55 protein-coding genes, 1 tRNA gene, 1 CRISPR repeat array and 1 other annotated feature (2 of these 58 running past the window's edge) are annotated in these 57,671 nt (G+C 40.2%); of the genes, 7 read left to right on the top strand and 49 right to left on the bottom strand.

Going from position 1 to position 57,671, the window contains the following annotated elements:
- From O3651_RS02165 to O3651_RS02130, 8 genes are all read right to left on the bottom strand, one after another.
- Positions 1-718: the 5' portion of a UDP-N-acetylglucosamine 1-carboxyvinyltransferase gene (locus O3651_RS02165; protein ID WP_371609408.1), read on the bottom strand. The gene continues 542 nt to the left of window position 1, outside the view; 718 of the gene's 1,260 nt are visible here — the first part of the coding sequence; it begins with the start codon at positions 716-718; its stop codon lies beyond the left edge, outside the window.
- A 102-nt stretch (positions 719-820) separates the two neighbouring features.
- A complete protein-coding gene (gene metK, locus O3651_RS02160) occupies positions 821-2,011 on the bottom strand; it encodes a methionine adenosyltransferase (protein WP_371609407.1) in 1,191 nt (396 codons plus the stop codon).
- A gap of 386 nt (positions 2,012-2,397) precedes the next feature.
- Entirely contained in the window at positions 2,398-2,865 is a 468-nt protein-coding gene (locus O3651_RS02155) for a cytidine/deoxycytidylate deaminase family protein (protein ID WP_037586416.1), read from the bottom strand.
- A gap of 102 nt (positions 2,866-2,967) precedes the next feature.
- The gene (gene rplT, locus O3651_RS02150; RefSeq protein WP_005590588.1) at positions 2,968-3,327 is read right to left on the bottom strand and encodes a 50S ribosomal protein L20; all 360 of its coding nucleotides are present in this window, start codon (positions 3,325-3,327) and stop codon (positions 2,968-2,970) included.
- A gap of 46 nt (positions 3,328-3,373) precedes the next feature.
- Complete coding sequence (gene rpmI, locus O3651_RS02145; RefSeq protein WP_005590589.1) at positions 3,374-3,574, bottom strand: 50S ribosomal protein L35; 201 nt, start codon at positions 3,572-3,574, stop codon at positions 3,374-3,376.
- A gap of 33 nt (positions 3,575-3,607) precedes the next feature.
- Positions 3,608-4,138, bottom strand: a complete 531-nt coding sequence (gene infC / locus O3651_RS02140; protein WP_015604487.1) for a translation initiation factor IF-3 — start codon at positions 4,136-4,138, stop codon at positions 3,608-3,610.
- 16 nt (positions 4,139-4,154) lie between these two features.
- Positions 4,155-4,285, bottom strand: a sequence feature (ribosomal protein L20 leader region).
- A 26-nt stretch (positions 4,286-4,311) separates the two neighbouring features.
- Positions 4,312-4,989 (bottom strand): (d)CMP kinase, encoded by a 678-nt coding sequence (cmk, locus tag O3651_RS02135; protein WP_371609406.1) that lies wholly within the window; start codon positions 4,987-4,989, stop codon positions 4,312-4,314.
- A 9-nt stretch (positions 4,990-4,998) separates the two neighbouring features.
- Complete coding sequence (locus O3651_RS02130) at positions 4,999-5,457, bottom strand: SAG1386/EF1546 family surface-associated protein (RefSeq protein ID WP_048765175.1); 459 nt, start codon at positions 5,455-5,457, stop codon at positions 4,999-5,001.
- Positions 5,458-5,502: 45 nt separating this feature from the next.
- On the opposite strand from O3651_RS02130, the gene O3651_RS02125 reads away from it, so the two are divergent.
- Positions 5,503-5,700, top strand: coding sequence for a ferredoxin (locus tag O3651_RS02125; protein ID WP_371609405.1), 198 nt, complete (start codon positions 5,503-5,505; stop codon positions 5,698-5,700).
- Here the strand turns inward: O3651_RS02125 and O3651_RS02120 are convergent.
- From O3651_RS02120 to pcrA, 21 genes are all read right to left on the bottom strand, one after another.
- Positions 5,697-6,185, bottom strand: coding sequence for an EbsA family protein (locus tag O3651_RS02120; RefSeq protein WP_149518174.1), 489 nt, complete (start codon positions 6,183-6,185; stop codon positions 5,697-5,699). The two genes, O3651_RS02125 and O3651_RS02120, sit on opposite strands and share 4 nt — an antisense overlap.
- Before the next feature lie 70 nt (positions 6,186-6,255).
- The gene (locus O3651_RS02115) at positions 6,256-8,724 is read right to left on the bottom strand and encodes an LTA synthase family protein (protein ID WP_371609404.1); all 2,469 of its coding nucleotides are present in this window, start codon (positions 8,722-8,724) and stop codon (positions 6,256-6,258) included.
- A 24-nt stretch (positions 8,725-8,748) separates the two neighbouring features.
- Complete coding sequence (locus O3651_RS02110; protein WP_371609403.1) at positions 8,749-10,395, bottom strand: rhamnan synthesis F family protein; 1,647 nt, start codon at positions 10,393-10,395, stop codon at positions 8,749-8,751.
- A gap of 17 nt (positions 10,396-10,412) precedes the next feature.
- Positions 10,413-11,621 carry an ABC transporter ATP-binding protein gene (locus tag O3651_RS02105; protein WP_371609402.1) on the bottom strand — a complete coding sequence of 403 codons (1,209 nt, stop codon included), beginning with the start codon at positions 11,619-11,621 and terminating at the stop codon, positions 10,413-10,415.
- The gene (locus O3651_RS02100; RefSeq protein WP_371609401.1) at positions 11,621-12,430 is read right to left on the bottom strand and encodes an ABC transporter permease; all 810 of its coding nucleotides are present in this window, start codon (positions 12,428-12,430) and stop codon (positions 11,621-11,623) included. The genes O3651_RS02105 and O3651_RS02100 overlap by 1 nt, the downstream gene beginning before the upstream one ends.
- A 5-nt stretch (positions 12,431-12,435) precedes the next feature.
- A complete protein-coding gene (locus O3651_RS02095; protein ID WP_371609400.1) occupies positions 12,436-13,371 on the bottom strand; it encodes a glycosyltransferase family 2 protein in 936 nt (311 codons plus the stop codon).
- Positions 13,368-14,516 (bottom strand): beta 1-4 rhamnosyltransferase Cps2T, encoded by a 1,149-nt coding sequence (gene cps2T / locus O3651_RS02090; protein ID WP_371609399.1) that lies wholly within the window; start codon positions 14,514-14,516, stop codon positions 13,368-13,370. Before cps2T ends, O3651_RS02095 begins: the two co-directional genes overlap by 4 nt.
- A 126-nt stretch (positions 14,517-14,642) precedes the next feature.
- Positions 14,643-15,878, bottom strand: a complete 1,236-nt coding sequence (locus O3651_RS02085) for a glycosyltransferase family 4 protein (RefSeq protein ID WP_371609398.1) — start codon at positions 15,876-15,878, stop codon at positions 14,643-14,645.
- Between the two features lie 9 nt (positions 15,879-15,887).
- Positions 15,888-17,189 (bottom strand): DUF2142 domain-containing protein, encoded by a 1,302-nt coding sequence (locus O3651_RS02080; protein WP_371609480.1) that lies wholly within the window; start codon positions 17,187-17,189, stop codon positions 15,888-15,890.
- A complete protein-coding gene (locus O3651_RS02075; RefSeq protein ID WP_371609397.1) occupies positions 17,176-20,109 on the bottom strand; it encodes a rhamnan synthesis F family protein in 2,934 nt (977 codons plus the stop codon). The genes O3651_RS02080 and O3651_RS02075 overlap by 14 nt, the downstream gene beginning before the upstream one ends.
- Positions 20,110-20,133: 24 nt before the next feature.
- On the bottom strand, positions 20,134-20,913 hold the full coding sequence (locus O3651_RS02070) for a glycosyltransferase family 2 protein (RefSeq protein WP_371609396.1): 780 nt from the start codon (positions 20,911-20,913) through the stop codon (positions 20,134-20,136).
- Positions 20,903-21,262 carry a DUF2304 domain-containing protein gene (locus tag O3651_RS02065; protein ID WP_371609395.1) on the bottom strand — a complete coding sequence of 120 codons (360 nt, stop codon included), beginning with the start codon at positions 21,260-21,262 and terminating at the stop codon, positions 20,903-20,905. The genes O3651_RS02070 and O3651_RS02065 overlap by 11 nt, the downstream gene beginning before the upstream one ends.
- Positions 21,262-21,978 (bottom strand): glycosyltransferase family 2 protein, encoded by a 717-nt coding sequence (locus O3651_RS02060; RefSeq protein ID WP_371609394.1) that lies wholly within the window; start codon positions 21,976-21,978, stop codon positions 21,262-21,264. Before O3651_RS02060 ends, O3651_RS02065 begins: the two co-directional genes overlap by 1 nt.
- A gap of 36 nt (positions 21,979-22,014) precedes the next feature.
- The gene (locus O3651_RS02055; RefSeq protein ID WP_371609393.1) at positions 22,015-23,007 is read right to left on the bottom strand and encodes a glycosyltransferase family 8 protein; all 993 of its coding nucleotides are present in this window, start codon (positions 23,005-23,007) and stop codon (positions 22,015-22,017) included.
- A 6-nt stretch (positions 23,008-23,013) separates the two neighbouring features.
- Complete coding sequence (locus tag O3651_RS02050; RefSeq protein ID WP_371609392.1) at positions 23,014-24,291, bottom strand: lipopolysaccharide biosynthesis protein; 1,278 nt, start codon at positions 24,289-24,291, stop codon at positions 23,014-23,016.
- A 113-nt stretch (positions 24,292-24,404) separates the two neighbouring features.
- Entirely contained in the window at positions 24,405-25,259 is an 855-nt protein-coding gene (gene rfbD / locus O3651_RS02045) for a dTDP-4-dehydrorhamnose reductase (protein ID WP_371609391.1), read from the bottom strand.
- Between the two features lie 123 nt (positions 25,260-25,382).
- Positions 25,383-26,591, bottom strand: a complete 1,209-nt coding sequence (locus O3651_RS02040; RefSeq protein WP_371609390.1) for a beta-carotene 15,15'-monooxygenase — start codon at positions 26,589-26,591, stop codon at positions 25,383-25,385.
- Positions 26,592-26,645: 54 nt separating this feature from the next.
- Complete coding sequence (locus O3651_RS02035) at positions 26,646-27,572, bottom strand: glycosyltransferase family 2 protein (RefSeq protein WP_371609389.1); 927 nt, start codon at positions 27,570-27,572, stop codon at positions 26,646-26,648.
- Between the two features lie 98 nt (positions 27,573-27,670).
- The gene (locus O3651_RS02030) at positions 27,671-28,951 is read right to left on the bottom strand and encodes an O-acetylhomoserine aminocarboxypropyltransferase/cysteine synthase family protein (protein WP_371609388.1); all 1,281 of its coding nucleotides are present in this window, start codon (positions 28,949-28,951) and stop codon (positions 27,671-27,673) included.
- Positions 28,952-29,049: 98 nt separating this feature from the next.
- Positions 29,050-29,448: an NUDIX domain-containing protein gene (locus O3651_RS02025; protein ID WP_371609387.1), complete on the bottom strand. Its 399-nt coding sequence runs from the start codon at positions 29,446-29,448 to the stop codon at positions 29,050-29,052.
- Positions 29,445-31,733: a DNA helicase PcrA gene (gene pcrA / locus O3651_RS02020; protein WP_371609386.1), complete on the bottom strand. Its 2,289-nt coding sequence runs from the start codon at positions 31,731-31,733 to the stop codon at positions 29,445-29,447. The genes O3651_RS02025 and pcrA overlap by 4 nt, the downstream gene beginning before the upstream one ends.
- A 149-nt stretch (positions 31,734-31,882) precedes the next feature.
- Between pcrA and O3651_RS02015 the strand changes: the two genes are divergently transcribed.
- The gene (locus O3651_RS02015) at positions 31,883-33,073 is read left to right on the top strand and encodes a cation diffusion facilitator family transporter (RefSeq protein ID WP_371609385.1); all 1,191 of its coding nucleotides are present in this window, start codon (positions 31,883-31,885) and stop codon (positions 33,071-33,073) included.
- Positions 33,074-33,080: 7 nt separating this feature from the next.
- On the opposite strand, the gene O3651_RS02010 is transcribed toward O3651_RS02015, so the two are convergent.
- From O3651_RS02010 to O3651_RS01945, 14 genes are all read right to left on the bottom strand, one after another.
- Positions 33,081-33,929, bottom strand: a complete 849-nt coding sequence (locus O3651_RS02010) for an amino acid ABC transporter substrate-binding protein (protein WP_371609384.1) — start codon at positions 33,927-33,929, stop codon at positions 33,081-33,083.
- An 11-nt stretch (positions 33,930-33,940) separates the two neighbouring features.
- Entirely contained in the window at positions 33,941-34,570 is a 630-nt protein-coding gene (locus tag O3651_RS02005) for an amino acid ABC transporter ATP-binding protein (RefSeq protein ID WP_371609383.1), read from the bottom strand.
- A gap of 8 nt (positions 34,571-34,578) precedes the next feature.
- Entirely contained in the window at positions 34,579-35,220 is a 642-nt protein-coding gene (locus O3651_RS02000) for an amino acid ABC transporter permease (protein ID WP_371609382.1), read from the bottom strand.
- 166 nt (positions 35,221-35,386) lie between these two features.
- A CRISPR array of direct repeats spans positions 35,387-38,456; the repeat unit is 36 nt; unit sequence GTTTTGGAACCATTCGAAACAACATAGCTCTAAAAC.
- An 89-nt stretch (positions 38,457-38,545) separates the two neighbouring features.
- Positions 38,546-39,208 carry a type II-A CRISPR-associated protein Csn2 gene (csn2, locus tag O3651_RS01995; RefSeq protein WP_371609381.1) on the bottom strand — a complete coding sequence of 221 codons (663 nt, stop codon included), beginning with the start codon at positions 39,206-39,208 and terminating at the stop codon, positions 38,546-38,548.
- Positions 39,198-39,542 carry a CRISPR-associated endonuclease Cas2 gene (gene cas2 / locus O3651_RS01990; RefSeq protein ID WP_371609380.1) on the bottom strand — a complete coding sequence of 115 codons (345 nt, stop codon included), beginning with the start codon at positions 39,540-39,542 and terminating at the stop codon, positions 39,198-39,200. The genes csn2 and cas2 overlap by 11 nt, the downstream gene beginning before the upstream one ends.
- Positions 39,539-40,405 carry a type II CRISPR-associated endonuclease Cas1 gene (gene cas1 / locus O3651_RS01985; protein WP_371609379.1) on the bottom strand — a complete coding sequence of 289 codons (867 nt, stop codon included), beginning with the start codon at positions 40,403-40,405 and terminating at the stop codon, positions 39,539-39,541. The genes cas2 and cas1 overlap by 4 nt, the downstream gene beginning before the upstream one ends.
- A complete protein-coding gene (gene cas9, locus O3651_RS01980; protein WP_371609378.1) occupies positions 40,405-44,508 on the bottom strand; it encodes a type II CRISPR RNA-guided endonuclease Cas9 in 4,104 nt (1,367 codons plus the stop codon). Before cas9 ends, cas1 begins: the two co-directional genes overlap by 1 nt.
- A 650-nt stretch (positions 44,509-45,158) precedes the next feature.
- Positions 45,159-45,230, bottom strand: a tRNA-Arg gene (locus tag O3651_RS01975).
- Between the two features lie 40 nt (positions 45,231-45,270).
- Positions 45,271-45,618 (bottom strand): 50S ribosomal protein L19, encoded by a 348-nt coding sequence (gene rplS / locus O3651_RS01970; protein ID WP_005590628.1) that lies wholly within the window; start codon positions 45,616-45,618, stop codon positions 45,271-45,273.
- Between the two features lie 118 nt (positions 45,619-45,736).
- A complete protein-coding gene (gene crcB / locus O3651_RS01965; RefSeq protein ID WP_371609377.1) occupies positions 45,737-46,063 on the bottom strand; it encodes a fluoride efflux transporter CrcB in 327 nt (108 codons plus the stop codon).
- Entirely contained in the window at positions 46,060-46,434 is a 375-nt protein-coding gene (gene crcB / locus O3651_RS01960; RefSeq protein WP_371609376.1) for a fluoride efflux transporter CrcB, read from the bottom strand. Before crcB (O3651_RS01960) ends, crcB (O3651_RS01965) begins: the two co-directional genes overlap by 4 nt.
- The gene (locus O3651_RS01955) at positions 46,431-46,697 is read right to left on the bottom strand and encodes a chorismate mutase (protein ID WP_371609375.1); all 267 of its coding nucleotides are present in this window, start codon (positions 46,695-46,697) and stop codon (positions 46,431-46,433) included. Before O3651_RS01955 ends, crcB (O3651_RS01960) begins: the two co-directional genes overlap by 4 nt.
- 153 nt (positions 46,698-46,850) lie before the next feature.
- The gene (gene sufB / locus O3651_RS01950; protein ID WP_371609374.1) at positions 46,851-48,233 is read right to left on the bottom strand and encodes a Fe-S cluster assembly protein SufB; all 1,383 of its coding nucleotides are present in this window, start codon (positions 48,231-48,233) and stop codon (positions 46,851-46,853) included.
- 123 nt (positions 48,234-48,356) lie between these two features.
- Entirely contained in the window at positions 48,357-48,797 is a 441-nt protein-coding gene (locus O3651_RS01945; protein WP_037586414.1) for a flavodoxin, read from the bottom strand.
- 105 nt (positions 48,798-48,902) lie between these two features.
- Between O3651_RS01945 and O3651_RS01940 the strand changes: the two genes are divergently transcribed.
- Together O3651_RS01940 and O3651_RS01935 are read left to right on the top strand one after the other, a co-directional pair.
- Positions 48,903-49,838: a bifunctional oligoribonuclease/PAP phosphatase NrnA gene (locus tag O3651_RS01940; protein ID WP_371609373.1), complete on the top strand. Its 936-nt coding sequence runs from the start codon at positions 48,903-48,905 to the stop codon at positions 49,836-49,838.
- 105 nt (positions 49,839-49,943) lie between these two features.
- Positions 49,944-50,186, top strand: a complete 243-nt coding sequence (locus O3651_RS01935) for a type B 50S ribosomal protein L31 (protein ID WP_048763695.1) — start codon at positions 49,944-49,946, stop codon at positions 50,184-50,186.
- Between the two features lie 157 nt (positions 50,187-50,343).
- Here O3651_RS01935 and O3651_RS01930 read toward each other — a convergent pair whose 3' ends face one another.
- The 6 genes from O3651_RS01930 to cdaA form a co-directional block, all read right to left on the bottom strand.
- Positions 50,344-50,499, bottom strand: a complete 156-nt coding sequence (locus O3651_RS01930) for a hypothetical protein (RefSeq protein WP_125387654.1) — start codon at positions 50,497-50,499, stop codon at positions 50,344-50,346.
- An 11-nt stretch (positions 50,500-50,510) separates the two neighbouring features.
- On the bottom strand, positions 50,511-51,821 hold the full coding sequence (gene obgE / locus O3651_RS01925) for a GTPase ObgE (protein ID WP_371609372.1): 1,311 nt from the start codon (positions 51,819-51,821) through the stop codon (positions 50,511-50,513).
- 52 nt (positions 51,822-51,873) lie between these two features.
- Positions 51,874-52,002: a DUF4044 domain-containing protein gene (locus tag O3651_RS01920; protein ID WP_065426516.1), complete on the bottom strand. Its 129-nt coding sequence runs from the start codon at positions 52,000-52,002 to the stop codon at positions 51,874-51,876.
- 195 nt (positions 52,003-52,197) lie between these two features.
- Positions 52,198-53,550, bottom strand: coding sequence for a phosphoglucosamine mutase (glmM, locus tag O3651_RS01915; protein ID WP_371609371.1), 1,353 nt, complete (start codon positions 53,548-53,550; stop codon positions 52,198-52,200).
- 29 nt (positions 53,551-53,579) lie between these two features.
- A complete protein-coding gene (locus O3651_RS01910) occupies positions 53,580-54,329 on the bottom strand; it encodes a YbbR-like domain-containing protein (protein ID WP_048763687.1) in 750 nt (249 codons plus the stop codon).
- Complete coding sequence (gene cdaA, locus O3651_RS01905) at positions 54,316-55,173, bottom strand: diadenylate cyclase CdaA (RefSeq protein WP_371609370.1); 858 nt, start codon at positions 55,171-55,173, stop codon at positions 54,316-54,318. The genes O3651_RS01910 and cdaA overlap by 14 nt, the downstream gene beginning before the upstream one ends.
- Before the next feature lie 107 nt (positions 55,174-55,280).
- On the opposite strand from cdaA, the gene murT reads away from it, so the two are divergent.
- The 3 genes in view from murT to O3651_RS01890 are tightly spaced (at most 14 nt apart) and all read left to right on the top strand, a layout consistent with a single transcriptional unit that may run on beyond the window.
- Positions 55,281-56,624: a lipid II isoglutaminyl synthase subunit MurT gene (gene murT / locus O3651_RS01900; protein WP_371609369.1), complete on the top strand. Its 1,344-nt coding sequence runs from the start codon at positions 55,281-55,283 to the stop codon at positions 56,622-56,624.
- A complete protein-coding gene (gene gatD / locus O3651_RS01895) occupies positions 56,624-57,409 on the top strand; it encodes a lipid II isoglutaminyl synthase subunit GatD (protein ID WP_371609368.1) in 786 nt (261 codons plus the stop codon). Before murT ends, gatD begins: the two co-directional genes overlap by 1 nt.
- Positions 57,410-57,423: 14 nt before the next feature.
- Positions 57,424-57,671, top strand: partial view of a LapA family protein gene (locus O3651_RS01890; protein WP_187421122.1) — the 5' portion only. 10 nt of this gene lie beyond the right edge of the window; 248 of the gene's 258 nt are visible here — the first part of the coding sequence; the start codon lies at positions 57,424-57,426; the stop codon falls past the right edge of the window.

Below are 57,671 nucleotides of genomic sequence, written 5' to 3'. Positions count from 1 at the left end.
AGGTCCCAGCTTCAATCCGATCCGGAATCACCTGATGACGCGTTCCATGAAGTCTGTCTACACCTTCAATCGTGATAATATCAGTCCCAGCCCCACGAATATGAGCTCCCATATTGTTAAGCAGCGTAGCTACATCGATGATTTCTGGCTCACGCGCCGCATTTTCAATCACCGTACGCCCCTCAGCCTTGACTGCTGCCAACATCGTATTAATCGTGGCACCGACACTAACGGTATCCATGTAAATACTAGCTCCGGCCAAGCGCTTACCACCCGTTGACAATTTCATGTAATTGCCTTCCATGGTCATGTGAGCACCCATTGCTTCAAAAGCTTTGAGATGGAGATCAATCGGACGAGGACCAAGGTCACAGCCTCCAGGAAGCCCAACTGTCGCTTCTCCAAAACGCCCTAGCAAACTTCCATAGAAATAGTAAGACGCTCGTAGACTATTGATTTTACCAGATGGCATCGGCATATTCTTGATATTTCTAGGATCAACCTCTAGGCAATCTCCAGACCGTTTGATAGTCGCTCCCATGATTTCCATGATTTCGATGAGGCTATCAACATCCGAAATCGCCGGCACACCATCTAAAGTAACAACATTATCAGCTAAAATAATAGCTGGGATAAGGGCCACAACACTATTTTTGGCACCATTAATAGTCACCTCTCCTTTTAAGGGGCGACCACCATTAATTACAATTTTTTTCATGTTTTAAAATTAGCTCTTTCACGATATTACTCTTTATTATATCATAGTTTTATCCATTTTCCTAGACAAAAAAGCCCTCAGTTTAAACCGAGAGCTACTATTTTATTGTAAAGCTGCTTGGAGCGCAGCTACCTTGTCTGTGCGTTCCCAAGGAAGATCGATGTCTGTTCGACCCATATGACCGTAAGCAGCCGTTTGGCGATAGATTGGGCGCTTCAAATCCAACATTTGGATAATACCTGCTGGACGCAAATCAAAGATTTGGCGGACAGCGTTCTGAAGTCTGCTTTCAGAAACCAAGCCAGTTCCAAAAGTATCAATGCGAACTGAAACGGGCTGAGCTACGCCAATAGCATAGGCCAACTGCACTTCTACTTTTTTAGCTAAACCAGCAGCTACGATATTTTTAGCGATATAACGAGCCGCGTAAGAGGCAGAGCGATCGACCTTGGTTGCATCCTTACCAGAGAAGGCGCCACCGCCGTGGCGAGAATAGCCACCATAAGTATCCACAATAATCTTACGCCCTGTCAAGCCAGAGTCCCCTTGTGGGCCACCGATAACAAAGCGACCAGTAGGATTGATAAAGACCTTGGTCTGACCATCCAAGTATTCACTTGGAATCACTTGAGCAATCACCTTTTGGATAACATCCTGATGAATCTGTTCATTGCTGACTTCAGGATCATGCTGAGTAGAAATAACTACCGTATCTACACGAATTGGGCGATCATTTTCATCATATTCGACCGTAACCTGAGACTTGGCATCTGGTCGCAGATAAGACAATTCACCTGATTTGCGCAGTTCTGCCAAACGACGCACCAGTTTATGACTGAGAGAAATAGGCAATGGCATGAGCTCTGGCGTTTCATCCACCGCAAAACCAAACATAAGGCCTTGGTCACCAGCCCCAATCAAATCCAACGGATCTTTTTGAGCATTTCCTCGAACCTCAAATGCTTCATTGACCCCTTGAGCAATATCTGGTGACTGCTCCACCAAAGATGGATGGACACCAACTGTCTCTGCAGAAAAGCCATACTCTGTATTGGTGTAGCCAATCTCTGCGATGGTATCACGAACCACCCGATTGATATCTACATAGGCTGTAGTGGAAATTTCTCCAAAAACATGGACGGAGCCTGTATAAACAGCGGTTTCAACTGCAACATGAGCCTCTGGATCCTGAGCCAAAATAGCATCCAAAATAGCATCGGAAATTTGGTCTGCAATCTTATCGGGATGTCCCTCCGATACAGATTCAGACGTGAAAAGTTTACGTTCTGACATAGAAATGTCCCCCCTTAAAAAAATATTAAACAAGTAAACAAACTCCAAAATAATTTAAAATCATCTCGCCCGCGAGTTACGACGCGAAAGAAATAAAAACGATATTTTTTTATTCCTGTAGCTAGTAAGGCCCATAGGCTGACCGCAATATAGCGGTAACCCTTGAATGACGAGTGACTTTGGAGCCGTCATTGTTTGCGAGTTACAAAGTACTGATAGAAGTTTCCTACCATCTTATCGGGACTATATAACCTCTCCATTATATCATGATTTTTAGAATTATGCTGAATCATTTTCAAAAGAAAAGCTATAGTTCAAAACTATAACTTTATCATTTAGATTTGTTCTACTCAAGTGGATTATTAGTGCTAAATATTTCAAACAAACTATACCAACTCCGTCTGAGCAATAGCCTCTTTCACATCTTCTAGTGGCAAATGCACCAGTTCCACTTCCTTTTCCTTGTAAAGGTACTGAGCATAATCATCTATCCGATATTGGTTGATGTAGACCACGCGCTTGCAGCCAACCTGAAGCAGTTGCTTGGTACAGTTTAAACAAGGAAAATGAGTCACATAAGCCGTAAATCCTTTAGGAACGCCTCTCTCAGCTCCCTGCAAGATAGCATTGACCTCTGCATGCAAGGTTCGCACGCAATGACCATCGATGACCAAACACTCATGATCAATACAGTGCTCTGTTCCTGAAACAGAGCCATTGTAGCCGGTCGATATGACCTTATTATCCTTGACTAAGACCGCACCGACCTTGGCGCGCTTACAGGTCGAACGGTTGGCAATCAAAAGTGCCTGTGCTGCAAAGTATTCATCCCAAGCTAGCCGATTTGACTTCATCATTCAGTCCTCCATCCATTCTCACTATATTATACTAAAACACTTAGCGATTGTCATCCTGAAAAGAAAAAAGTTGAAACAATGTTTCAACTTTTTGTATTCTTATTTAGCAAGTTTAGCCTTAGCGGCATCTGCAAGAGCTGTGAAAGCTGCTGCATCGTTAACAGCCAAGTCAGCAAGCATTTTACGGTTCACTTCGATCTCAGCCAATTTCAAACCATGCATCAATTGTGAGTATGAAAGTCCGTTCAAACGAGCTGCCGCATTGATACGAGTGATCCACAATTTACGGAAGTCACGTTTTTTCTGACGACGGTCACGGTATGCATAGTAGTAAGAGTTCATTACTTGCTCTTTTGCAGTACGGAACAAGATGTGTTTTGCTCCATAGTAACCTTTAGCTAATTTTAAAATACGTTTACGACGTTTGCGTGATACAACGCCACCTTTAACACGTGCCATGTTTTATTTCCTCCAAATATTTCCTAGATAATTGTTACAAAATCTCTTATTTAAGACCTGTAAGCATTGCTTTGATACGTTTGAAATCTCCTGCATGCACCATAGATGCTTTACGAAGATGACGACGTTGTTTTTTAGTTTTTCCGTGGAAACGGTGAGAAGTGTAAGCACGGAAACGCTTCAAGCCACCAGAACCTGTACGTTTGAAACGTTTAGCTGATGCGCGGTGTGTTTTTTGTTTTGGCATGATAAAATCTCCTTTTTCTAACTTTTTGACAGTTTATTTTTTGTCACTAATCGGTGCCATTTGCATGAACATTTGACGTCCATCCATCTTAGGCTTTTGCTCAATGATCGCAACATCTTGAGTTGCTTCAGCAAAGTCTGCCAAGACCTTAGCCCCGATTTCTTTGTGGGTAATCATCCGGCCTTTAAAGCGAATGGATACCTTAACTTTGTTTCCTTTTTCAAGGAACTTGCGTGCGTTACGAAGTTTTGTATCAAAGTCCCCTTTATCAATGGTAGGACTGAGACGTACTTCTTTCACAGTGACAACGCTTTGTTTTTTACGTTGTTCTTTCTGCTTTTTCTGATACTCAAACTTGAACTTACCATAGTCCATAATTTTCGCAACAGGTGGTTTAGCTTGTGGCTGAATCAGGACCAAATCGACATTTGCTTCATCCGCAAGAGATTGGGCTTCGCTAAGCGGTTTAATACCTAATTGTTCGCCGTCAAGACCGATCAACCGAACTTCACGCACACGAATTTCATCATTGATGAATAAGTCTTGTTTTGCTATGGTTTTCACCTCTTTTTTTATTTTTCGAGAAAAACAAGTGCGGACCTGCTAACGCAAACCCGCACTACATGATAGTATTTCATCACTGAAACTGAATCCTGTAGAGCCAGACAACGTTAGTCGCAAGGCGAGAAGTTCTCACTTCTGCTTTTCTCAACTCCACTATCATACCAAGTTTCTTTTTATTTGTCAATAATTTTTTTCGCTTTTTCTTCAATAAATTTGACAACTTCAGCAATTCCAATGCCTGTCGTATCAAAATGAATGGAGTCAGCCGCTGGTTTCAAAGGTGATACTTCACGATGACTATCCTTGTAGTCCCGCTCCGCTATTTCTTTTTTTAGAGTTTCCAAATCAGCCGGAATCCCTTTTTCAAGATTTTCTTTGTAGCGGCGTTCTGCTCTTTCCTCAACTGAAGCAACTAGAAAAATCTTCAATTCTGCATCTGGCAAGACGACCGTTCCAATATCACGGCCATCCATGACGATACCGCCCTGTGCAGCAATCAGCTGCTGCAAGTGAACCAATTTTTCACGCACTTCCGGGATAGCTGCTACCCACGACACATTATTGGTTACGTCATTTTCTCGAATCGGATGAGTAACATCGACATCTCCTACAAACACTAGCTGCTCACCATTCTCCGAACGACCAAAACTAATCGAATAAGTCTCGAGCAAAGCTACGATCTCATCTGCATCATTTTCAGTCAAATGATTTTGTAAAGCTAGGTAAGTGGCTGCGCGGTACATGGCACCCGTATCCAAATAGGTATAATTAAAATCTTTGGCAATAATCTTTGCAACAGTGGATTTTCCACTTGACGCAGGTCCATCAATCGCAATCTGAATCTGTTTCATAACCCGCTCCTACTGAATCTTAACAATGTCACCTGGGTTGGCATACCAAGAACCAGTAGACATGTGCGACGGATTTAATTGCTCCAATTTTGCAATAGAGATACCTGCACGCGCTGCAATCGCAGCTTCTCCTTCACCAGGCTGAACAGTCAAGGTACCTTCTGAAGACTGAGTTGGCTTTTCTTCTGATTCACTTGGTTGCTCTGATGGAGCTGGTTGTTCCGCACTGCTACTTGAAGATGCAGCTGCATTAGAAGTACCATAAAATCCATCCATAACGGTCTTTTTATTACTTCCGCCAGTAGATAGGTAGGCGAAAAAGAGTGCCATAGCAATGACCATCACTAAAAAAATAGCTGCTAATATGGTCAGCCAGCGATCAACTTTACTCGCCTGACTTTTCTTTCTGCGATTCAATTTCTCTGCTCCATTATCATATACATCTGCTTCCCATGGTTCTTTTTCCATGACTTCCTCCTTGAGTTTTTCTAAAAATCTTATTACAATATGAGTATGAAAGTTACACTCATTCCCGAACGTTGCATTGCATGCGGACTCTGCCAGACCTACTCAGATCTCTTTGATTATCACGATAATGGCATTGTCAAATTTTATCAAGACGACCACCTCTTAGAAAAAGAGGTTGCTAGTCAGCCTGAAATCCTCGAAGCTATTAAAAACTGTCCAACCCGAGCCCTACTAAAAGATTAATGTTTCTTGGCTTGGTCACCATAGTAGACTTCAAAATAATCTAGAAGAGTTAGATTGTCTACTAATTCCACTTCGCCTTTAAAATGCTCATTTAAAGCTAGAGCATTGACAAAATATTTTTTTGGCCACTTCCGCATACAGAAGGTCCTGCTACGACTCTTCCCTGTAAAATGAAGGGTGATAGACGTCTTTGTTACCTCTAGCTTCTCAATCGTTGAAATATCAATCTTGATTGGCGTGAAAGGATTTGCCGTAATAATGCGCAAAATGCCGTCATCATAAATCGTGAAATATCTATGCACACCGATAGCCAGTAAGACCATGAATAAAAAGAATGAAAAGAGGACAAGAGTCGGAACACTGGAGCTTTCGTACATCAAGGCCAGTCCTATAAAAATCGGAATGACTGACAAAGACCAATAAATCACTAACACCGACATTTCTGGTTGCCAATGATAGCGTACTTTCCCAAAAATCTTTATCATATCTTCACCCCCTTACTACTAGTTTAGCATAAAATAATAAAAAATAGAATTGGTAAACCTATTCTATTTTTTATTTTGCTGGTACAGCAAAGAAATCCTTCGAAAGATATCCTTTTCCACCAACCATATCATACTCGATCAATTTCAAATCATCTGCAATTTCCTGAGCTGATGAATCCAGCGCCTTCTTGTCTACACTAGCTTTATGAAGAACCTCCGTCAATAAAGCGTAGTAAGGAGATACTTTCGAATTGGTCTGCTCAAGTAGCAAGGCTGAAAAATCACTAGAATTGACCAAAGGATAGTTCAACTTAGGTGTCTCATAATTACTCCAGATAAAGTAATCTGTCAAATATTGATTTTCAGGATGATCCTTAAAAGCTGACTGAGGGTACAGACCTGGCAAGTGATCACCGTAAAAGACTACTGTTATCTTTTTATCAATTTTAGAAAGCTTATCTAGAAACTCCTTGGTCGCATTGTCTGTGTGGTAGAGCATCCTTACATAGCTGGATAAGGATTTATTTCCTGCCTCCGTGAAACCTGAGTAACTAGCAGACATGTAAATCGGATTAACTTCCGTCCAAGGCATGTGATTTTGCATCGTCATAACTGAGAAAAATTGACTTTGGTCTGTTTTTAGACGGTCTAGAACTTGATTATAGGTCGTTTTATCACTATAGTTTCCACCAATATGATCTCCCTGTAATCCTTGAGTTCCATAATGAATAAAGGTATCGTATCCCAGATCTTTGTAAATGATATTTCTGGAATAATTACTTGGTGAAGCTAAATGAATCACTGTACGATTTTGAGAAGAATAGGAATCACTGATTGCCGGAAACTTGTTCATCTTTGGTACAACTTCTGTATAAATGACAGAGACAGAGGGTGATAGGTTATAAAACGGTAAACCGGTCAGCGTTTGGAATTCCATATTCGCAGTTCCACCACCATAGCCATCTGATTGCATCAACCCACTGGTAGTCTTAGACATGATTTCCTGAATATTTGGAATCGGATTCTGTGACATAGATACACCAGAAATCCGTGCTGGATCAGAAAAGCTCTCACTAAGAACATAAATGACTGTCTGTTCTTCTATTTTCTGCTTACGTTCCTGATTGATAGAATCAGCTAGTGCCCCATATTTCTTTTCTAATTCTTGAATTTTTTCTTTAGAATATCCCGCCGGCTGAATCATAGGCTTATCAGATAATTGAGTAAACCAAACAAAAGAAACCGACCGCATTTGCGAATTAACTGTATTACCAAACCAAGTCAAATCATGGTAATTATTCAAAATGGACACAACTGGAATATTATCGGCAACTTTGCCATTCTCTTTCGAAGAGAATATCTGTAAAACACCTAAGAAAAAAACAATAGGAATAACCAGTGAAATAAGTTGAATTTTTACCATGGCGATTATTTTTCCAGGTAAAATTTTCCTACGGAAAAACCAATAGAAAAGACCAATAGCTACCACACTAGCAATCGCATAGATTCCATAATTACCGCCTAGAAAATCAAATAAGAGCTTAGGATCTTTTAACCAACTGATATCACTTGGCAAAATTGGTTCTTGTCGATATTGAAATTTCAAGCTACTGGCAATGGTGGAACTAACACCTATCGCCAATATGATAATTGTGGGTAGAAAAATTTGATTAAAAGCAAGATAGATAAAAATAAATAGTGCAAAAAATACTGCTATCTGAAAGAGACTTGCCCCAGTAAATAAATGAAGTTCTAAAACAGAGACATCAGCTCGGATACTATTTTGGATAGTGTAGTTAAAGATAACAGAAAAAGCTGCGCTACTTAAGACTGCAACTGAAAGGCTTCCTTTATTTCTCGAAATATCTATCAAACCCTTTACCGCTAAAAAGCTAGGAATCGAAAATAAGAAAAAGAGTAAAATAATAAAACCAATTAACTTAAAAATCGAATCCTGGGAAATTTCAAAGCCGCTATCTGAAAGATAATCCATCAACAAACTCTGTTGCTGAAAAATAGCGGTCATCTTACTATCTGTTAGCGATAAGAGAAGAAAAGATTGGGACAAGAAAAGTATCTCTAGAAAACTAATATTAAATTCATCAACAGTTAGAAAGCTTCGGGAATGATATTTTTGTAGGGAAGAAAAGCGGTTAATGAGATAAGCAAATAAAAATATTAGCAGCAAGTAAAGTAAACCGTTAACTTCTACAAAGTGATTACTGAAAATATTCTCTGCTTTAAAATCAAAATCATTCACATGCTGCGTCACCGTCAGCAAATAAGAAAACAGGGTGTAGATTCCATAAACGAGAAAAGACCAGACTAATAATTTTCGATTTAGCAGTTGGGCAACAATCTGACCTACACCAAATAAAACCGCTATTAAAACGAGAAAAACCAAACCGAGGCTGGCATAATTATCTAAACCCTTATTTACTTGAAATAAGAATAAAGTCGCAACAGCTATAGTATCCAAAACTAAAAAACTGATAAGCAAATAGGAAATCTGCTTATAATAATTGACTAAAAATTTCATTATTCTTTCTACAGAAACTATTATCTAACTTTTAAAAAGATTCGATAAATACCTTCTAACTTTATTTGCTAGGCTCTTATGAGCCAGTTTTCCTTTCTGCTGGTTTAATCGCTCTGTTTCTCTTTGTAAATCTAGTACAGAAGGCAATGGGGTTCCAGACATGATTTTAAAATCATAGTCCTGTTCCCAAGCCAAATAAACTAACAAACTTTCTAAAACTTGAGGTTCAGTTTGAGCTGATAACTGGTAGTCGTTTTGAAAAAGTCTAATCAGAGCAGAAGGCTTAAACCAAAGAAAGCCACCATATACCCTAGTAAAAACAGGATATTGTTCAAAATCAAAAGTTTTCTGGCAATGGAGCTCTTGCCAAATTGTAGCCATTTCTTTCCGATATGTTTTATGCTCAAACAAGCCATATCTGACTAAACTTGGAAGATCTGGGATAACGAGACCAAGCTTACCATCTCGTTCCAATGCTTTAATACTAGCATTGGCACTTTCAAACATCATCTCCATCAGTTCTCTACGCATCGCATTATCAAGCTGAGGTATTCTATCTACTAAATTTATAGTAGAAATATGCCCAACGAAAGCAAATTTCTGTAATAAGTCGCTCTGTTCAAGCATCGCCTGCATAGAATTTTCTTCTTTTCCTAGAAGAACCTGATAGCGGTTTGATATGATTCCCAAAAGCTGAGCAAAGATTTCTTCGTCAGCTGTCGTCACCACAAATTGGTATTGTAGAGGAAGGACTTCCCATTTTTCTTTAAATTGGTCAAAGATTTGAAAGTCTGTCACATGAATATGAAGCGCCACTGGCTTTTCTGGCAAATCATTCTTATCGTCTTTCGAAAGCTGCTTATCCTGCAAAAGGCAGGGTGCATCTGGACCGATATATTCAAATATATGCTCAGAAATTAAAGAAACAGGATAAGAAGTTCTCTCTTTAATTTCTTCCAGCAGATACCTCGCAGAAAAAGGATTGCCAGTGATAGCTTTTACTTTCAAAAAGGGAACCTTTTTCTCAAGAATCGTAAAAGGCTTATAATAAGTAAAGTCTGGATGAATTAAATCCGCTACTTCTTCTAGACGAGTATCAAATAAAGCTTGATAGGTAAAGCCTGTCCCTGTAAAATATTGGGTAAATTTCGTCTCGTAGTGGTCAATCACATCTTGAACATCAGTAAAATCTTTTACTTTTGTCCAAAATTCTTGAAAAGAAATTGCCCTCAATATCTGCTGCTTAAAGGTAACAAAATAGCTCTGCAAATGTTCTTCAAAATACTTTGTTTTTCGAAAGTTGGTCATACCCCAAAAATCAACCTGAGTATCCGCCTCAAAACGCTTATAAATAGGCTCCAAATCCCAGAGTGGACCAAAACAAGTATCATTCATCAGAGTCAGAGAGTCGTAGTTTTTGAGCTCTTCAAAACCTACGGAGCTCATTCCATCCCGCCAAGCCGCGAAATCATAGCCTTGATTGTCCCGCTCCAGCAAATTGCTTATCCCAAATTCGTCGTGCAACTTTTTCTTAGTTGCTTCTTCGATATGACTATTTGAAATAAAAAGGATTTTGGAAAACAGGGGCTTGAGCTGTTCTAATTGGTAGAAGACATGATTACTCACGCGCTTATATTTATTAAAATGAACATAGAGTAATATTCGTTCCATGAAAACACCTTATCATTTTATTGAGAGATTTCCCAGACCCCATTACGCTGAATCAATCCCGTTGCTGAGTCTTTTGCAGAGGTATCGTCATCTTCAATATCCCGTCGGCTGATGATAAGGACTGGAGTATTCTTAGAATCTGCAAAGGCTAAAATCTGATTCTCTTCATCACGTACAGAAACCTGCAATTTCAATTTTGCATGATTGATTTGGGAAAGATGGCATTTGTACTTAAATGTCTTCTTGCCTGTTCCTTCTGTCAAATTATCCATTGAATTATCATTATACAACCAAATTGTGCGGTCAATATCAGTCAGTGAAAAGGCTATGTAGGTCGGCATATCTTGATTGACTTGATAGCTAATCTCAAATTCAATTTCTTCAGTTGGCGCTGTCTGAGGAGAGCTCAATAGACGAACCTCTAAATCGGAAACTGCAACAGATTCCGTTTCAGCGACAAAATCTTCGTTCATGGCTTTGGTGTCACTTGCATTGTCTAAACTGTATTGGTTAGCTACATCATCTGGATTTCCGACAACTTTGACTAAACCATTTTCAATCAAAACAGCTTTATTACAATACTTTTTGACGGCATTCATATCGTGAGTTACTAAAATAGTTGTCTTTCCCGAATGCTTCCGTTCCATAAAATAATCATTACACTTGCGCTGAAAGGCTTCATCTCCCACAGCCAGAACCTCATCCAAAATTAGAATGTCTCCCTGTGCCTTGATCGCAACTGAAAAGGCCAAGCGAACCTGCATCCCACTAGAATAATTTTTGAGTTTTTGATTCATAAACTCGCCCAGCTCAGCAAACTCCACGATATCATCGTACATGGCATCTACTTCTTCAGTTGAGAAGCCTAGCATGGCACCATTCATATAGACATTTTCCCGTCCAGTCAGTTCTGGATTGAAGCCGACACCCAGCTCGATAAAGGAAACTAACTTGCCATCAATGGTCACTGTTCCCTTTTCGGGAATATAAATCTCTGAAATGATTTTCAGAAGAGTTGATTTGCCAGAACCATTACGGCCAACAATTCCATAAAAATCTCCCTTTTCCACTTCAAAGGAAATATCCTTAAGAACGTTCTGCTCTTTGTAACCCTTGATACCTCGAAAGCGGTTAACCAGGCTCGTTCTTAAACTTTGTGTTGACTCTGTTGGCAGTTTAAAAAACTTACTGACATGGTCAACTTTTACTGCAATATTATTTGACATTATAGAATCTCCGCAAATCTCTTAGCATTTTTATTAAAGATATAATATCCAAGCCCAAATATCACTACTGGCAATAAATAAGGAATCAGAGCAATCCAGTAATGATCCATCAAATCCCAGCCCCGAGTACTGCCTGAGAAAACGATAAAATGACGAAGATCTTGAATAATCTGAGCCATTGGATTAAGCATCATCAGCTTAGCAACCAAAACATGCCCACCCTTCAGAATAAAAGTCAGTGAATAAATAATCGGTGTCGCATACAAGCCTGCCTGCAGCACTACTTCCCAAATGGGCCCAATATCACGATATTTGACAAAAAGGGTTGCCAACATAAAGGCAAAGCCAGCCGAAATCAAAACTAATTCTAGAAAAAGCGGGATAATGACAATCCATCCTAGCGTGATTGACACGCCATTAATCAGTGCAAAAGCAAAAACAACCATCAAATTGATCGCATAGTTGATCGCTGCGCCAGTAATAGCTGAAAAAACGATAATTGATTTAGAAAAATTCAGTTTTCGTAGTAAGTCCCCTCGCGCAACAATGGACATCATGCCCATATTAGTCGCTTCTGAGAAAAAGTTCCACGTCACCATCCCCAAGAGAAGCGATACTGCATAATGAGGCGTTCCATCATCAAAACGCAGGAAGCGAACGAAGACAAGATACATAATGGTGAACAGCATCAGGGGTTTTAAAATCGACCACAAATGCCCAATTAAACTGCCTTGATAACGCAATTTAAAATCTGTTTTAACCAGTTCCCTCAAGAGAATCCAGTTTTTTTGGCTAAAATAATCTAGCATGCATATTACTCCTTATAAGCAAATTTTGTGAGAATGAGCGTCGTGAAAATCAAAGTATGAAAGGCACGATTTTTTCTGTAGCCATACTTTCGAATCCGTCGCAGTCGCTCTGCAAAAGGGGCTTCCATGATTGTCACAAAATGTTCAATAATTTCTCTATTTTCAGTTGTCAGAGGCTGGCTGAGAAGGTTGCGAGCTTGAGTCTGACTAGCTTTGATTAATGCCCAATATTTAGCAAATAAACGGCTAGGATGAAGCCAGTTCTTCATTCGCTTGCGTAAGGTTCGGGCTCCTAACACATTATTGGAATGTTGGCGATAGAGTTCGCCTGGCTGATCTAGATAAACGAGTTCCCCAAAGGCCGAAGCCAACAAGCCCAGATACCAATCGTGCATAAGCAGTTCATGCTCCTCCTGCCCTGTCCACAAATCAGCCAGAGCGCGGTTGATCATCGAAACGCCACCTGTCACCGTATTTTCTGTCAATTCTTGAATCAATTCTGTATTGGCATGGTCAGACTGCGTCCGAATCATACTTTCGTGAACAACATTTAAATCCTGATCCACTACTTTTAAATCCGTATAAACCAGCAAAGGCACGGAAGCATCATATTTTTCTGCCACCGCCAACTGAATCGCCAACTTATCCGGCAACCAGACATCATCCTGATCGCTAAAAAAGTAAACATCCGAATCCTGATATTTAAGCAGGCTATAAAAACTCTTAATGACACCCAAATTTTGAGTTTCTTCTGGGTTGATAAAGAAGATCCGGTCGTCCTGTTGGCAAAAATCCTCAATAATCGCTCGCGTCCCATCACTAGAGCCATCATCTCGAATCAAGAGCTGCCAATCCCTATAAGTTTGGGCTTGAATACTTTCAATCTGCTCTGCCAAAAACTGCTCACCATTATAGGTAGACAGAAGAATAGTCACTTTCATGATAAAAATAGCTCCTCGTATTCACCTACAATTTTTTCCCAGGTGTAGTTTTCTTTCATATTTTCTTTGGCCGCCTGACCTAGCTCAGAAAAGGCTGTTTGAGCATCTACTCGGTCAATCAGCTGGGCCAACTGCCCCTCTTCTTTTTGCCAATACAAAGCTGTTTCTTGGGCTACTTGATGGTTGAAGTCCACGTCCAAAACCAAATTGGCATCAGTCTGAGCCAGAGCTTCCAGAAGCCCGGGATTAGTTCCACCGACTTCGTGTCCATGCAAGTAGGCAAAGGCTTGATTGCGGATATATTTGAGTAGTTCCTGATCATAGACTGTCCCGACAAACTTAATCCGAGAATCCTTATCAAAACCCGTTTTTTGCTTAAGCTCTTCATAATAAGGATTTCCCTCATGATTGCAGATAATCAGCAAGTCACGTTGGGTTTTGGATTTCATAAATTCTCGAATGATAGTTTCGTAATTGTTTTCTGGCACAAAACGTCCAACAATCAAATAATATTCCTTTTCTCTGCTCTGCCATTTCTCAAAAAAATCACGCACGCAAGCATCCTGAGAGTCAAGAGAAGATAGCTGGAGATCTGTCCCATAAGCAATGAAAGCCGTCTTGGACCAAGGATAGAATTCTTTTATATAACTTTCAATGCCTTGGTTGTCCGCAATGACCAGATCAGCATGCTTGGTCATAAGCTTCTCAGAATATTTAAGATAGGCTTGAACCGGCTTAGGCCACTTAGCTCTCTTCCATTCCAGACCATCTGGATTAATAAAGAAAGTCCCGCCTGCTTTATGAATTTTATGTGCAAAAGGTGCCACAAAGGCTCCGATTGTATTACCCAAAATATAAAAAATTGGACGCTTAATCTGCTGCTCTTGCACTAGCTTTAAGGAATAATTGATGGCCATCATATCATAGGCAATCACCCGAGCTGGCCCCAACTTAGGAGCCTTAATGGTGAAGCAATCCACTCCCTTATAATCAAAATGATGAAAAGCTTCATCATCCGACAAACAAGCTACATGATACTGGATTTGGGAAGAAACCTTATTTTCTACTAATTTTTCAACAAAGGTTTCAAATCCGCCATATTTAGCAGGAAGTCCGCGACTCCCGATGATGAAGACATGTCTCATGCTTTTCCTCTATTCAAAGATTTACAATCTAGTCTATTATATCATTTTCTTGGTGATTTGTGTTGCAAAGCAAGAGACAGTAAATGCTATTTCTTTTTACCATTTACTGTCTCTTAATAATATTCACTATTTTATAATTCTTCTTATAATTTTTTTAAATAGATGGGTAATTTTTCTTTCAGATACTTTTTTGAATTCAAATAGACTATTAAAATAATACAATATTTTCTTATTTCTCACATTATCCTCTGTTATTGCACTTAGCAACTCAGCATAGTTGTTTTCTATTCGATAAACATTTTGAATCCTCTCTCTTTGTTTTACAACAAAGTCTTTTTGCTGTGAGAAGTTTTTTATAGAATCTTGCAAAATACCCGTCAACTGTTCAATATTTCCTAATTGGTAAATAGTACCGACTTCAAATAAATTGTAGGCTGTCATATATCCTTGATTATCTGATATAATTGTTGGAATCCCATTTAAAATAGCCTCTATGTATACTAAACCAAAAGTTTCAATTTTGGAAGTAAAAACACAGATATCTTCTGATGTTAACTCTTCCCAAGGATTATCTTTGTGCCCCAAAAAGAAAATATTTGTTAATCGGTTCTTTTGGATATAATCATCACATTTCTTTTTATAAGTTTCATCCCAACCACCAATAAATACAAGCTCATAATCCGAAGCATTTTCTAAATTTTGATAAGCTTGAATCAGTTCAATCTGATTTTTATTGTCATTTACTCGACCAACAGAAACAAACCTTTTCTTACTTCCTTGTTTTAGTTTTATTGATACGACTTCATTATGTGAAATAAACGATTTAATTTCACGCTGAGGCAAGATAAAAGATAGCGATTTTTGAAGGTTTCCTGTAACAGTGAAAATCTCATCTGCTAAAGAGTCTATAACGCCAATTTTCTCTCTATAATAACCAAATTCTCCCTCGGGAAATTCATGAATCAGCCAAAAGTGCGGAATATTTTCACAAGCTGCTGCTACCGCTCCTTGAAACATATTAACTGTATTTGTAATGACCAAGTCAATATGGCTATCTACCATTAACTTTCTCAGCGCAGCAATATTTTCTTGGTAAGAATTCACCCTCTCTTCATGAGTTCCAGGAAGACCACCTGGTGCATCCTCCCACCACCATTTAACCGATGGCAAAGCAATGGTTCTAATTCCTTCTTTTGCAAGAGTAGAAATATAGTCTTGCTGGACTTGGACATGATAATCTGGTATCGCATTGATAACGTGATAGCCATCTTGAACCAAATACTTCATCAGATGGAAAATAGAAATCTCTGCCCCATTATCCAAGGTTCCAGTCGGCGAAATGAATAAAATATTTTTCTTCATAGCTTATCCTTACCAATTCCAATAGAATGGAATCATTAAATAGATTGAAATTAAAAAGTTAGCTGACAAAGTGCCTATAAGCAAGTTTTTAACTGTCCTCTCCTGAATCTCCAGCTTGCCCATATTTGCAAGAAGGGGTAAGAAGAGAATTAGGAAAGGCGTGAAATAGCGGCCCTGAGTTCCAACGGATATCTGAGCACCTTTTCCTAAAACAATTGGAGTCCACTCTAGGTACATGATAGTGACAACAGCAATGACCTGCAAAAGGAAAAGATACGCAGAGACAGTTGCATAGGACTTTGTCATGAAATCCTTCTTAGACTGCAAGAAAATGATAGTCAGTACCGCTACATCAAGAAAGATTAGCCACAGGGGCAACTGAATGGTGAAATTACCCAAAAATCCAAAGAGACCAATAGTCAATATGGTATTGAGGTCACCGTTCATGCGCTGTTTAAACAAAGTGTTGAGCAGAACCCTACTGTAGTGGAAAATCCCTCCTTGATGGCGGACAACCAGATGCAAGGCTAATAAAACTGCGACAAGAGCCAAACTGTAAAAAACATAACGATGACGACCGATAAATGCCTTGGTCGCAAGAAAAGGCTTGTTCAAAACAGCTAAGAATCCTTCCATTTCAAAATCAATGAATGGAAGTAAGCCTAGCAATAAGACATTGTTCAGTTTGGTTGCAAAGAGTCCGACGGATATGACAAAAAGCTGGATAAAATTCTTATTGGTAAATTTCTTGCTGGAAGCAATATTAGTGAAAAAACCAATGACTAGCATCAGCTCCAAGTAGTTCATTACATCGTAGGAGAGAGAAGCTGCCTGCTGAACCATAATTGGCAGAAGTGAAATGAAAAAGAGAGCTTTCTTGCCGTACTTAAAATACTTAATCAGGAAATAAACGCCCAAAATATAGACTATGGCGTTAAAAAATCGCCCCATCATGATAATAACTCCCACTGATGGATAGATAAACGATCCCAAGGTCATGCCAATGAGCTGCGGTAAAAAGGAAAGAGTTTTGAGATTAATCCCCAAAGTAGACTCTTCCTGAGATAAATCCAATTTTTCCGTAAAAAGCTTCTTGTACTCTGTTGGAGAAACATGTGGTTCTGCAGAAATATTTTCCATCCACTTGTAGGTTTTCTCTGTCGGTTTATGGAAAATCTCCCAAGTCATGCGGGCGTGATTCATTTCATCTGGAACACGATTGATCGGTTGAACCACCATAAATGTCAAGACAAAGACCGTCGCCAAGACCAAAAAGATATCTTCTATTTTTATCGTCTTACTTCTTTTCAAAATCATTCACCATTTCATCTTTACTATCTAAACTGCAGTTTTCAAGAACAAAATCATAGGCATTTTCTGCTAATTCCTGACGTAGGTCAGACGAAAGAATCAAACTCTCTAACTTTTCTTTCCACTCCCCGTCTTTAGCCAAAAGTCCAGTCTCCCCATCTTTTACCATATCAGAGAAGGCTCCAATGTGACTAGCAACTGTAGGAACTTTTACTAAGGCAGCCTCCATCCATTTGATTTCAGACTTAGCTCGGTTAAAGACCGAATCAACCAGTGGAGCTAGATTGATATCCACCTGACTGATCAGCTGAGGTAAATCCTTCCAGTCAACATAGTCATGGACAACAATCTGCTTTTGGTAAGACTTCATATCCTCTGGAATATCTAAATGGCCGACGATATGGAGTTCCACATTCTTGTAAGTTTCAAGCAAGGATTGGATGGCTGGCTTTATCAATTCAAAATTTTCATTGTGGCTGATTGAACCTGAAAAATAGCCAATCTTGACTTTTGAATCCTGCTGACTATAATCTTTGATAAAGTGAGAACTGATTTCAATCAAGTCACTGGAAGCTCGATTTCTGTTTAGCAACACCTTATCTTTATATTTGAGCAGCTCTTCCTTTAGTTGGAAAGTCGAAGTAATCGCTCCATCACAGGCAGCTAACATCTTGCCATAATTTTTGACACCCGCATCATAGTTGCCTTTGTCCTTTTCTGACAAGCCTTGAGTATAGCTTAGCTGATCGGTATAAACTGTATCAAAAACCAAATCATCAATGTCAAAATAAACTGGTTTTTTATCTCTTTTAGCTGTATCGCACAAGAATTGAAGTTGATAAGACCATGGAGCCCGATAGATGATAATATGACTTGCATTTCGAGCCTGAGAAATCTCAAATTCTGATACATTTACTACTTTGACCATGAAGCCGTTTTTTCGCAACTGTTCTGCTTTGTTCAGCACTCGGTAACGTGTACATTGAGGAATGATGTTTTCAACCCCATCTATAATCAAGATATACTGTTCTCTGGAGATTGATTTGAATTTTTGTACAATATTTTCTAATATTTCAACTGGATAATCTGTTTCCATTTGTACATAATTGAGCAAATCAGGTATTTCTGTTCGTCTTTCCAGTCCCTGCCAACGGAATTGTTGCGCATTATAATTTTGTAATGACGTGTATTTAACCAAAGGACTACCAGCCCTGAGCATTCTCAAAGGATGAATATACATAGCACTGTCTTTGTTTTCAGACACCAAAGCATCATATCGATAACCCAAATCCGCAAAATACTTAGTAAAAGTTGTTTCGTGTTTCCCAATAGCCTTATCACGCGAATCCGTATCGGTTAGGTTATTCCAATAGTCGAAAAACTCCTCTGATCGAAGCAATAAAGGCTCAATGACAAGAAAATAGGATTGCAGATGTTCTGGAATATAGCCATATTGATTGAAATTCGTGGCATCTTCTTGTACTTCACCAAAGGAAATTCCCCAGAAATCAAGGTTTCTCTCCGCCATTGTTTGGAAGACCTCATTCAAATCTCGCATTGGACCAATATTTGTATCATTGACTAGCAAGAGTTGAGAAGAAGTTTGCAGCTTTTCCTTACCAATGGTTAAAATACCTTCCCTAAATGCTGCAGCATCGTAACCTGTATTATCCCTTACCAGAACTTGGCCATACTGTTCCAAAGTAGATAAATCCTCTGATTTCAATCCTCCATTTACTACAATCAATGTTTCATCTACTAAAGCTGCTAATTTCTCTAAAAATAGAACCTTGTAGCGCTGAAGATTTTCTTCTGCCTCAAAAATGACATAGATTAGGCACTTTTTGCCAGTCACATGTTGAAGCTGCTTTCGCTGAAAATTCCGTAAAACTCGATAATAATAGGTTTTTGGCGATTTGATGTTTCTTTTTATGGCAATGCACTGACGCTTCATTTGAGATAGGACAGTTCGGATATTCCGCGGATTTTTGACAATCTGCCCTACCTGCTTAATTGGAGTGACGATAGCATTCCCAACGCGGTAGGAGAGTGAGTTACGTAATTCATCAATGTCATCCTGATATTGATAAATTAATTCACTATCACGTTCCCAGCTTTTCTTTAGCTCATGGATATAATCGGATACCTGATTCATATGCTGAATCAAATCATCAAGTCTGCCATCTAAAGTATAAATATTTGCAGACAAAGCTTGATAAATCTCATCAGGCAACTGTTTTACATACTTATGCAGGATTTTCAGATAGATTTCGTAATGGTAACGAGTAGAATCTCGTTTAGAGATTGACTCTTTGTCAAAGACCCGATAATTCAGCTTTGTATTTGCATCATAAACAGGTTTCGCACCTTGATTTATAATTAAGTTTAAAAGAAAATCATAGTCTTCCAATTTTTCACGATTCAGCGCTTCATCATAATAAATACCATCAGCAATTGAGCGACGAATGAGGGAACAGTTGGAAATAAAATTTTCTGTTAAGAAAGCCACCTTGTCATAGGAACGTGATTTAAGGTAAACTTCTTTTTTATCAGGGTCATACAAATCCCCATAGACAATATCTGCTTCCTCTTGCAGCATGGTTGTATAGAAGCTCTCAACGTAGTCAACATCTAGGAAATCATCACTATCCACAAAAATAAAATAAGTTCCTTGAATTTGCTGCAAAGCCTTATTTCTTGTCTTGACGACCCCCATATTTTCATGGCTTTCAAACCGCGTCGGAAAAGGGGAATCTACCAAAGTTTCTTGGATAATCTGGGCGGACTTATCAGTGGACCCATCATCCAATACCAGTAACTCAATATTTCGATAGGTCTGAGCAAAAATACTGCGCAAACACTGTTCAATGTAGTCTTGATGGTTGTAACATGTTACAACAACAGATATTAAATCTTTCATATACTTTCCTTGTAAATAACTCTATTAGTTTGAGTTAGCATCTTGACTTTTCATGTATGCTTTATTTATCAGATTAGCCACCCACTTTGGCCAGAAAAGCTGATACATGAACAAATCTTCTTTAGTCCGAGTATTATCTGAAATGGTCTTGGTTGTTTCAGATTCTCCATGAATCCGGTGGCACATAAGCTTCTCAGAAATATAAGCAAAGCGACCCTTATAGGCGCTAATCTTGTACCAAGCGTACCAATCCAGACTCACGCGCATTTCCTCATCAAATCGAAAATCCCTTAATGCCTCTAAATTGTAAGTCACAGCCGGACAGGAAATGGGATTGCCAAAGGCCAGGATCCGATTTCTCCAAAAACGGTTGGTCGGCATCAGATTCAAGGTTTTAAGCATGAGAGTCTTGATTTTCAGATTAGTATTAGCCGGAATTTTGACTCCATTTTTCTCTTCAAAATAGTCTGTATAGGCAATGAGAATATCCTTAGACTGCTCTATCTTCTGCATCACTGCTTCTAAATAAGTTGGCTCATAGTAGTCATCTTGATGGGCAATGGTAGCATAAGAAGTCTCAACAAAGGAAAGAGCATTATTCCAGTCCTTACCGATACCTCCGCCTTCTTTCGTGTAAAAAGGAACACCGTACTTCTGGCACAATTGCTTGATTGAATCCAACGGTGTCGAGCTATAGCAGATAATATTTGATGACAAGGTTTGAGCTTGCAGAGACAGGATACAAGCTTCTAAAAATTCACTTTCGCCATAGGCGCAAATCACCCAGGTATGGTTATTCTTCATCTTTTTTACTCTCTAACTTGGACATTCTTTGCTTCATGATGGACAGTTCTTGCACCAACTGCTTGATTTGCTCCTTTTGCTTTGAAATGGAAATAGTATGTAAAAAAACAATAACCAGCAGGAAAAAGATGGCCAAGGACATGACAAAGTTTGAGGTCAGTTCAAAGCCTAACAATTTGGCAATCGAAACTGGAATCCAATCAAAAATAGAGATGACAATCAGTACAAAGCCAATAATAATCCACATAAAGGCTTGCTCAAACAAAATATTGTTTTGATTGATATTCCGAAAGACAAAATACAGGAATAGGACTGAAGCCACTAGCATAACAATAGACAAAATGGACATTATTCACTCTCTTTCATAAAAGCAGCAATCAAGATCGAAGAGCAAACTTCAATCATATAGCGAATGGACTTAATCGGAGTAATCGAAGAGACTCCTCCTGCACGTTCAAACATATTGGCTGGTACTTCCACCACTTTATATTTCCGCTTCAAGATATGGACGATTGATTCTGGTTCAGGGTACTTGATAGGATAGCGCGCAGCGAATTGTCGAATAATGTCTCGATTGGCCAAACGATAGCCTGATGTGGTATCCAAAATCCTTTTACCTGTTGTTAATTTAATAAAAGCTGAAATAATGGTAATGCCAAATCGCCGCATAAAAGTCGTCTGAAATTCCGAAGACTTGTCACCGATAAAACGAGAACCAACAACCAAATCAGCCTGCTGACGACGAATAGGCTCCAGCAAAGCATCCAGCGACTCGATATCATGCTGGCCGTCTCCATCAAACTGTACGGCCACATCATAATTCTTCTCAAGAGCATACTTATAGCCCGTCTGAACAGCTCCACCAATCCCTAAATTCATAACCAAATGAATAGCATTCAGATGATGGCTGTCCAAAATCTCCCTAGTTCTGTCAACTGACCCATCATTGATAACTACGTAGTCTAAGTCAAAATCAACTTTCTTCCGATATTCTACAATGCTCATAACCGTATTTAAAATACTTTCTTCCTCATTATAAGCAGGAATTATCATTAAAACTTTCATTAATTTAATCTATTCTTTCTATAACATGTCGTCGCATTATTTTTTGTTTTTCTGCAACTGTTTTTTTCTATATTTCATAAAGCTCGGAATTAGGGAATTGATAATCTTATATCTTAGCATTGGAAAAGGCTTCATAACAATATTAAAGATTCTAAAACAAACAAAATACAGCTGCCAACCTTCTTCCATTGGTGTATCCTTCCATGGAGTTTTGTGTAGATAATAGAGGTACTCCTTTTTAAACCTATGTGTATTCCCCTTCCGCCAAGGTCTCTCTTCACCAAGATAGTGAATAATTGTAGGTGCTTTCCGAAAATGATTAAAATCTTCCTGTGACATAAACTTAGTTGGCTTACTTAATTCACTCAACGTTTTATAAGGATAGACATCATAAATATTAAAATAATTAAAGGAAATTGGCAAGGTAAAAATTTGCTCTTTCAATGCTCCGTTTAAGGCATCCTGGTCTGGTGCGAATAGCTTTCCTTCGTGAAATTGGTAAAATTCTATAACCTTTTTACCAATCTCTTCCCTACGCCATTTTTTTAGATCGATCAATAGGACACCCGAATTATGATAGGGGTGCTCTTTCAAAGCTAGAAATTCCTTTCTTGACTTATCCACAGTTGGTTCGGGACACATACCTATTACCCTATCTCCTAAATCGCGATAATACAATGAACCTAAATCTTCTAGAACTAGTGTATCTCCATCGAGATATAAGATCCTATCAACTTCTTGTGGAAGAAGTTTATCTAAAAAAAGACGTGCCAAAATAATTGAAGACCAACCGTTTGTATCAAAATCAAAGTCAATATAGTCTGCGATATTGTTGATAGAAATAATACAAGCTTTTCTATCGTAACTTTTAGCGAATCCTTTTAATTTATTTTGATTCTCTTGGCTTATCCTCTCGCCAATTAAATATACTATAATATCCTCAGCAGATTTATTATTCTCAAATATAGAACACATACAGGTTGCAACTTGAGGTACGAACGCATCATTTAATGTAAATAAGATATTCATAGAATCCTACTTCTTTCTTTTTTCCTGATTTTTAACAACGCCATAAATAATCAGACTTGTTGCATAAAAGACGCACATGGAGATTAAAAATGAATTGGCAGCTCCCAACAATTTTTGGTTGTGGATAAATGGTAAAGTAATAAATTTTGAAACAGCAAATGTCAATAAATAGGCTATCATCAGATAATGCTGTTTTCTAAAGATGGTCATAATGATATCAACTACTAGAGCAAAAACATTCAAAATACCGCCTATAAGTAATATAGTGAAAGGAAGCTTATACTCCTGTAATTGGATACCATAGACAGCACTAAGCACTTCTGTACCAATCAGATAGCCCAAAACAACAATAACAACTCCTAAAACAGTCATTACTAGATTTAGGGTATTGACCTGTTTGAAAAATAGTGTAAATTTCTTCTCGTTCCAATAAATAGAAAGCTGTGTAATCAAGGGTCTCAGGACGAAGAATAAAAGGGATAGGACAAAGACAGGCATGAATAGAACATTAAAATCTCTTTGAATCCCAGATGGAAAATAGCCATTTGTCAAAAGATAATCAATATCAATTTTGGGCTCATTATAGATATACGTTATCAAAAATCCATTTAAAAACAAGGGGAAACTATTTTTCAAAATAGAATACACATTTTTTCTGTCATCATAGAGTTTAGGAGAAAACATTTCCTGAGAAAAATACAATCTACAGTTTCTGAAATCTAAAGGGAAGGTCAGAATGAAATTTGCACAGCAAATAACAATACTAGCTACCATCAATGATTTTGTAAGCAACAGAACTATTGCAAACATTAACATACAAATCCAACTCCTATAGAATTGGACCTTTCCGGCTAAATCTGACCTATTTTTTTGCTGAAATAGTCCTTGAAAAACATCTGAATACGCATCTATAGCCCGATAAAGAACAAGCAATAAAATAATACTAGATTTATAAACATCATACCCTTGCCATAGAGTATAGATAAACGATGTAAAAATCATCAAAAAGACCGTAAAAAGTCTCGTGTTATGATAAGAAGCAAATTGGTATCTTTCTTTTACATCCGTAGATTGCAGATTTCTAACTTGAAAATAACCTAAAACAAAGAATTGCTGCCCAAGAGCATAAGCAATACTAAATATATCAGAATCTCTTGAATCTAGAAATCTAGAAGCAAGTAGAAGCAAGACGACTGATATCAACGATGATGAAACTGTCCCCAGCATGTTCCATATATAATTGCTCTTAACTGACGGTAGTGAAATTTCTGATTTCTGGGACATTCTGTCTTCTCCAATTATGTTCTAGTTCTTATTATACTATACTTTCCATGAAATGTGAAAAGCCACTGTTAAATAGCCATCAAAAAAGGACTCAACGGTCCTTTTGATAGATATCAGTGTTTTTTATCCTGCTTGTAAAACTCTTTCAAAGCATCCTGCCAAGTTGGAATGACAAAGCCTGTAGCCTTAGCCTTGGCCAGACTCATAGTTGAGTTGAAAGGTCGCTTAGCCTTAGCTGGGAATTTGCTAGAATCAACTGGTTGAACTTCCACATCTGTGTCTTTGAGAATCTCCACTGCAAAGTCATACCAAGTGGTGTCCTCAGCCGCGTCATTAGACAGATGGTAATAACCAAATTCCTTTTTGTTTTCAGCCAGATGAGTCATAAATTCAGCCAGTGTACGAGTCCAAGTCGGACGGCCATGCTGGTCATTGACTACAGTCAGAGTTTTGTGCGTCTTGGCAAGATTTTGCATGGTAAATACAAAGTTTTTACCGTAGTTACCAAAGACCCAGGCAGTACGGATAATGTAGAAACGGCTGGAATATTTCTCAACTAGCTCCTCACCCATGCGTTTGGTACGGCCATACTCGGTCTGTGGATCTGGTCGATCGTCTACTTCCCATTCCTCTCCGACAGGCTTTTGTCCGTCAAAGACATAGTCTGTTGAGATGTAGACCAAGGTTGCTCCATGTGCTTCTGCAGCTTTTGCCACATTTTCGGTCCCGGTCACATTGATGGCATAGTCCAGCTCTTTTCCTTCGTCCTCAGCCGCATCAACTGCAGTATAGGCTGCGCAGTGATAGACCAAGCTTGGCTTGACTTCAGCAAAGACCTTGTCCACCATTTGGGCATTGGTAATATCCATTTCTGCCACATCAACAGCCACATACTCCTCATTACGCTCATCCAAAAGATAGCGAAGCTCTGTTCCCAACTGTCCATTCGCACCTGTAATTAAAATCATATGTTTGTCCTTTCAGATCATAAAAATTCGATGAATTTATTATACCAAAAAAAGCAGAAAAAATCTGCTTGATCGAATCACTATCGGAAAATCTATTCAGTAGGAGCACAAAAGTATAGTTTCTTATTCCTTTTGATATTCTGTATATAAGTGATACAACAATCTGCAAGTAATAATGAATAGACTTATCATCAGCGGCAAAAAGGTTCGAGTGCTTGAAGCGTAGAGAGTTGGAGATAATGAAATAACCATGCGCCCAATAAAGCCAATTACAAACAAATAGGTCAGCCATAGTTTTTCTCTAAAATCTGAAACTACAAGCCACAAAGCGTAAAGAATCATTAATAGCAGCAAGCCATAAAAAGCTACCGCGCTCAGATAAGTAATATTAAAAGAAAATGTCCCTGATTCTCTGGCTGCTTTACTGATACCTGTTAAGGTACCCAAAATAGTATTCCAGCCCATTTTTTGCGAAAAAATATTGAACATAACAAAACCGCTCAGAGCTATGGCTGTTACATTTTTCTTATGAAGAGCATAAACAAAGAGCACAAACAAGAAGACCATCACAAAGGCAAAGGACGTAGAAAGCAGATTATCCCCTGTCTCCAGAAAGCCAAGCCCAAGCTTTTGGAAGATATTCAAATTCGGAAAGTTGGGGAACCAACTGACAATGTTCTTTTCCAAACGCAGAGCATTCCCCGGAGACAGCTTGGCTGATAAGATTCCTAAAGCGCTCAGTGCCAAATAGCATAGATTACCCAGTAAAGGTTTTTTATCTTTCTTCGCAAGGACAGTTTCAAACAGAAGCCACAAAAAAGCGTAGACAGCTAATTGTTCTTGCATGATAGCAACTAAAAAGCACAAAAGACTAGCTATATTAACCCAAATATTTTTAGATTCTCTGAAAAAAAGTGCAAAAAGCAACAAGGAAGCAGGGAAAATGTAGTTGACATAGGTCGGAATAGAACCCGCACTTAAAAATTCCGTTGCCGGAAGGAATATAAAAATTAGTAAAGCTGGCAGCCAAGGCAAGGAAGGGGTCAGCTTCCTTAAAGCATAAACCAAAAGCAACGTTGTCAGAAAGGCTGCTGCTATAAACAGCTTTTCGTGAACGGAAAATAATAAGGTAGCTGACTCAATGAGCAGTCTACTGCTCCAAGTAAAATAACGATCAATCCCAAAGAATAAATAATTATAATGAAATTCCTTAGCATATTCTAAAAAGGCTGTTTGGTCTCCTACTGGGGTAATTTTATTATTGATATAAAACTGTATCGCATAAATAAACGAAGATAAGCATAAGACAATATTAATTTTTTTATTTTTCACAATCTCTCCTCAGCTAATATAGGCTACTCAAGTCCTAAAAACTCTCTCAAAGGTTCACTTACTCTTCTCCTTAATCACATAAACAGGGCGTTTCTTGGTTTCCATGAAGATTTTGCCGATGTATTTACCTAGGATACCGATGGTCAGCAGCTGGAAGCCTCCAAGAAGGAGAATGACGGTCATAAGGGACGGCCAGCCCGATGTCGGATCCCCAAAAACCAAGGTACGGATAATAATTACTACCATCAGGATGAAGGCTAAAATCCAAGACAGGATACCTCCTAAAAAGGCGATGTTGAGCGGCGCATCAGAGAAATTGACGATGCCTTCTAAAGAATAGTTAAATAGAGACCAAAAATTCCAAGAGGTCTTACCAGCCACTCGCTCGACATTTTTATATTCCAAGTATTCGGTATTGAAGCCCACCCAAGCAAAGATCCCTTTGGAGAAGCGATTGTACTCTGAAACTTCTAAAATAGCATCTACCATCGGGCGGCGCATCAGTCGGAAGTCCCGCGCTCCATCTACCATCTCTACCTGACTAATCTTGTTAATCAACTTGTAGAACAAATTGGCAAAAAAGCTTCGGATAGGCGGCTCGCCCTCTCGAGTCGTGCGACGGGTTCCTACACAGTCCAGCTCAGGATTTGTGTCCAGCATGGCCTTCATCTCAATCAGGAGTTCGGGCGGATCCTGCAAATCTACATCCATGACCGTCACTAAATCTCCACTAGCCTCTTGTAAACCAGCGTAAAGCGCTGCTTCTTTTCCAAAATTACGAGAAAAGGACAGATAGTGCACATCTGGACAGCGGCTGCTGAGCTCACGCAAAACAGTCAAGGTCCGGTCCGTTGATCCGTCATTGACAAAAATATATTCAAACTGGTCACGGATTTGATATTTCACCGCTTCCATGGCTTCATGAAATAGAGGAATAGACTCTTCTTCATTGAAGCACGGAACAATCACTGAAATTGTCATTTTGATTACCTGCTATTTTTTAATATCTCTCATTATAACAAAAAACTAGGCGAAAACCTAGTTTTAATCTTATTTGCTCAGTCTAGAGACCCTGAAAATTAGATGGATTCCAAGGCTATTCTCAAATCCTCTATCAAGTCATCCACATTCTCCAAGCCGATAGAGAGACGGATTTGATTTGGCGTAATACCTGCTGCCAGCTGAGCCTCTGGAGACATCTGTCCGTGAGTCGTCGTAGCTGGATGGACAACCAGAGACTTAGCATCTGCTACATTGGCCAAGTCAGAGAAAATCTCTAGGCTGTCAATAACCTTACGAGCCTCTTTCTCCCCACCTTTGACATTAAAAGTGAAAATTGAGCCCACGCCTTTAGGGAAATATTTTTCTGCCAAAGCATGATATGGACTGTCAGCAAGCTTGGGATAATTGACCTGCTCGACCTTAGAATGCCCTGCTAAGAATTCCACAATCTTCTCGGCATTGGACACATGGCGCTCTACACGCAAAGAGAGAGTTTCCAACCCCTGCAGGAAGAGAAAGGCATTGAAGGGAGACATGGCTGCGCCCGTATCGCGCAAGAGCTGGGTCCGGACGGCGGTGACAAAAGCTGCTGCTCCGACATCGCGCGTATAGCTGATATCGTGGTAGCTCGGGTCTGGGTCCACAAACTGCGGAAACTTGCCAGAAGCTTCCCAGTCGAAGCGACCGCTGTCCACAATCACACCGCCGATGCTGGTCCCGTGACCGCCAATAAACTTAGTCGCAGAATGTACCGCAATGTCCACACCATGAGAAAAAACATTGATTAGATATGGGGTAGCAAAGGTATTGTCAGAAATCAGCGGAATTTTATGAGCATGAACCAGCTCTGCCAAAGCATCAAAGTCAGGAATATTAATCAAAGGATTGCCCAAGCTTTCAATCAGAACTAACTTTGTATTGTCCTGAATGGCTGCTTCTACTTCAGCTAAATTTTCAATATCAACAAAAGTCGTGGTAATGTCATAGCGAGGCAGGGTTTCCTTGAGCAGATTAAAGGTGCCCCCGTAGATGGTGGAGGCTGCCACTACATGGTCGCCAGCATGCGCCAAGGCTAAAATGGTATAGGTAACAGCCGCCATACCAGAAGCTGTCGCTAGTGCTCCAACTCCGCCCTCCAAAGCCGCAATCCGCTCCTCAAAAGCAGACAGGGTCGGATTGGTAATCCGAGTGTAGATATTGCCCGATTTTCGTAAGGCAAATAGATCCTCTCCCTCCTGAGTATCGTCAAACACATAGGAAGTTGTCTGATAAATAGGCAGAGCCCGTGACTTGGTTGTCGGGTCAACTGTCTGTCCGGCATGAAGCTGCAGGGTTTCAAATTTGAATTCACGTGTCATAAGGTCACCTCACTATAGTTATGTGATAAGTCTACCACTAAACGTCTCGCTTGACTAATAGAATTTCCTTATCAAAAGAAATAAAGAGAAGCTATATCTCATAGCTTCTCAGATATAATCTCAAAAGTCGCTTGATTGCTAGGCCAGTACAACTGCGACGAAACTTTGTCTAAAGCTATCCACTGAGCTCCCACATGCTCATCAGAAATCTGGATTTCCTTCTGTTCAGTCAGAACTAGAAAGAGATCTTTATGGATGGACAGATTTTCATCAATCTTTACCGTGAAATTTCCAAGATTAGTCAGATTTGAACAATCTAAGACCAAGCCAGTCTCCTCTTTTATTTCACGAAGGCAGGCCTCTTCTGGGCTCTCACCACTCTCAATCCCACCAGTAATGGGCTGCCAAAAGGAAACTTTCTCATTTTCAACTTTCAAGAGCAAGATTTCCCGATCCTCTGGATGATAGAGCCAGGCCTCAATCGACTGCCTCATCATGATTTTTTCTCAATCGGTGCTATGCTGGCCAGCACTTTCTTCAGACCGACTTCTGGGAAATTAATCTTGAGCTCTTGGCTGTTGCCGCTGCCAGAGACTGCCAGAACAGTCCCATCGCCCCATTTCTTATGGTGGGCAATATCCCCGATAGCCCAAGCAACTTCTGGCTTAGATGGCTGGCTCTGACTGCTCTTTCCAAAAGGCAGGCTGTTTGTAGAAATCGAACTAGGTGCCGCCTGACGCTTCCGCTCTTGTAGAGCCTGGGCTAGACTCATGCCCTGACCAAATTTACTAGTATCGCTGTTGGTATAACTAACCTTAAAGGAGCTGTTTGCCGGTCGAGCCAGTCCCTGATAGTTTAGCAAGTCGGAACTAATTTCTCTCAAGAAACGGGTCGGCTGGTTGTAGTTGGTACGACCATAAAGCAGGCGGGAATTAGCATTGGTCAGATAGAGAATCTTCTCTGCTCTGGTGATGCCGACATAGGCCAGACGCCGCTCCTCTTCCAGCTCATCCTCATCTTCAGAAGCTCGGCTCAGAGGGAAGACATTTTCCTCCATACCGACTAGAAAGACAACTGGAAACTCTAGTCCCTTGGCTGCGTGTAGGGTCATCAGAGTTACTTCAGAACTCTCCTGATCTCCGTCGTCTGTGTCTGCGATCAAGGCTAAGTCATTGAGAAAACGGCTAAGCTTGTCCAGACCTGTCTCATCAGCAGGATTATCTGGATTTTCGTCAAAATTCTTGGTCACAGACAGGAATTCTTCGATATTTTCAATCCGAGCTTGGCTTTCCAAGGTTGCCTGAGCTGCCAAAGCTGCTGAGTAACCTGTTTTTTTCAGAACAAGCTCGACGAGTTCAGTCACGCTATAGTCATCCAAACGATCCCGCAAATCTAGTATCAGATTGGCAAACTCATAAACTGCCTGAGCTGCCTTGCCCTTGACTGGTGACAGCATGATATTAGCTGACGCCTCCAGCAAAGAGATTTCCTGACTGGACGCAAAAACCCGAATTTTCTCCACCGTTCCCGGTCCGACACCACGTTTGGGCTCATTGACCACGCGCTCATAGCTGATATTGTCGCTAGGATTAGCAATGAGATTGAGGTAAGAAATAACATCGCGGATTTCTTTACGGCTGTAGAACTTGGTACCACCGACCATGGTGTAGGGAATATTGGCCTTGAGCAGGGCTTCCTCCACCGTCCGTGACTGGGCATTGGTCCGGTAAAGGACCGCAAAATCCTTATGACTGTAGCCTTCTCGGCTCAGCTGATCAATAGTTCGAGCGACAAAAAGAGCCTCGTCCTGCTCGTCATTAGCCCGATAGTAGACAATTTCCTCACCGTCTTCATTTTGAGTCCAGAGATTTTTCGGACGGCGATTGCGATTGTTTCGGATGACCTCATTAGCCGCCTGAAGGATGGTCTTAGTCGAGCGATAGTTTTCTTCAAGCAAAACAACTTTAGCTTCTGGATAGTCCTTTTCAAAGTCCAGGATATTCTGCATATCGGCTCCCCGCCAGCCGTAGATAGACTGGTCAGCATCCCCGACTACACAGATATTCTTGAAGCGAGAAGCCAAGAGTTTGACCAGCTGGTACTGAGCGTGGTTGGTATCCTGATACTCGTCCACATGGATATACTGGTAACGTTGCTGATAGTAGGTCAGGACGTCAGAATTTTGATCAAAAAGTCGCAGAGTCAGCATGATCAAGTCGTCAAAATCCATGGCCTCAGACTGGCGCAATTCCTTTTGATAGGCCGTGTAGCACTTGGCTACAATCTCTGTGTACATATCACCAGCCATATTTGCATAGGCCACCTCATCAATCAGGTCGTTCTTGGCATTGGAAATGGTCCCTAGAATGGCGCGCTCGTTCCACTTTTTAGGATCCAGATTGAGGTTTTTGAGAATCCGTTTCATCAAAGTTCGCTGCTCACCTGGATCAACAATGGTGAAGTTGCGATTGTAGCCGATATGATCTGCTTCTCGCCGCAGGATACGTACACACATGGAGTGGAAGGTGGCGATTAAGCAATCTTGGGTGGCTGGATTGAGCGCTGCTGCTCGTTCCTTCATCTCCCGCGCCGCCTTATTGGTAAAGGTAATGGCAAGGATATTCCAAGGATTAACCATCTTCTCATCAATCAAATAGGCGATGCGGTGAGTCAAGACACGAGTCTTTCCTGAACCAGCCCCCGCCATAATCAACAAGGGGCCTTCTGTCGTCTGGACCGCTTCGGCCTGACGGTCATTCATACCGTTTAATAAGGGATTCATCTTCTATCCTTTCAATATAACATCAAACTGAAAATCAATGCTTCCATTATATCAAAATTCGAGTGAATTTGTTATCGAAAAGGCAACTACCTCATTTGAAATCCAAGTGTGAAAAAGTTATAATAATAATAGATTAGAAGGGGGCAACCATGAGCAATCATCCAAGCGACAATCTCAAACTTGCCGAACGAGGCGCTCTCCTAGCAATTGCCACCTACATTGGCCTATCCGTTACAAAAATCATTGCAGGTGCAGCACTGACATCCTCCAGTTTGACGGCGGATGGTTTCAACAACGTCTCCGATATCGTTGCCAATCTAGCAGTCCTAATTGGCCTACGCATGGCACGAAAACCAGCGGATAAGGATCACCGCTTCGGGCATTGGAAGATTGAAGATCTGGCCAGTCTGATTACCTCTTTCATCATGTTTTTTGTCGGCTTCAATGTCCTCATTGATACGGCTCAAAAAATCATTAACAAGGAAGAAACCTTGATTGATCCTGTGGGTGCTGTTGTCGGAATTGTATCAGCTATCATCATGTTTGGTGTCTATCTTTACAATAAAAATCTAGCCAAAAGAGTGAAATCCAAAGCTCTGGATGCAGCCGCCAAAGATAATCTCTCGGATGCTATCACTTCTCTGGGCACATCTGTTGCCATTATTGCCAGCTCCCTGAAATTCCCTATCGTTGATAAGCTAGCAGCCATCGTTATTACGTTTTTCATTCTAAAAACAGCCTATGACATCTTCATAGAGTCCTCCTTCAGCCTGTCAGATGGCTTTGATCAGGACCTTTTAGACGATTACAAGCGCGCTATTTTGAAAATCCCTAAAATCACACGCGTCAAGTCCCAGCGTGGTCGCACCTATGGTAGCAATATCTATTTGGATATTATACTGGAAATGAACCCTGACCTCTCTGTATTTGAAAGCCATGAAATCGCTGACCAGGTGGAGGACATGCTCAAGGAGAACTTTGGCGTCTTCGACATTGATATTCATATTGAGCCAGCTCCGATTCCTGAAGATGAGATTCTGGATAATGTCTATCAAAAGCTCCTTATGCGTGAGCAATTAGTCGACCAAGGCAGTCAATTGGAGGCACTTCTTTCCTCTGATTTTGTCTACATTTCCCAAGATGGTCGCCAGCTAAACAAAGAGGAATTTCAACTAGAGAGAGCTCAAACCTCTCCTATCAAAAATTTAGAAATTACATCTGTCAGCCAAAAGACCAAGCTGATTCGCTATCAAATCGGAGATGTAATCCATACTAGCCTCTGGCGCCGCCACGAAGTCTGGCAAAATATCTTTCACCAAGAAACACGAAAAAACAACTAGCTTTCTGCTAGTTGTTTTTATATGCTTTCACTTGGTCTGTCGCAATATCCTCTCCAAACCACTTTTCAGCGATTTTCTGAAATTTCCCCTCTTGGTATAATTTCCCGAAAGCAGCATTTACTTTTTCAACTAAAGTACGGTCCGCCTTTCTAGCCCCGACCGCAAAGTCCTCGCTCTCAAATCCAACGGAAAAAACTGAATATTGATCTAAAATTCCTTCTTCTGTCAGATAATAATTGGCATAAACACGGTCAATCAAGAGCCCATCAATCCGGTCGTTTTGCAAGTCGATCAACGCCTCGTTAAAGCTCTGATACTGAGTAGCTGCATGATTTTTGACAATGGTTTTCAATATTTCAGGATTGATTTCAAAAACTACGTAGCCAGAAGATCCTGCTTGTGCACCCAATACTTTTCCTGCCATATCACTGGCCTGTGAGATATGAGAGGATTTTTTGCTGACCAAAACCTGCTCATTTTTCATATAAGGAATGGTAAATTGCATCTTTTCCCTTCTCTCATCCGTCGCGGAATAGCCATTCCAGATGAGGTCAATTGTACCGTTGGTCAACTCTGTTTCTTTCATATCCCAATCAATCGGCTGCCATTTCACCTTAATTCCATATTCCTCAAAAACAGCGTTGGCCAAATCAATGTCAAATCCTGCATAAGTGCCATCTTTTTGCTCAAATCCCATGGGGACAAAGGTATTATCAAAGCCAATTGTAATCTGTTTTTTCTCCTCATACTTACTCCAGTTATCCAAGCTGGGATCACTGACATTGGAACTACAACCACCAAGCAGAAAAGTTAGGATCAAGGTCAAACAGGCCAAAAGAATATTCTTTAGTTTCATCTGGGCCTCCCTTATTTTGGTGTGACTTTGAGAATAGAATCCGCAATGTTTTCCGCAAACTGCAAATCATGTGTGACCACAATCTGTGTCATCCCCATTTCTCGATTTTGGAGGATGAGTTTTTCTACTTCCAAGCGTAAGGCAGGATCCAAGGCAGAAGTCGGCTCATCATATCCGATAATTTCTGGGTTGATCATCATAGCACGAGCCAAAGCGACCCGCTGTTTTTGCCCGCCTGACAGCGAATAAGGATAGGCCTTGGCATGCTCGGACAAGCCTAAGCGAGCCAATAAGCCCTGCGCCTTCTCTTCAGCTTCTTCTTTGGAAACGTTCATTGTATGTATTGGTGATAAGGTCAAGTTTTCCAAGACAGACAAATGAGGAAAGAGCTGAAAATCTTGAAAAACAAAGCCTAGAAGATTGCGCTTTTCAAGCTCAGTGACATCCAAAGTCTCTCCATTGTAAATCACTTGTCCCGAATCAATTGTCTCTAAACCTGCCAGCATTCGCAGAAGGGTCGTCTTCCCTCCGCCAGAAGGTCCAACAATGGCCAACACTTGCTTTTCAGGCACAATCAAATTAAAATCCTTTAGAATCTGCTTATCACCAAATTTTTTACTAATATTTCGTAATTCTAACATAATAGCACCTACTTATAATAACTAAATTTCTTTTCGACCTGCTTGGCAATCAAGGTGGCCTGACCGATTAAGAGTAAATAAATCAAGCCTGCAACAAACATCGGTGCCAGACTAGCATCTCGGTTGGCCGCTGTACGACTAGCCAAAATCAAATCTGAAATGCCTAAAGCATAAACCAAAGAGGTGTCTTTCACCAAAGTCATGACTTCATTAAAGACACTAGGTAGCACAATTTTTACGACTTGCGGCAAAATAATCAGGCGAATCGTCTGAACAGGAGTAAATTTCAAAACCTTCGCAGCCTCATACTGTCCAGTCGGAATGGAAGAAATGCCTCCGCGGAAGATCTCCGCAAAATAAGCCGCGTAGTTTAGTGTAAAGGCAATAATCGCTGCAGGAATCCGATCCAGCCGAATACCGATACTTGGCAACACATAGTAAATAAAGATTAACTGCAATAAAAGCGGCGTCCCTCGCATAATCCAAATGTAAAGATTAAGCAGCCATTGCAGGGGCTTCAAGCGAATTTGCATCGAAAATGCCAGCATAATTCCCAAAGGAATCGAAAAAACCAAGACCAAAGCAAACACTTGCAAGGTAGTTGCTGCTCCACTTAGAAGACTGGGTAAAATTTCCAAAATATAGTTCATTCTCTTCCTCCTAAATAAATATTTTACCATTATAGCAGAATTTTAAAAAAATACAACCAGAAATTACAAAAAATTTATAGTACAAAAATCGAAATCGAATAAAATTAAAATCCGACTCTCCTTTCAAGAATCGGATTTATTGGACTATGTAGGGCTCTTTGGAGCGGTTTTGGAACCATTCGAAACAGCACAGCTCTAAAACATTTTAAAATCATCATCCCCATCATTGTAGGTTTTGGAACCATTCGAAACAGCACAGCTCTAAAACGCCATCATAGTTGATTTCTTGGCCAGCTGTGTTTTGGAACCATTCGAAACAACACAGCTCTAAAACTGAGTATAAGAATATTGAAATACTCCAATAGTTTTGGAACCATTCGAAACAACATAGCTCTAAAACCTTACAAATATCTCCCTCTAATTAAATAACGTTTTGGAACCATTCGAAACAACATAGCTCTAAAACGTCTACTGGTTTCACTTTCATACTGATTGGGTTTTGGAACCATTCGAAACAACATAGCTCTAAAACTGCTAAGTATAGCAGTGAAATGTCTGCTACGTTTTGGAACCATTCGAAACAACATAGCTCTAAAACGAGCAAGCTTCTGATCACCTTTGAAGCCAGGTTTTGGAACCATTCGAAACAACATAGCTCTAAAACTGCCATGTCCTCATCTACCACATTCCCACCGTTTTGGAACCATTCGAAACAACATAGCTCTAAAACAAGCTTTAAGTACGACACAGTTATTGTGGAGTTTTGGAACCATTCGAAACAACATAGCTCTAAAACCTCGACTATTCCGAGACAATGTAGGGCGTGTTTTGGAACCATTCGAAACAACATAGCTCTAAAACATCGAGGGAAGACTATTTTTCAAAAATACCGTTTTGGAACCATTCGAAACAACATAGCTCTAAAACTTGAAGAAACACGATGATTGACATTGTGAGGTTTTGGAACCATTCGAAACAACATAGCTCTAAAACCCGCCACTTATGAAACTGACTTTATAACTGGTTTTGGAACCATTCGAAACAACATAGCTCTAAAACTCTCAGATACAGCATTCTTAACATCGACCAGTTTTGGAACCATTCGAAACAACATAGCTCTAAAACTGACCTCCAAAATATCTTTATTTTCATAGAGTTTTGGAACCATTCGAAACAACATAGCTCTAAAACATGACCTCATCAGCATTTCTAAATTTCTTGGTTTTGGAACCATTCGAAACAACATAGCTCTAAAACACCATTTTTCAGGATGTGACCACGTTCCAGGTTTTGGAACCATTCGAAACAACATAGCTCTAAAACATTCCTTTGCGATAGCAGCAATAACATTGAGTTTTGGAACCATTCGAAACAACATAGCTCTAAAACACCACATAGTGGACAAGGGGAACAAGATTAGTTTTGGAACCATTCGAAACAACATAGCTCTAAAACCTAAGAGAATATTTCACTTGGAATAAGGCTGTTTTGGAACCATTCGAAACAACATAGCTCTAAAACTCTCCTCATCTGAAGCAATCAACAATTCCTGTTTTGGAACCATTCGAAACAACATAGCTCTAAAACGTTTCATCGTCCGTTTTCGGATAACACTCGTTTTGGAACCATTCGAAACAACATAGCTCTAAAACTCGTCCACGGATAAGCCCGGCAGCGGCAAGGTTTTGGAACCATTCGAAACAACATAGCTCTAAAACAATACCCGCATCCGTCATACCATCAATGATGTTTTGGAACCATTCGAAACAACATAGCTCTAAAACTATCCTTGTCCAGATTAGCACGCACTTTACGTTTTGGAACCATTCGAAACAACATAGCTCTAAAACACAACTGGTGGTATTTCAATATCTGCGAAAGTTTTGGAACCATTCGAAACAACATAGCTCTAAAACCTTACAAATATCTCCCTCTAATTAAATAACGTTTTGGAACCATTCGAAACAACATAGCTCTAAAACAACATCATAACATTTTCGGCAATCTCCTCAGTTTTGGAACCATTCGAAACAACATAGCTCTAAAACGTATGTTCCAACAAATGGAGCGTCCTAAGTGTTTTGGAACCATTCGAAACAACATAGCTCTAAAACTCTAGTATCGCTGGACGCAACTTATCTGGTGTTTTGGAACCATTCGAAACAACATAGCTCTAAAACAAGAAAAATGCTTACAGCTTCACGAACAGCGTTTTGGAACCATTCGAAACAACATAGCTCTAAAACAAAGGTAAGGAGCGTCTGTTCTAAACACATGTTTTGGAACCATTCGAAACAACATAGCTCTAAAACTCATACCAGCGCCTTTAACATCTAGGTAGTGTTTTGGAACCATTCGAAACAACATAGCTCTAAAACTACATATCACATAGGCGGAGCTTGTAACCAGTTTTGGAACCATTCGAAACAACATAGCTCTAAAACTGATATGAGAGAATTTGATATTAAAGTTGAGTTTTGGAACCATTCGAAACAACATAGCTCTAAAACCACCAAGCTCATCGAGCCTTGATTTCAACTGTTTTGGAACCATTCGAAACAACATAGCTCTAAAACGGTAGGCAGAATTCGGATTTGTATTTTTGAGTTTTGGAACCATTCGAAACAACATAGCTCTAAAACGAAGAATGGGAAGATTTCTCGGTCACTCAGGTTTTGGAACCATTCGAAACAACATAGCTCTAAAACAGGAGATAATCCGTGCTAACATTTAGGTAAGTTTTGGAACCATTCGAAACAACATAGCTCTAAAACAATAGTCATCTGACAAGCTTGCCTCATAGTGTTTTGGAACCATTCGAAACAACATAGCTCTAAAACCAGTAGACAACATATTGATTGTGTTTGTGAGTTTTGGAACCATTCGAAACAACATAGCTCTAAAACTAACAATAATCATGGACAAGATAATTTATTGTTTTGGAACCATTCGAAACAACATAGCTCTAAAACACGCCGACCAAACACCTTACCGCTGTTGATGTTTTGGAACCATTCGAAACAACATAGCTCTAAAACGCCCCTCCATAAACACATCGTACATTCCTCGTTTTGGAACCATTCGAAACAACATAGCTCTAAAACAATAGCTTTACATACTTTTCAGCTGCCCTAGTTTTGGAACCATTCGAAACAACATAGCTCTAAAACAATTGCTCCGTCACCAGCTCATCATCATTGGTTTTGGAACCATTCGAAACAACATAGCTCTAAAACCTCGGAGAAAATTTTTCTCACGAAATTTCGTAATCGCGCCATTCGTCCCAGCTAGACTTCAGTTCGTCAGGTTCCAATTGTTACTCTTATTATACCATATTTTCAGGGTTCAAGAAATAGTCTTGATCCAACACATACTGCGGGAAATCATAAACTTTTCGAGGTTCGATAAATAAGACTCTTAGTTGATTGAGTTGGATATACTCTATCAGATTTACTAACTCATCCTTTGATAGATAGGCGGTCGCATTGATGAAGACAAGGAGTTTCTTTTTGGAAAGATATTTAAAAACTTGGATAATTTCTAGCATCTTTTCAAAAGGTGTATCGCTCAGAGTTTCAACTTTGACCCCTAGCGCATCGATTAACTCTAGAATGGTGATTTCATCGTACTCTAGGTCTAGTTCATTTTCTAAGCACTCAAATGCCAGTAATTCTGTAATCGTAGCTACCAGCTTTTCAATCATGGATTTGACTTCTGGTTTGTCATTAAGCTGATTTTCTAGATCAGCATGTATCAGCTTGAGCATAGCAGGTGAGTTGAGATTGTATCCTAAGACATCCGTTATCACTAGTAACTCAGGCTCTTTCAGAGCTTTTAGATTTCTATCAAACAACTTCAACTCCCCTTCATCAGTGTATTGATAGAACTGCTTGACGATAGTTGAAAAGGTAAGCTGGTCTTCCAGGACTAAAAAGGTTGCATTTTCAATAGCTAATGGTTCATCTAATAGCGGGAAATTAATCTTCATCTCTAGGCTCCTCTCCTAGAAAAACTAAACGGGCATCGGAGTTTGCTACGCTGGTATCTCGCTCACCATTTAAGTAAATCATGCGAGAAAACTGCTTTTCTGTAACGGTTAAGAGAGTAATGTTTCCTTTTTTAGGGTTATGAGTTTTGAGTCGCTCAATCATAGCATTATTAGCAGAGTTGTTGAGCAAGAGCTTGCTATAGATGGAGAATTGGTGCATGATAAATCCCTCATCTATGAGGAACTTCCGAAATTTCCGATAGGCCTTACGTTCCTCTACGGTATCAACTGGCATATCAAACATTAAAATCATACGCATATATCGATAACTCATATCCTAAACTCAGGAACTCCTTTCTCAGGTTGATTGAGAGCTTGGATGACTTTCTTAGTATAGTCGCTGACGATATTGGACAGGTACATATCCTTACCATTGTAGTGGAAGGTATCCGAGAAAATAGTGAAAAGTTCTCGCTTGATTTTGACAAAAGAACTATTTCGATTTTCATAGACGATTCTGTCAATAATCGGACGGAAAGGCTCCATAATATCGCTAGCTAGGTTGAATTGATTAAACTGATTAGCATGTTTCAAGCCAAACTGGGTCATACAGCCAGATAGCACAATCTCACGCGCAAACATACTCAAAATTAAGGTGTAACCGTAGTCCAAGGCAGCATTGACATCATTGTCTTGTTCACGGCCAAAATCATTTCCAAACAAGGTATTGAAATAAATCCGAGCTGCGTGCCCTTCACGGTTACTAGGATCAAATAAATCCAAACCATGATAGAGATCGATGACGGATTGAGATTTTTCTAGAAAACCACAACTCCCCAGATAAAAAGCCTGATTGAGAATTTTTTGTGCAATAATGGTGGTCCAAACTTGTGCTTTAGCCTCCTCGTTCCATGTGATTTGCCGAGAGAGTTGTAAACTGGAATCGTGCCGACCGTAGTAGGGCATTAAGTATGCAGTTGGCAAGCGTTTATCATCACAAAAGATGACCAGAATATTTTCATCCACCAAACGTTTAATCAGCATGGTGGAGAGAACGATATCCGTCGTCTCCAAAAGTAGGATGTCCACCTCGGACAGGTGAATCAACTCTGTCCGAGAGGCATCTTTAAAAATCAAGTGATTGTTCTTGTAAGAAAGTTTAGAGTGCGTATTGACTATAACGGTTCTCCATCCCATTAGTCTTCTCCTAGTTTGCTTAAGTCAATCCGAGTCTCGTAGAGACCAGTGATGGATTGGTGGATGAGGGTGGAGTTGAGGATTTCAGATACAGTTGTGTATCGTTTCCGATCAACATCTTTGTCAAAAAATTTAAAGGCAGCAGGAGCACCCAAAGCAGTGAAGGTCAACAAATTGATAAATGAATTTGCTAGGATTTCTATGTCTGCCTGCTCATTGTCTGCATATAAGTTCTTGATTTTCTCCAGATTCGCTTCGGCGAGGACATATTTTTGAGAGAACTCAGATACAAGATTTAATAAATCTTTAAATTCATTTCGGTGTTTTTGAATATATTCCAAATGTTCTGGCTCATCTAGTTTATGGACGTTTTTAGCATGGTAGAGCAAGGTTGTTAAATATGCTGGAAGCACTATTTCATTACCTTTTTGAAGTTCTTTAGCACTTGCTAACATGCGTCTGCGACCATTTTCCAGCTCAAATAAGCTATATTTAGGCAGGCAGAGGATGTTTTCTTTACGTACATTATGATAGCCTTTATTTTCAAGGAAAGTTATTGGATTATCCTCAAAAGCGTCTTTCTCCATGATGGTAATACCAACTAGAGTCTTGACAGTCTTCAGTTTTTTCGCTTTCCCTTTTTCGATATCAGCTATGAGCAGGATCGAATAGGCGATAACGGGGCTATCAAATCCCCCATATTTAGTGGTGTCCCAAAGAATATCCTTTGTTTTTCGAGGGATTAGCTTATCAGAATTTCCTTTAGGAAGGATGGACTCTTTAGAAAAGCCACCTGTTTGCTCTTCCCTCTTCTTCACAATATTCACCTGCGGAAGTGAAAGTACTTTTTTGATTGTAGCGAAATCTTTTTCCTTATTCCAAGCGATTTCTCCAGTATCCTTGGAGTATTCGATATTCTCTCTTTTTACGATAGTTCCGTCTGCGTAATGCACCTCTTCTTTAAAGAAGTTCAACAAGTTTGAGTAGAAGAAATACTTTTCAGTTGTTTTTTCAACTTCTTTAGGATCTTTGGTTCTGGAGATGTATCTCTTAAGATCGTACTTTTGATAGTCACCATAGACGAATTCAGGCTCTAGTTTAGGATATTTCTTAAGGATAGCCTTAGCAACTACTGCATTTAAATAGGCATCATGCGCGTGGTGATAGTCATTGATTTCCCGAACCTTGTATAACCTAAATTCTTTACGGAAGTTGGAAACTAGATTGGATTTCAAAGTGATGATTTTGACGTTGCGATTCTTCTTATCCTTCTCATTCACTTCTGTATTGAAGCGGGCATCCAAAATCTGTGCAACATGTTTTGTGATTTGACGAGTTTCAACCAACTGACGTTTGATAAAGCCAACTTTATCGCGTTCATCTAGCCCGCCTCGTTCAGCCTTGGTTAAATTATTAAATTTACGGTAAGAAATCAATTTGGAATCCAACAATTGTTGCCAAAAAGTTTTCATCTTTTCAACTACTTCAAGACTTGGGACATTATCAGATTTGCCACGATTATCCTTTAAACTCGTCAAGACACGATTATCAAGAGAATCATCCTTGATAAAGGCTTGTGGGATGATGTGGTCAATGTCATAGCTGCTCAGTTGGTTGATATCAAGAGGTTTCCCAGTATACATATCCTTTCCATTTTGGAGATAGTAGAGATAAAGTCGGTCGTTTTGGAGCTCAGTGTTATCTGTTGGATGTTCTTTTAGAATGTTACTTCCGAGTTCAGAAATAGCATTTGAAAGTCTCTTGAAACGTTGTTGTGACTTACTGTTTCCCTTAGCAGTTGTCTGATTTTCTCGTGCCATTTCAATCACAATGGATTCAGGGGTATGGCCCATAACCTTGACAAGTTCATCAACAATCTTGATACTTTGCAAAATTCCCTTTTTAATGGCCGGACTTCCTGGAAGTTCTTGGACAACTTGCTTCACATTGTCTGTCTTACGAACCACTTGTGCTTTTTGGATAATTTCTTTGAAAGAAAGTCCATCATCATTGATTAACTGCATAAAGTTACGATTGCTGTAGCCATCATCAATCAGATAATCAAGAATCGTTTTGGCGGTTTTTTTATCACGGATGCCGTTAATCAACTTGGCAGAGAGTTTTCCCCAACCGGTATAATGTCGGCGAATCAGTGCCTTGATCACTTTTTCATCAAAGATGGAGTCATATTGAGCAAGGCGTTGCTTAATCATCTCACGATCTTCAAAGATCGTTAAAGTGTGGACGATATTTTCAAGGACCTCTTCATTTTTAGGGTCATCCATAAACTCTTTATCCTTGATCATATTGAGCAGATCATGGTAGGTAGATAGACTTGCGTTAAATTGTTTTTCAATTCCTTTTAGTTCGATTCCATCGTAGCCATCAACAGTATGTAGATACTGGATGATGTCTTTTTCGGTTACTCTTCTTTTCTCTTTGAATAATTGATTGACAATTTGTTTTTTCTGTACACTATCAAGGAATTGATAGTCTCTCAATCCTTCTGCAATAAATTTTACTTTTGTTAATTCATTATAGACAGCAAATGTTTCATACAAGAGACTGTGTTTAGGCAAAACTTTTTCTTCTGGCAGATACAAGTCATAGTTAGTCATCTTATTGATGAAGTCTTCCGCAGAGCTTGCTTTATCAACAATTTCTTCGAAATTCCAAGGTCGAATTCCTTGGTCAGAATTTCGAGTCAGCCAAGCAAAATCACGATTGCCACGAGCTAATGGTCCGACGTAGTAAGGGATACGGAAGGTTAAGATTTTTTCAATCTTTTCTTTGTTTTCCTTCAGAAATGGATAATGCTCTCCTTGCCGACGGAGAATGGCATTCATTTCTTGAAGATGAATTTGATGAGGAATAGAACCATTATCGAAGGTGCGTTGTTTTCTCAAGAAATCTTCACGTTCAATTTTCTCAAGGAAATAATCTGCTCCTTCGAATTTAGAGAGAAGATTTTTGATATATTTGTAAAATGCTTCTTGTGTGGCCTTACCATCGATATATCCAGCATACCCATCTTTAAATTGGTCAGAAAAAACTTCGTCATATTTTTCTGGAAGATTGTTTTTGATGAATTGTTTTAAAGCTGCCAAGTCTTCTTGGTGATTTTCATAGCGTTCAATCATAGATGCTGACAACGGTGCCTTAGTGGATAGATCTGTGACAGTTAAGATTCCTGATAGAAGAATGGCATCATAGAGTTTTTTAGCGGCCACGAAAAGGTCTGCAAAGTCATCTCCAATTTGCCCAAGCAGGTTTTCTAAATCCTCATCATAGGTATCTTTAGAGAATTGCAGTGGAGCTTTATCTTCTAAATCAAAATGTTTCTTGAAATCAGCTTGATTTCCTACGATTAGCTTGAGAAATTCTGAAAACAAACCAGTGGACTTTTCATCAGGAAAGAGTTTTAGAACGCGTTCTCTCTTTGCAGATTTACTAATTTTATCAGTAAAAATTGCTTCAACTTGTACACTTTGCTCACTAAGTGAACTTCCTTCAAATGTGTTGTCGTAAATGCTTATCAATTCATTAAAGATTTTTTGGATATCATTGTTTTTAATATCGAAAGATTCTTCATATAAAAAATGTCCGCGGTATTTAATCATATGAGCTAATGCCAGATAGATTAAGCGCAAGTCCGCTTTTTCTTTTGAGTCCGCCAGATGTTTTCTCAAATGATAGATAGTTGGAAATTGCTTATGGTATTCTTTTTCTTCTGCCAAGGTAGCAAAAATAGGATATTTACTTCCTCTCTTATCCTCAGGAATTAAAAAGGAGTCATCCAATCGATGAAAGAAACTACTATCCACCTTGCTCATTTCCTCAGCAAAGATTTCTTGAAGATAGCGAAGACGATTCTTCCTGCGAGTATAGCGACGGCGTGCTGTTCGTTTGAGACGTCTATCCTCGGCAGTAGTCCCCTCATCAAATAACAAAGCTCCAATTAGATTTTTCTTGATAAAGTGTTTATCAGTATTACCCCGAACTTTCATCTTTTTCGATGGAACTTTATAGTCATCTGTAATGACGGCCCATCCGACGCTGTTTGTTCCGATATCAAGTCCGATAGAGTAATTTTTGTTGTCCATATATACAAACCTCCTTTGTATTAAGTTATAATTTTAAAAAATTAAGAAATGAGAGCTTTGATTAAGTCAATACAACCTTTCATAAACTTTATTAACTCAGTTAGAATTGCTAAATGATCTCTAGTAAATTTGAATTTTTTCAAAACTATCTCCTTAAAATACAACTATATTTAAATTATAACATTTCTAATAAAAATTTCAATAAATTAAATGCTATATTTGTAGAAATCTGTTAGAATTAGTAATGAGTTGTATTTTAGTTTTAGAGCTGTGTTGTTTCGAATGGTTCCAAAACGTATGTCGTTGAGGACCTTGAAGGCGCAAGTTTTAGAGCTGTGTTGTTTACAGCTTTAAAATATCCTTTTGTCGGATCTGTAAAATAATTTACATTTTACTTGATAATCTTTGATAAGTATAGTACAATGAAACTGTTGGAACTATTCGAAACAACACAGCAAGTTAAAATAAGGCAGTGGTTTTTAAGCTCAGTCCGTATTCAACTTGAAAAAGTGCGCACCGATTCGGTGCTTTTTATTTACTATAATAACTATATTTTACTCTTATTTCTATAAAAAGGCAACGGAATTCAAAGCGTTTTCAACAAATTCACTAAAAAAACTACGTTCATTTGAACGTAGTTTTAATATTTATGTCCCCTGCCGGAATCGAACCAGCAACTACTCCTTAGGAGGGAGTTGTTATATCCATTGAACTAAGGGGACTAGAGAAAAACTCTGCCAAGTGACAGAGTCATTTCTGATATTAACGACGGATTTCTTTGATACGCGCTGCCTTACCTTGCAATGCACGAAGGTAGTACAATTTAGCACGACGAACTTTACCGTAACGAACGACTTCAATCTTGTCAACACGTGGAGTGTGGATTGGGAAAGTACGTTCAACACCTACACCGTTAGAGATTTTACGAACTGTGTAGTTTTCTGAGATACCAGCACCTTTACGAGCGATAACGACACCTTCAAAGATCTGGATACGTTCGCGAGTTCCTTCGACAACTTTCGCATGAACGCGGACAGTGTCACCAGGACGGAATGCAGGGATATCTGAGCGAAGTTGACCTTCAGTCAAGCTTTGGATTAATGGATTCATTTTTTCTCCTATCTTGCTAATCTTGTAGTTCTAGACGACAGCGGATTAGCCGTTTTTTTAGTGCAACCATTTATGCACGAAGTATATTATATCAAAATTCTAGCAAAAGTAAAGATTTTTAGATAAAAATTCCTAAAAGAATGGCTAAAAATCCTAAAAAATAGGTCAACATCAGATAGAGGCTAAATTTCTTCTTATCTGAGAACAGCTCTGCTAATTCCGCATTAAAGGTTGAAAGAGTTGTTAAACCGCCACAGAAGCCAGTTGCTAAAATGCTATACAACTGTTTATCTTGGATATGATTATAAAAATATCCAATCAAAAAGGCTCCCAGTACATTAGCTATCAAGGTTCCTACTGGCAAAGAAGCTCTGCTATTAACCTTGGAAAAAAAGTAACGAACAAGAGCTCCCAGACCGCAAGCAATGAGCAAAAACCAAATCATGCGGTCACCTTCCTTCCAGCCCATAAAGCAATACAAAGGTTGCCGCCGATACTCAAGGCAAGATATACGATCAATTCTGGATAACGGCCTAAATCCAGCAATTTGAGCGAATCTAATAGAAGACCTGAAAAAGTTGTCAAGCCGCCACAAAATCCCGTCGACAAAGCCAATAACAAACGCTTGGAAACTTGCTTGCGACTGAGATAGCCTTTAACCAAATAGACTAACAAGAAAGTTCCCAAATTGTTGACTAAAAGTGTCGCTAGCGGAAAATGTCCCGTAAATGTGAAAAAGGAAGAGAATTGATAACGGAGTAAACCGCCTAGCATCGCTCCCAAAAAGATTGCCAAAGAATTTTTTACTTCACTCATCTTATTTGCTTCTCCTGAAAAGCACGTGAATGCTTTAGGATATCCGCAAAGGTCGCAAGAATCGTTTCTTGATAGTCCTTATTCTCAATCTTGCTCTCAACTCTAGCAAAGATCCTTTCTTCTCGCTTAGGATCTGCGACGTCCTTCCCAGTCGATTTTTTAACAGCCACAACTTGGCCGACCAGATTCATACGCTGCTCTAGTAAGGCAACGAGTGCGTCATCTACCTGATCAATTTCCTGTCTGATTTCTTCTAACGTCATCTCATTCCTCCTCATATTCTATCTATCATATCAAAAAATAGTAAAATGTTCTAGTTTTATCCTAAATAAAAAAGATCCTAAAGACCTTAAATTAAAAGAAAACTCGCTTAAGCGAGTTTTTATCCGCAGATTAAAAAGGTCCACTGGATCTTTTTAACCAACTGAGCCTTCCATACTCATGTTGATGAGTTGGTTGAGTTCGACGGCGTATTCCATTGGTAGTTCTTTGGTAATGGGTTCCATAAAGCCGTTGATAATCATAGCTGTGGCTTCTTCTTCGCTGATGCCTCGGCTCATCAGATAGTAGAGCTGGTCCTCAGATACTTTGGAAACCTTGGCTTCATGCTCTAACGCGACATTAGAATTATGGATTTCATTAAAAGGAATAGTATCAGAACTGGACTCACCATCCATCAGAATGGTATCGCACTCGATATGAGATTTGGAACCAGCACTATTCTTACCAAAGCGAACCTGACCACGATAGTCGGTCTTGCCGCCATCCTTGGCCACTGATTTAGAAATTAAGGTACTGGAAGTCTTGGACGCATTATGAAAAACCTTACAACCCGCATCCAAGTGCTGGCCATAGTTGGCAAAGGACATAGAGAGGACAGAGGTTCTGGCATTTCGTCCATTAAGAATGCTGCAGGGATATTTCATATTGACCTTGCTGCCTAAGTTTCCATCAATCCACTCTAAGGTGCCGCCTTCCTCAACCATCCCCCGCTCCGTTACGAGGTTATAGACATTGTCCGACCAGTTTTGAATGGTTGTATAGCGGAAAAAGGCATCCTTTTTGACAATGATTTCGACATTTGCCGCATGAAGACTATTGCTTGTGTAAGTCGGTGCTGTACAACCCTCGATATACTGGATAGAGCCGCCCTCCTCGATAATCATCAAGGAGCGCTCAAACTGGCCGGCATTTTCACCATTGATTCGAAAATAGGTCTGAACAGGAACTTGACACTGGACGTTCTTAGGCACATAGATAAAGGTGCCGCCGGACCAAACTGCACTATTAAGCGCAGAGAATTTATGCTCAGCATTTGAAATCACAGTACCAAAATACTGCTTAACCAAGTCTGGATATTCCTGAACAGCCGTATCCGTGTCAGTAAAGATAATCCCCAACTTGGCAAACTCTTCCTTCATATTGTGGTAAACGACTTCCGACTCGTACTGGGCCACAGCTCCAGACAGAAACTGCTTCTCAGCTTCTGGAATTCCCAAGCGATCAAAGGTTTTCTTAATCTCCTCTGGGACTTCATCCCAACTGCGAGCCCGATCTCCGCTTAGTTTCTGGTAGTAGATAATATCATCAAAGCGAATACCTGATAAATCTGGTCCAAAGTCGGGCATGGGTAACTTATGAAAAAGTTCCAAGGAGCGGAGGCGATAATCCAACATCCACTGGGGCTCATTCTTGATTTCTGAGATTTCTCGAACTACTTCTTCGGTCAAACCTTTACCAGTCGAAAAGAGCGGCTTGACATCATCATGGAAGCCAAAGGCATAGTCGCGTTCTTTCATAGGAACTCCTCCTTTATCTAAGGGATAACGCTTACCTATATTATACTCCTAATCATGAGAATTGTCAGAAAATAATACTTTAACAAAAGAAAAACGGCCACAGCCGCTTCCCATATTGTCATTTTAAACTTTACTTACTAACTCTTCCGCAAATGCTTCCAAGCGCTCAATATCATCTTCTTCTGCAGAAAGATCTACTTTGACACATTCTGAACCTTTCACTGCTCCTGTAGCCGCAAAAACAGCATCAAAGTCATCAACAGCCTTGCAGAATTCATCATAAAAAGTATCTCCTGAACCGACCACTCCGTAGACCTTGCCAGACAAGTCCAATCCAGATAAGTCTTCGTAAAAGTCCATCATCTCATCCGGCAGCTCACCGTCACCGTAGGTATAGGTCGCTACAATCGTAATATCCGCTTCCAAGAAATCTTCTGCATCGACAGTGGTACACTCGTCCACTTCAACTTCTACATCTAGTTCTCTTAGCTTATCCGCCACAATATCGGCAATTTCCTCGGTGTTTCCAGTCATACTGGCAAATACAATTTTCGCTAAGGTCATAGTTCCCTCCAAATTATAATCTTCATTCATTATAACACATCTTTTTTATTTTAAAAATAAAAATTCTTGTGCTACAATAACTAGAGAAAGTTTAAGAGGTTTACAATGAGTATCTATAGTAAAATTCTGAAAAAAATGAGAGAATACGATAAAGTGATCATCCACCGCCACATGCGCCCCGACCCAGATGCAATTGGTAGTCAAGTCGGCTTACAAAAACTTCTCCAGCTCAACTTTCCTGAAAAATCTATCAAAGTAACAGGTTACGACGAGCCTAGTCTTACTTGGCTAGCAAAGATGGATGAGGTGACAGATACGGACTATGAGCAGGCCTTGGTAATCGTGTGTGATACAGCCAACACTCCCCGCATTGATGATCAGCGCTACAGCATGGGCGACTTTTTGATTAAAATCGACCATCATCCCAACGATGATGCCTACGGAGATTTGCTGCTGGTTGATACAGATGCTAGTAGCACGAGCGAAATTATCGCTCTTTTTGCCTTCGAAAATCACTTAGAAGTAAATGACTATATCGCTAAACTTCTTTATGCTGGCATTGTTGGAGATACAGGTCGCTTCCTCTATCCAGCGACTACTGCACGCACATTTGAGGTAGCTGGCAAACTTCGCCAATACGCTTTTAATTTTTCAGAGCTTTCTCGAAAAATGGACTCCATCACGCATCAAGTTGCCAAACTCCAGGGCTATGTCTACGATAATCTAGAAATTGATGAGAATGGTGCTGCACGCGTTATCCTATCTCAGCAATTATTAAAAGAAAATCAGCTGACAGATGCTGATACTTCAGCTATTGTAGCTGCACCCGGACGGATCGAAGATGTCCAGATGTGGGCCATCTTTGTCGAACAGCCTGACGGCCATTATCGTGTGCGGATGCGCAGTAAGTTTACTCCAATCAATGAAATTGCCAAGCAACACAACGGCGGCGGCCACCCACTTGCCAGCGGTGCCAATGCTTATTCCAAAGATGAAGTGGACTTAATTTATCAAAAATTAAAAGAAAGTGCAAAAAAGTAAGAAAATCATCCAAAAGACTTGTCAAATCATTTAGAATTTGATAAACTATCAAAGTAACTAATCTATGGCTCGCAAAGAGTCCATGGCAGAAAGGATTTTTTTAAAATGAGAAAAGACATTCACCCAGAATACCGTCAAGTTGTATTTATGGACACTACCACTGGCTACAAGTTCCTTAGCGGTTCAACTAAACGTTCAAACGAAACTGTTGAATTCGAAGGTGAAACTTACCCATTGATCCGTGTCGAAATTTCATCAGACTCACACCCATTCTACACTGGACGTCAAAAGTTCACTCAAGCAGATGGACGTGTGGATCGTTTCAACAAAAAATACGGTCTCAAATAAGAACTGTATTGACATTAAAAAGAATGTTGATACAAAGCCAAATCCGATTTCTCGGATTTGGCTTTTTTTATTTTTCAAATAGAAAATCCTTTGAAATCTGGAATGAGGCAGCATGACTACTGTCACTCATTCCTTCATCTCAAAGGATTGGTTTTAATTATTGATCTTCTTTCAATTTTTCTCGCTCAAGACGAAGTTTGCGATTTGGATTCAGCCGATTAAAGAGTTCTTCCAGCTTTTTTGCATTCCAAACATCTGCTGCTGAGACAAAGTTGCCATTTTCGTCTCGAAAAGATATTGGTTTATCACCCATTACATATCTCCTTAGTCAACAAATTCAAACTCAAACTTACCAATGCGCACCAAATCTCCGTCCTTGGCACCACGCGCACGAAGCGCCTCGTCAACGCCCATACCGCGCAACTGACGAGAGAATTTCATGATGGACTCATCGCGGTCAAAGTTGGTCATTGTAAAGAGTTTTTCTAGTTTATCACCTGAAAGTACCCATGTAGCATCATCATCACGGGAGATTTCGAAGGCTGGCGTTTCTTCATCAAAGCCATAATAAGCCTCGTCTTCCATATCGGATTCTTCATAAAGCAGAAACTCAGGTGTCTTATCCAGTAGCTCAGCTGTTGCATCCAAGAGCGTAGCAAGCCCCTGCTTGGTCAGACTAGAAATAGGGAAAATCTGCGGCAACTCTTCAAATTCGTCATAATTGGCAGCCAGTTTTTTCTTGAATTCTTTCAAGTTTTCTGCGCTATCAGGCATATCCATCTTATTGGCTACAATAATCTGTGGCCGTTCCATCAAGCGCAAATTATAGGATTCCAACTCCTTATTGATCGCAAGGTAATCCTCATAAGGATCGCGTCCCTCACTGGCAGACATATCAATAACGTGCAAAATGACCCGTGTCCGCTCGATATGACGAAGAAACTGGGTACCTAGGCCCACTCCCTGACTGGCTCCTTCGATCAAACCTGGCAGATCGGCTACAGCAAAAGATTCCCCAGACTGAGTACGAACCATACCCAGATTAGGAACAATCGTGGTAAAGTGATAGGCTCCGATTTTCGGCTTAGCTGATGTAATCACACTTAGTAGGGTTGATTTTCCAACCGAAGGAAAACCAACCAAACCAACATCAGCCAGCACTTTTAGCTCCAGCAGTAATTCTCTTTCCTGACCGGGCTCCCCATTTTCAGAAATTTCCGGAGCAGGATTTTTAGGTGTAGCAAAGCGAATATTGCCACGACCACCACGACCGCCATGCGCTACGACGAAACGTTGACCGTGCTCGATCAAATCCGTAATGACCTTGCCAGTTTCAGCATCACGCACAGTCGTCCCCTGTGGTACACGGACAATCAAATCCTCTGCTCCTCGACCATGCATTCCCTTGGTCATTCCTTTTTCGCCTGATTGAGCCTTGAAATGACGATTATAACGGAAATCCATCAAGGTACGCAGTCCTTCGTCCACGACAAAAATCACATCACCACCACGACCGCCATCGCCGCCCCAAGGTCCGCCATTGGGTACATATTTTTCTCGGCGAAAAGCCACCATGCCATCGCCGCCTTTGCCAGCCTTGACCTGAATCTTGGCTGTATCTAAAAACATACTCATATAAATTCTCGCTTCTTTTTTACTCTAAAAAAACGCCTTGCAGCGTTTAGGATTAGAAGATTACGCCGATAGCTTGTGCAAAAATTGCACCAATCGTTACAAGTAACATGATTACCACGACCAGCATTGTCAATTTTTCAAATCCTGTTTTTTTACGTTGTCCGTTATCTCCAAAAGCCACTTTATTACCTCAATTCCTAGATTACTCCCTATATTTTAACACGATTAGCATACTTTTTCAAATATTTACGAGATGAAAAAGAAAAAGAGAGGTTTTACTCCATTAGCCAAAGAATCCTAAAGGATATTTATGAAAATAATTTAAAAAGATTGAAGAACTCACTCCAAATAGGAGACTTCTCCAATCTTTTGACTTTTATTCGATACCAATTTCAGCACGGACAACATTCGCAATTGTGTCCACATAGTAGTCCACTTCTTCGTGAGTTGGCGCTTCAGCCATAACACGCAGAAGCGGCTCTGTTCCACTTGGGCGGACAAGGATGCGGCCGTTTCCTGCCATTTCAGTTTCCATTTTTTCAATAATGTCTCTGATAGCTGGTACTTCCATAGACTTATCTTTCATGGCATTTTCGACGCGGATATTAACCAATTTTTGTGGGTAAATGGTCACTTCTGCTGCAAGTTCAGACAAGCTCTTGCTAGTTTCTTTCATCACTTTGGTTAATTGTACCGCTGACAATTGACCATCACCAGTAGTATTATAATCCATGATAATGACATGACCAGATTGCTCACCGCCTAGATTATAACCGTTCTTGCGCATTTCTTCTACCACATAGCGGTCACCAACGGCAGTCACTACTTTATTGATGCCTTCGCGCTCCAAGGCTTTATGGAAACCAAGGTTGGACATAACGGTAGTCACAATTGTATTTTGAGCCAATTGGCCTTTTTCAGAAAGATACTTGCCGATGATGTACATAATCTTATCACCATCTACAATATCGCCATTTTCATCAACGGCAATCAAACGGTCACTATCACCATCAAAGGCAAGTCCAATCGCTGCTCCTGATTCACGGACTGTTTCTTGTAAGCCTTCTGGATGAGTAGAGCCTACATTTAAGTTAATGTTGAGGCCATCTGGATTCTCTCCGATAACAGTCAGCTGGGCACCCAAATCAGCAAAAATTTGACGGGCGCTGGTTGAAGCAGCGCCATTTGCTGTATCAAGGGCAACGTGCATTCCTTCAAGATCTAAACCAGTTGAAACAAGATATTGTTGGTACTTACGCAAACCTTCAGGATAGTCCATCACTTTTCCTAGACCTTCTGCACTTGGGCGAGGAAGGGTATCTTCTGCTGCGTCCAGCAAAGCTTCGATTTCGAGTTCGCGTTCATCATCCAGTTTATAACCATCGCCACCAAAGAATTTGATGCCGTTATCGAGAGCAGGATTGTGGCTAGCCGAAATCATGACACCCGCACTAGCTTTTTCGGATTTGACCAAGTAGGCAACACCCGGAGTAGCAATCACACCAAGTTTGTAGACGTGAATCCCCACAGAAAGCAGACCTGCAATCAAGGCACTCTCCAGCATTTCTCCCGAAATACGTGTATCACGGCCAACAAATACCCGAGGAACTTCACTTTCGTGTTGGCTCAGAACATATCCACCAAAACGACCCAGTTTAAAGGCCAATTCCGGCGTTAATTCCACATTAGCTTCTCCACGAACACCATCGGTTCCAAAATATTTACCCATTTTTCAAATTTTCCTTTCAAATCTTGCATTTATTTACTAGATGAATTCGAACTTGAGCTCGATTTTGAGCTTGACGAATTCGAATGTGTCGTTTTGGTCGTAACTTTCATCGTTGTTTCAAACGGTGTCACAACACTTGGCAAAACATTCCCATTGGCATCCATGGCCTGCAAGGAAGCTGCCCCACTATAATTTCCTGAAATAGTGACATTGCTTGGTAAGACTGCTGCGACATGATTAACTTTTTCCAAAGTTTCTTCATCGCTTGTCACTGTAACTTCTTCGTGCTCCAAGCTCACATTTGTGATAGAAATATCTTCTGCAACCTGACTGCCTGTGATGAGATACTTCACTGGCACTTTCTTGCTTGCTTTTTTACCTATCTTGACTGAAATTTTTTGCGGATTAACCGTAGCAGACAGACCACTAGGTAGATTTTCGACTTTCAGCTGCACTTCGACTGTTCCTTCTGATGCATTAGATAAATCCGCTACCACATGGAACTTCCGTGTACTTTCCTGCATTTCGCTACTTAAAGCCACTCTATTAGAACCCGTCAAAACAACGCTAGCTTCGGAAGTGAAGCCGCTAATGAAGTACCGTTCACTATCATACTTGATATCAATCGGGACATTAGAAATCGTATTGCTGTAAGTTTCCGAGGTCACTTGGCGAATGCTGATACTATTTTGAAAACTACTAGACGTCGCATAAATAAACAAAACCAAAGCAAAAAATAAGGAGGAGATAATATAGAGAATCTTTTTACTTTGTTTCATTCTTCCATCCTCCTAGCAAACGATTCTTTAGACTCAGTTTTTCATGCTTGTCTGATAGCAGGACTTCCCGCAGTTGTGATTCGAACTCGCTCAAACTCAAGTCATGCTTGAAGACTCCATTATGTGTCGTAGAAATACCGCCTGTCTCCTCAGACACTACAAAAGTAAAGGCATCTGAAACTTCTGAAAGGCCAATCGCAGCCCGGTGCCGAGTCCCAAATTCCTTGGAAATACCTGTGCTTTCTGTAAGCGGCAAATAGGCACAAGAGGCAGCAATCTTATTATCTTTGATAATAACTGCCCCATCATGAAGAGGCGTATTAGGAATGAAAATATTGATCAACAGTTCCCCAGAGATATCCGCATCCAGTGGGATTCCCGTTGCAATGTATTCCTGCAACGTTCGAGCGCCCTGAATAGCCACCAAGGCACCGATCTTACGCGGACTCATGTAAGCTACTGCCTTAACAAAGGCTTGAATCAATTTCTCCTCACTGCTGACTGGCGTGGCTGAAAAAATCTCAGTTGCTCTACCCAGCTTTTCAAGACCAGTCCGAATCTCAGGCGAGAAAATCACCACTGCCGCAATGACCCCGTAGGTAATAACCTGATTGATCAACCATGAAATGGTCGTTAAACCAATGATATTCGCTAAAAACTGTGCCAAGATGAAGAAGAGCACTCCTCGAACCAGAATCATAATTTTGGTCCCGGCAATTGCTTTAGTAAAATGATATAAAATCCAGGTAACTAAAGCAATATCAATAATGTTGATTAAAATATTCCAAGGATTACTGAATACATTAGACCAGTATTGGAGATTGGTTAATTGTTGAAAGTTCATTGCATAGTGGCCCTCCCAGTCAAAAACAAACAGTTCTCAACCATTATATCACTTTTAAGGATATTTTTCTGTAACCTTCTTTACTTTTTTATGATAAAATATTTCTTATGAAGATAAATACAGCATTGGGCCTCTTGGCAGGCAAGTCCTCCCACTTTGTTCTCAGCAAAATGGGACGTGGCTCGACTCTGCCAGGAAAAGTCGCCCTCACATTTGACAAAAACATTCTGCAAAACTTGGCCAATAACTACGAAGTTGTAGTTATTACCGGAACCAACGGAAAGACTCTGACTACAGCTTTGACTGTGGGCTTTCTCAAGGAAGCTTTCGGAGAAGTGGTGACCAATCCCAGCGGCGCCAATATGATTACCGGGATTACCACAACCTTCCTAACCGCTAAGAAAGGCAAATCTGGCAAAAATATCGCTGTGCTGGAAATAGATGAAGCCAGCCTGTCTCGGATTTGTGATTATATCAAGCCTAGCCTCTTCGTCTTTACCAACATTTTCCGAGATCAGATGGACCGCTATGGTGAGATCTACACGACCTACCAGATGATTCTGGATGCTGCAGCTAAAGTACCTGAAGCGACTGTACTGATGAATGGTGACAGCCCGCTCTTTAACTCGGTCAGCCTGAAGAATCCTGTCCGCTACTATGGATTTGACACGGAGAAAAGTCAACCTAAGCTAGCCCACTACAATACAGAGGGCATCCTCTGTCCTAAGTGCGAGCATATCCTCAAGTACGAGCTCAATACTTATGCAAATCTCGGAGCTTACATCTGTGAGGACTGTGGCTTCAAGCGCCCTAAGCTAGACTACAGTCTGACCGCTCTCAAAACACTTGAGCATAACCGCTCTGTCTTTACCATTGATGGTCAAGACTATCAGATTAATATCGGTGGTCTCTACAATATCTACAATGCCTTAGCCGCTGTGTCAGTGGCTAAGTTCTTCGGAGTCGAGCCGGCTACTATCAAGGCTGGCTTTGACAAGAGCAGAGCTGTCTTTGGCCGTCAGGAAACTTTCAAAATTGGCAATAAGGAATGTACCTTGGTCTTGATCAAAAATCCGGTCGGAGCTACCCAAGCCTTGGAAATGATTGAGCTGGCACCTTTTGACTTTAGTCTATCTGTCCTGCTTAATGCCAACTATGCGGACGGTATTGATACTAGCTGGATCTGGGATGCTGATTTTGAGAAAATTCTAGAGATGAATATTCCTCAGGTCCTTGCAGGCGGGGTCCGCCACTCAGAGATTGCTCGTCGACTGCGAGTAACAGGCTATCCAGCAGATCAGATTACCGAAGTCAAAGATTTGGAAGCAGTCTTTAAGTTGATTGAAGAGCAAGAAACCAAGCACGCCTATATCCTAGCTACTTATACCGCTATGCTGGAATTCCGCGAGTTGCTGGCAGAACGACAAGTAATCAGAAAGGAGATGAACTAATGGTTTATAGATCCCTCGTTTCTCCTGCAAACCAGGATTATCACTATGACTTAAAAATCGCTCATCTCTACGGCGACCTTATGAATACCTATGGCGACAACGGTAATGTCCTTATGCTCAAGTATGTAGCTGAAAAGCTAGGCGCTAGAGTTGAGGTTGATATTGTCTCCCTAGAAGATGACTTTGACAAGGATAGCTACGACATCGTCTTCTTTGGCGGAGGTCAAGACTATGAGCAAACGATCGTGGCTCGTGACCTGCCCGCTAAAAAGGAAGCTTTGGAAAACTTTATTAATGACAACGGCGTTGTGCTAGCTATCTGTGGCGGTTTCCAACTCTTGGGTCAATACTATATCGAGGCTTCTGGACGTCGAATCGAAGGACTCGGTATCATGGGACACTATACCCTAAACCAAGTCAAGAATCGCTATATCGGTGACATTAAGATTCATAACGAAGAATTTAACGAAACCTACTACGGCTTTGAAAACCACCAAGGCCGTACCTTCCTCTCTGACGATGAGAAACCTCTGGGCAAGGTCGTCTATGGAAATGGTAATAATCAAGAAGACGGCAACGAAGGTGTCCACTACAAGAATGTATTCGGATCCTATTTCCATGGTCCCATCCTGTCTCGCAATGCGAACTTGGCCTACCGTCTAGTGACCACTGCTCTGAAAAATAAGTATGGCTCTGCCATTGAACTAGCAGCTTATGAGGACATCCTAGCCCAAGAAACTCAAGAAGAGTATGGCGATGTCAAGAGCAAGGCTGAGTTTGAATAAATAGGAGAATTGTTATGAAAGAAAAATTCCACTATATCCTGCTCTTGATTACCATTCTATTGGTAGCCAGTATTTCCTTGGCCAATATGCAGAGCGTCAATGTTAGTTTTATCCTCTTCAGCTTCAAACTTCCCTTGATCATATTGATTTTGGTCTCTGTCCTCCTAGGCTCTATTACAACCTTTCTCATCAGCATGTCTAAAAACTTCTCGCTGAAAAAAGAGCTTAAGAAAACCAAAGAAAGTCTTAAAACATCTCAAAA

Source organism: Streptococcus sp. 27098_8_73 (assembly GCF_041432495.1).
In the GTDB taxonomy this organism is placed as follows: domain Bacteria; phylum Bacillota; class Bacilli; order Lactobacillales; family Streptococcaceae; genus Streptococcus.
The sequence above is the reverse complement of the archived record's forward strand: the minus strand, read 5'-3'. Positions and strand labels throughout refer to the sequence as shown.

Coding starts and splice junctions, on each gene's coding strand:
- metK (WP_371609407.1), bottom strand. CDS start 2,011: ATGTCAGAACGTAAACTTTTCACGTCTGAATCTGTATCGGAGGGACAT.
- O3651_RS02155 (WP_037586416.1), bottom strand. CDS start 2,865: ATGAAGTCAAATCGGCTAGCTTGGGATGAATACTTTGCAGCACAGGCA.
- rplT (WP_005590588.1), bottom strand. CDS start 3,327: ATGGCACGTGTTAAAGGTGGCGTTGTATCACGCAAACGTCGTAAACGT.
- rpmI (WP_005590589.1), bottom strand. CDS start 3,574: ATGCCAAAACAAAAAACACACCGCGCATCAGCTAAACGTTTCAAACGT.
- cmk (WP_371609406.1), bottom strand. CDS start 4,989: ATGAAACAGATTCAGATTGCGATTGATGGACCTGCGTCAAGTGGAAAA.
- O3651_RS02130 (WP_048765175.1), bottom strand. CDS start 5,457: ATGGAAAAAGAACCATGGGAAGCAGATGTATATGATAATGGAGCAGAG.
- O3651_RS02125 (WP_371609405.1), top strand. CDS start 5,503: ATGAAAGTTACACTCATTCCCGAACGTTGCATTGCATGCGGACTCTGC.
- O3651_RS02120 (WP_149518174.1), bottom strand. CDS start 6,185: ATGATAAAGATTTTTGGGAAAGTACGCTATCATTGGCAACCAGAAATG.
- O3651_RS02115 (WP_371609404.1), bottom strand. CDS start 8,724: ATGAAATTTTTAGTCAATTATTATAAGCAGATTTCCTATTTGCTTATC.
- O3651_RS02110 (WP_371609403.1), bottom strand. CDS start 10,395: ATGGAACGAATATTACTCTATGTTCATTTTAATAAATATAAGCGCGTG.
- O3651_RS02105 (WP_371609402.1), bottom strand. CDS start 11,621: ATGTCAAATAATATTGCAGTAAAAGTTGACCATGTCAGTAAGTTTTTT.
- O3651_RS02100 (WP_371609401.1), bottom strand. CDS start 12,430: ATGCTAGATTATTTTAGCCAAAAAAACTGGATTCTCTTGAGGGAACTG.
- O3651_RS02095 (WP_371609400.1), bottom strand. CDS start 13,371: ATGAAAGTGACTATTCTTCTGTCTACCTATAATGGTGAGCAGTTTTTG.
- cps2T (WP_371609399.1), bottom strand. CDS start 14,516: ATGAGACATGTCTTCATCATCGGGAGTCGCGGACTTCCTGCTAAATAT.
- O3651_RS02085 (WP_371609398.1), bottom strand. CDS start 15,878: ATGAAGAAAAATATTTTATTCATTTCGCCGACTGGAACCTTGGATAAT.
- O3651_RS02075 (WP_371609397.1), bottom strand. CDS start 20,109: ATGAAAGATTTAATATCTGTTGTTGTAACATGTTACAACCATCAAGAC.
- O3651_RS02070 (WP_371609396.1), bottom strand. CDS start 20,913: ATGAAGAATAACCATACCTGGGTGATTTGCGCCTATGGCGAAAGTGAA.
- O3651_RS02065 (WP_371609395.1), bottom strand. CDS start 21,262: ATGTCCATTTTGTCTATTGTTATGCTAGTGGCTTCAGTCCTATTCCTG.
- O3651_RS02060 (WP_371609394.1), bottom strand. CDS start 21,978: ATGAAAGTTTTAATGATAATTCCTGCTTATAATGAGGAAGAAAGTATT.
- O3651_RS02055 (WP_371609393.1), bottom strand. CDS start 23,007: ATGAATATCTTATTTACATTAAATGATGCGTTCGTACCTCAAGTTGCA.
- O3651_RS02050 (WP_371609392.1), bottom strand. CDS start 24,291: ATGTCCCAGAAATCAGAAATTTCACTACCGTCAGTTAAGAGCAATTAT.
- rfbD (WP_371609391.1), bottom strand. CDS start 25,259: ATGATTTTAATTACAGGTGCGAATGGACAGTTGGGAACAGAGCTTCGC.
- O3651_RS02035 (WP_371609389.1), bottom strand. CDS start 27,572: ATGACAATTTCAGTGATTGTTCCGTGCTTCAATGAAGAAGAGTCTATT.
- O3651_RS02030 (WP_371609388.1), bottom strand. CDS start 28,951: ATGACACGTGAATTCAAATTTGAAACCCTGCAGCTTCATGCCGGACAG.
- O3651_RS02025 (WP_371609387.1), bottom strand. CDS start 29,448: ATGATGAGGCAGTCGATTGAGGCCTGGCTCTATCATCCAGAGGATCGG.
- pcrA (WP_371609386.1), bottom strand. CDS start 31,733: ATGAATCCCTTATTAAACGGTATGAATGACCGTCAGGCCGAAGCGGTC.
- O3651_RS02015 (WP_371609385.1), top strand. CDS start 31,883: ATGAGCAATCATCCAAGCGACAATCTCAAACTTGCCGAACGAGGCGCT.
- O3651_RS02010 (WP_371609384.1), bottom strand. CDS start 33,929: ATGAAACTAAAGAATATTCTTTTGGCCTGTTTGACCTTGATCCTAACT.
- O3651_RS02005 (WP_371609383.1), bottom strand. CDS start 34,570: ATGTTAGAATTACGAAATATTAGTAAAAAATTTGGTGATAAGCAGATT.
- O3651_RS02000 (WP_371609382.1), bottom strand. CDS start 35,220: ATGAACTATATTTTGGAAATTTTACCCAGTCTTCTAAGTGGAGCAGCA.
- csn2 (WP_371609381.1), bottom strand. CDS start 39,208: ATGAAGATTAATTTCCCGCTATTAGATGAACCATTAGCTATTGAAAAT.
- cas2 (WP_371609380.1), bottom strand. CDS start 39,542: ATGAGTTATCGATATATGCGTATGATTTTAATGTTTGATATGCCAGTT.
- cas1 (WP_371609379.1), bottom strand. CDS start 40,405: ATGGGATGGAGAACCGTTATAGTCAATACGCACTCTAAACTTTCTTAC.
- cas9 (WP_371609378.1), bottom strand. CDS start 44,508: ATGGACAACAAAAATTACTCTATCGGACTTGATATCGGAACAAACAGC.
- rplS (WP_005590628.1), bottom strand. CDS start 45,618: ATGAATCCATTAATCCAAAGCTTGACTGAAGGTCAACTTCGCTCAGAT.
- crcB (WP_371609377.1), bottom strand. CDS start 46,063: ATGATTTGGTTTTTGCTCATTGCTTGCGGTCTGGGAGCTCTTGTTCGT.
- crcB (WP_371609376.1), bottom strand. CDS start 46,434: ATGAGTGAAGTAAAAAATTCTTTGGCAATCTTTTTGGGAGCGATGCTA.
- O3651_RS01955 (WP_371609375.1), bottom strand. CDS start 46,697: ATGACGTTAGAAGAAATCAGACAGGAAATTGATCAGGTAGATGACGCA.
- sufB (WP_371609374.1), bottom strand. CDS start 48,233: ATGAAAGAACGCGACTATGCCTTTGGCTTCCATGATGATGTCAAGCCG.
- O3651_RS01945 (WP_037586414.1), bottom strand. CDS start 48,797: ATGACCTTAGCGAAAATTGTATTTGCCAGTATGACTGGAAACACCGAG.
- O3651_RS01940 (WP_371609373.1), top strand. CDS start 48,903: ATGAGTATCTATAGTAAAATTCTGAAAAAAATGAGAGAATACGATAAA.
- O3651_RS01935 (WP_048763695.1), top strand. CDS start 49,944: ATGAGAAAAGACATTCACCCAGAATACCGTCAAGTTGTATTTATGGAC.
- O3651_RS01930 (WP_125387654.1), bottom strand. CDS start 50,499: ATGGGTGATAAACCAATATCTTTTCGAGACGAAAATGGCAACTTTGTC.
- obgE (WP_371609372.1), bottom strand. CDS start 51,821: ATGAGTATGTTTTTAGATACAGCCAAGATTCAGGTCAAGGCTGGCAAA.
- glmM (WP_371609371.1), bottom strand. CDS start 53,550: ATGGGTAAATATTTTGGAACCGATGGTGTTCGTGGAGAAGCTAATGTG.
- O3651_RS01910 (WP_048763687.1), bottom strand. CDS start 54,329: ATGAAACAAAGTAAAAAGATTCTCTATATTATCTCCTCCTTATTTTTT.
- cdaA (WP_371609370.1), bottom strand. CDS start 55,173: ATGAACTTTCAACAATTAACCAATCTCCAATACTGGTCTAATGTATTC.
- murT (WP_371609369.1), top strand. CDS start 55,281: ATGAAGATAAATACAGCATTGGGCCTCTTGGCAGGCAAGTCCTCCCAC.
- gatD (WP_371609368.1), top strand. CDS start 56,624: ATGGTTTATAGATCCCTCGTTTCTCCTGCAAACCAGGATTATCACTAT.